Source organism: Streptomyces sp. RKAG290 (genome assembly GCF_023701695.1).
Lineage (GTDB): Bacteria > Actinomycetota > Actinomycetes > Streptomycetales > Streptomycetaceae > Streptomyces.
Map to the genome: position 1 here is coordinate 631,347 of NZ_JAJOZC010000001.1, position 55,009 is coordinate 686,355.

53 protein-coding genes and 8 pseudogenes (2 of these 61 only partly in view) are annotated in these 55,009 nt (G+C 69.0%); 26 read left to right on the plus strand and 35 right to left on the minus strand.

The window, feature by feature from the left end:
- The 3 genes from LNW71_RS02685 to LNW71_RS02695 form a co-directional block, all read right to left on the minus strand.
- Positions 1-1,150: the 5' portion of a hypothetical protein gene (locus LNW71_RS02685; RefSeq protein WP_250966738.1), read on the minus strand. The gene continues 155 nt to the left of window position 1, outside the view; 1,150 of the gene's 1,305 nt are visible here — the first part of the coding sequence; the start codon lies at positions 1,148-1,150; its stop codon lies off the left edge, out of view.
- Between the two features lie 151 nt (positions 1,151-1,301).
- Positions 1,302-1,682, minus strand: a complete 381-nt coding sequence (locus LNW71_RS02690; RefSeq protein ID WP_250966739.1) for a PPOX class F420-dependent oxidoreductase — start codon at positions 1,680-1,682, stop codon at positions 1,302-1,304.
- 47 nt (positions 1,683-1,729) lie between these two features.
- The gene (locus LNW71_RS02695) at positions 1,730-1,999 is read right to left on the minus strand and encodes a helix-turn-helix transcriptional regulator (protein WP_250966740.1); all 270 of its coding nucleotides are present in this window, start codon (positions 1,997-1,999) and stop codon (positions 1,730-1,732) included.
- 41 nt (positions 2,000-2,040) lie between these two features.
- Between LNW71_RS02695 and map the strand changes: the two genes are divergently transcribed.
- Positions 2,041-2,808, plus strand: coding sequence for a type I methionyl aminopeptidase (map, locus tag LNW71_RS02700; protein WP_250966741.1), 768 nt, complete (start codon positions 2,041-2,043; stop codon positions 2,806-2,808).
- A gap of 56 nt (positions 2,809-2,864) precedes the next feature.
- On the opposite strand, the gene LNW71_RS02705 is transcribed toward map, so the two are convergent.
- Positions 2,865-3,710, minus strand: a complete 846-nt coding sequence (locus tag LNW71_RS02705; protein WP_250966742.1) for a glycoside hydrolase family 75 protein — start codon at positions 3,708-3,710, stop codon at positions 2,865-2,867.
- A 152-nt stretch (positions 3,711-3,862) separates the two neighbouring features.
- The gene (ggt, locus tag LNW71_RS02710; RefSeq protein ID WP_250966743.1) at positions 3,863-5,671 is read right to left on the minus strand and encodes a gamma-glutamyltransferase; all 1,809 of its coding nucleotides are present in this window, start codon (positions 5,669-5,671) and stop codon (positions 3,863-3,865) included.
- 104 nt (positions 5,672-5,775) lie between these two features.
- Between ggt and LNW71_RS02715 the strand changes: the two genes are divergently transcribed.
- A complete protein-coding gene (locus LNW71_RS02715; RefSeq protein WP_250966744.1) occupies positions 5,776-6,525 on the plus strand; it encodes a hypothetical protein in 750 nt (249 codons plus the stop codon).
- Positions 6,526-6,571: 46 nt separating this feature from the next.
- On the opposite strand, the gene LNW71_RS02720 is transcribed toward LNW71_RS02715, so the two are convergent.
- The 6 genes and pseudogenes from LNW71_RS02720 to LNW71_RS02745 all read right to left on the minus strand — a co-directional run bounded on the left by LNW71_RS02720 (position 6,572) and on the right by LNW71_RS02745 (position 12,686).
- Positions 6,572-7,099 carry a hypothetical protein gene (locus LNW71_RS02720; RefSeq protein WP_250966745.1) on the minus strand — a complete coding sequence of 176 codons (528 nt, stop codon included), beginning with the start codon at positions 7,097-7,099 and terminating at the stop codon, positions 6,572-6,574.
- Positions 7,096-8,532 (minus strand): HAMP domain-containing sensor histidine kinase, encoded by a 1,437-nt coding sequence (locus LNW71_RS02725; RefSeq protein WP_250966746.1) that lies wholly within the window; start codon positions 8,530-8,532, stop codon positions 7,096-7,098. The genes LNW71_RS02720 and LNW71_RS02725 overlap by 4 nt, the downstream gene beginning before the upstream one ends.
- A pseudogene (locus tag LNW71_RS02730) lies at positions 8,529-9,211 on the minus strand (response regulator). Before LNW71_RS02730 ends, LNW71_RS02725 begins: the two are co-directional and overlap by 4 nt.
- A gap of 67 nt (positions 9,212-9,278) precedes the next feature.
- Positions 9,279-10,970, minus strand: coding sequence for a murein biosynthesis integral membrane protein MurJ (murJ, locus tag LNW71_RS02735; protein ID WP_250966747.1), 1,692 nt, complete (start codon positions 10,968-10,970; stop codon positions 9,279-9,281).
- Positions 10,967-12,130: pseudogene (locus LNW71_RS02740) on the minus strand (lipid II:glycine glycyltransferase FemX). The gene murJ and the pseudogene LNW71_RS02740 overlap by 4 nt, the downstream one beginning before the upstream one ends.
- A 202-nt stretch (positions 12,131-12,332) precedes the next feature.
- Positions 12,333-12,686: a VOC family protein gene (locus LNW71_RS02745; RefSeq protein ID WP_250966748.1), complete on the minus strand. Its 354-nt coding sequence runs from the start codon at positions 12,684-12,686 to the stop codon at positions 12,333-12,335.
- Between the two features lie 176 nt (positions 12,687-12,862).
- On the opposite strand from LNW71_RS02745, the pseudogene LNW71_RS02750 reads away from it, so the two are divergent.
- A pseudogene (locus LNW71_RS02750) lies at positions 12,863-13,066 on the plus strand (acyl esterase); the annotation flags it as partial.
- 58 nt (positions 13,067-13,124) lie between these two features.
- On the opposite strand, the gene LNW71_RS02755 reads toward LNW71_RS02750, so the two are convergent.
- The 5 genes from LNW71_RS02755 to LNW71_RS02775 all read right to left on the minus strand — a co-directional run bounded on the left by LNW71_RS02755 (position 13,125) and on the right by LNW71_RS02775 (position 16,920).
- Positions 13,125-13,997: an amino acid ABC transporter permease gene (locus tag LNW71_RS02755; protein WP_250966749.1), complete on the minus strand. Its 873-nt coding sequence runs from the start codon at positions 13,995-13,997 to the stop codon at positions 13,125-13,127.
- Entirely contained in the window at positions 13,994-14,638 is a 645-nt protein-coding gene (locus LNW71_RS02760; RefSeq protein ID WP_250966750.1) for an amino acid ABC transporter permease, read from the minus strand. Before LNW71_RS02760 ends, LNW71_RS02755 begins: the two co-directional genes overlap by 4 nt.
- Before the next feature lie 16 nt (positions 14,639-14,654).
- The gene (locus LNW71_RS02765; protein ID WP_250966751.1) at positions 14,655-15,566 is read right to left on the minus strand and encodes a glutamate ABC transporter substrate-binding protein; all 912 of its coding nucleotides are present in this window, start codon (positions 15,564-15,566) and stop codon (positions 14,655-14,657) included.
- A 14-nt stretch (positions 15,567-15,580) separates the two neighbouring features.
- Positions 15,581-16,324 (minus strand): amino acid ABC transporter ATP-binding protein, encoded by a 744-nt coding sequence (locus LNW71_RS02770; RefSeq protein ID WP_250966752.1) that lies wholly within the window; start codon positions 16,322-16,324, stop codon positions 15,581-15,583.
- A 155-nt stretch (positions 16,325-16,479) separates the two neighbouring features.
- Complete coding sequence (locus LNW71_RS02775) at positions 16,480-16,920, minus strand: DUF6278 family protein (RefSeq protein ID WP_250966753.1); 441 nt, start codon at positions 16,918-16,920, stop codon at positions 16,480-16,482.
- Between the two features lie 503 nt (positions 16,921-17,423).
- Here LNW71_RS02775 and LNW71_RS02780 point away from each other — a divergent pair.
- Both LNW71_RS02780 and LNW71_RS02785 read left to right on the plus strand, forming a co-directional pair.
- Entirely contained in the window at positions 17,424-18,626 is a 1,203-nt protein-coding gene (locus LNW71_RS02780; RefSeq protein ID WP_250966754.1) for a Cmx/CmrA family chloramphenicol efflux MFS transporter, read from the plus strand.
- The gene (locus LNW71_RS02785) at positions 18,619-18,888 is read left to right on the plus strand and encodes a mycoredoxin (protein WP_250966755.1); all 270 of its coding nucleotides are present in this window, start codon (positions 18,619-18,621) and stop codon (positions 18,886-18,888) included. Before LNW71_RS02780 ends, LNW71_RS02785 begins: the two co-directional genes overlap by 8 nt.
- A gap of 13 nt (positions 18,889-18,901) precedes the next feature.
- Here the strand turns inward: LNW71_RS02785 and LNW71_RS02790 are convergent, their stop codons facing one another.
- Genes LNW71_RS02790 through LNW71_RS02800 form a run of 3 tightly spaced genes read right to left on the minus strand, consistent with a single transcriptional unit; the run spans position 18,902 to position 21,683 of the window.
- Entirely contained in the window at positions 18,902-19,681 is a 780-nt protein-coding gene (locus LNW71_RS02790; protein ID WP_250966756.1) for an exodeoxyribonuclease III, read from the minus strand.
- 48 nt (positions 19,682-19,729) lie between these two features.
- Complete coding sequence (locus LNW71_RS02795; RefSeq protein WP_250971878.1) at positions 19,730-20,383, minus strand: MBL fold metallo-hydrolase; 654 nt, start codon at positions 20,381-20,383, stop codon at positions 19,730-19,732.
- A gap of 22 nt (positions 20,384-20,405) precedes the next feature.
- Positions 20,406-21,683, minus strand: a complete 1,278-nt coding sequence (locus tag LNW71_RS02800; protein WP_250966757.1) for an alpha/beta fold hydrolase — start codon at positions 21,681-21,683, stop codon at positions 20,406-20,408.
- A 15-nt stretch (positions 21,684-21,698) separates the two neighbouring features.
- On the opposite strand from LNW71_RS02800, the pseudogene LNW71_RS02805 reads away from it, so the two are divergent.
- The 3 genes and pseudogenes from LNW71_RS02805 to LNW71_RS02815 all read left to right on the plus strand — a co-directional run.
- A pseudogene (locus tag LNW71_RS02805) lies at positions 21,699-21,948 on the plus strand (TraM recognition domain-containing protein); the annotation flags it as partial.
- Positions 21,949-22,022: 74 nt separating this feature from the next.
- The gene (locus tag LNW71_RS02810; protein WP_250966758.1) at positions 22,023-22,445 is read left to right on the plus strand and encodes a DUF317 domain-containing protein; all 423 of its coding nucleotides are present in this window, start codon (positions 22,023-22,025) and stop codon (positions 22,443-22,445) included.
- Complete coding sequence (locus tag LNW71_RS02815; RefSeq protein WP_250966759.1) at positions 22,442-22,771, plus strand: DUF317 domain-containing protein; 330 nt, start codon at positions 22,442-22,444, stop codon at positions 22,769-22,771. Before LNW71_RS02810 ends, LNW71_RS02815 begins: the two co-directional genes overlap by 4 nt.
- A 311-nt stretch (positions 22,772-23,082) precedes the next feature.
- Here LNW71_RS02815 and LNW71_RS02820 read toward each other — a convergent pair whose 3' ends face one another.
- From LNW71_RS02820 to LNW71_RS02830, 3 genes are all read right to left on the minus strand, one after another.
- Positions 23,083-23,826 carry a hypothetical protein gene (locus LNW71_RS02820; RefSeq protein ID WP_308294447.1) on the minus strand — a complete coding sequence of 248 codons (744 nt, stop codon included), beginning with the start codon at positions 23,824-23,826 and terminating at the stop codon, positions 23,083-23,085.
- Positions 23,827-23,987: 161 nt separating this feature from the next.
- Positions 23,988-24,635 carry an RNA polymerase sigma factor gene (locus tag LNW71_RS02825; RefSeq protein WP_250966761.1) on the minus strand — a complete coding sequence of 216 codons (648 nt, stop codon included), beginning with the start codon at positions 24,633-24,635 and terminating at the stop codon, positions 23,988-23,990.
- A gap of 418 nt (positions 24,636-25,053) precedes the next feature.
- Positions 25,054-25,359: a hypothetical protein gene (locus tag LNW71_RS02830; protein WP_250966762.1), complete on the minus strand. Its 306-nt coding sequence runs from the start codon at positions 25,357-25,359 to the stop codon at positions 25,054-25,056.
- Positions 25,360-25,636: 277 nt separating this feature from the next.
- Here LNW71_RS02830 and LNW71_RS02835 point away from each other — a divergent pair.
- From LNW71_RS02835 to LNW71_RS02850, 4 genes and pseudogenes are all read left to right on the plus strand, one after another.
- A pseudogene (locus LNW71_RS02835) lies at positions 25,637-26,334 on the plus strand (sigma-70 family RNA polymerase sigma factor).
- 256 nt (positions 26,335-26,590) lie between these two features.
- Entirely contained in the window at positions 26,591-26,863 is a 273-nt protein-coding gene (locus LNW71_RS02840) for a hypothetical protein (RefSeq protein ID WP_250966763.1), read from the plus strand.
- Between the two features lie 449 nt (positions 26,864-27,312).
- On the plus strand, positions 27,313-27,531 hold the full coding sequence (locus LNW71_RS02845; RefSeq protein WP_250966764.1) for a hypothetical protein: 219 nt from the start codon (positions 27,313-27,315) through the stop codon (positions 27,529-27,531).
- 125 nt (positions 27,532-27,656) lie between these two features.
- Entirely contained in the window at positions 27,657-27,830 is a 174-nt protein-coding gene (locus LNW71_RS02850; protein WP_250966765.1) for a CsbD family protein, read from the plus strand.
- Between the two features lie 368 nt (positions 27,831-28,198).
- Here the strand turns inward: LNW71_RS02850 and LNW71_RS02855 are convergent, their stop codons facing one another.
- From LNW71_RS02855 to LNW71_RS02865, 3 genes are all read right to left on the minus strand, one after another.
- Positions 28,199-29,065, minus strand: a complete 867-nt coding sequence (locus LNW71_RS02855; protein WP_374119327.1) for a SigB/SigF/SigG family RNA polymerase sigma factor — start codon at positions 29,063-29,065, stop codon at positions 28,199-28,201.
- 198 nt (positions 29,066-29,263) lie between these two features.
- Complete coding sequence (locus LNW71_RS02860; protein WP_285802028.1) at positions 29,264-29,698, minus strand: ATP-binding protein; 435 nt, start codon at positions 29,696-29,698, stop codon at positions 29,264-29,266.
- Positions 29,699-29,777: 79 nt separating this feature from the next.
- Positions 29,778-30,131 (minus strand): STAS domain-containing protein, encoded by a 354-nt coding sequence (locus LNW71_RS02865; protein WP_250966767.1) that lies wholly within the window; start codon positions 30,129-30,131, stop codon positions 29,778-29,780.
- Between the two features lie 170 nt (positions 30,132-30,301).
- On the opposite strand from LNW71_RS02865, the gene LNW71_RS02870 reads away from it, so the two are divergent.
- Genes LNW71_RS02870 through LNW71_RS02880 form a run of 3 tightly spaced genes read left to right on the plus strand, consistent with a single transcriptional unit; the run spans position 30,302 to position 32,746 of the window.
- On the plus strand, positions 30,302-31,105 hold the full coding sequence (locus LNW71_RS02870; RefSeq protein ID WP_250966768.1) for an alpha/beta fold hydrolase: 804 nt from the start codon (positions 30,302-30,304) through the stop codon (positions 31,103-31,105).
- A complete protein-coding gene (locus LNW71_RS02875; RefSeq protein WP_250971880.1) occupies positions 31,105-32,391 on the plus strand; it encodes a SpoIIE family protein phosphatase in 1,287 nt (428 codons plus the stop codon). Before LNW71_RS02870 ends, LNW71_RS02875 begins: the two co-directional genes overlap by 1 nt.
- Before the next feature lies 1 nt (position 32,392).
- Positions 32,393-32,746 (plus strand): STAS domain-containing protein, encoded by a 354-nt coding sequence (locus tag LNW71_RS02880; protein WP_250966769.1) that lies wholly within the window; start codon positions 32,393-32,395, stop codon positions 32,744-32,746.
- 134 nt (positions 32,747-32,880) lie between these two features.
- Here LNW71_RS02880 and LNW71_RS02885 read toward each other — a convergent pair whose 3' ends face one another.
- Positions 32,881-33,069 carry a hypothetical protein gene (locus tag LNW71_RS02885; protein ID WP_250966770.1) on the minus strand — a complete coding sequence of 63 codons (189 nt, stop codon included), beginning with the start codon at positions 33,067-33,069 and terminating at the stop codon, positions 32,881-32,883.
- Positions 33,070-33,420: 351 nt separating this feature from the next.
- On the opposite strand from LNW71_RS02885, the gene LNW71_RS02890 reads away from it, so the two are divergent.
- Positions 33,421-33,780, plus strand: coding sequence for an STAS domain-containing protein (locus LNW71_RS02890; protein ID WP_250966771.1), 360 nt, complete (start codon positions 33,421-33,423; stop codon positions 33,778-33,780).
- Between the two features lie 279 nt (positions 33,781-34,059).
- Here the strand turns inward: LNW71_RS02890 and LNW71_RS02895 are convergent.
- Positions 34,060-34,503 (minus strand): annotated as a pseudogene (locus tag LNW71_RS02895) (SDR family oxidoreductase); the annotation flags it as partial.
- Between the two features lie 337 nt (positions 34,504-34,840).
- Positions 34,841-35,242 carry a transposase gene (locus tag LNW71_RS36775; RefSeq protein WP_374119328.1) on the minus strand — a complete coding sequence of 134 codons (402 nt, stop codon included), beginning with the start codon at positions 35,240-35,242 and terminating at the stop codon, positions 34,841-34,843.
- A 146-nt stretch (positions 35,243-35,388) separates the two neighbouring features.
- On the opposite strand from LNW71_RS36775, the gene LNW71_RS02900 reads away from it, so the two are divergent.
- The gene (locus LNW71_RS02900) at positions 35,389-37,341 is read left to right on the plus strand and encodes an APC family permease (protein WP_250971881.1); all 1,953 of its coding nucleotides are present in this window, start codon (positions 35,389-35,391) and stop codon (positions 37,339-37,341) included.
- A gap of 238 nt (positions 37,342-37,579) precedes the next feature.
- Here the strand turns inward: LNW71_RS02900 and LNW71_RS02905 are convergent, their stop codons facing one another.
- On the minus strand, positions 37,580-38,218 hold the full coding sequence (locus LNW71_RS02905; RefSeq protein WP_250966772.1) for a TetR family transcriptional regulator: 639 nt from the start codon (positions 38,216-38,218) through the stop codon (positions 37,580-37,582).
- Between the two features lie 139 nt (positions 38,219-38,357).
- Between LNW71_RS02905 and LNW71_RS02910 the strand changes: the two genes are divergently transcribed.
- A complete protein-coding gene (locus tag LNW71_RS02910; RefSeq protein ID WP_250966773.1) occupies positions 38,358-40,097 on the plus strand; it encodes a CocE/NonD family hydrolase in 1,740 nt (579 codons plus the stop codon).
- A 157-nt stretch (positions 40,098-40,254) separates the two neighbouring features.
- Entirely contained in the window at positions 40,255-42,480 is a 2,226-nt protein-coding gene (locus LNW71_RS02915) for a CocE/NonD family hydrolase (RefSeq protein WP_250966774.1), read from the plus strand.
- A 315-nt stretch (positions 42,481-42,795) separates the two neighbouring features.
- Here LNW71_RS02915 and LNW71_RS02920 read toward each other — a convergent pair whose 3' ends face one another.
- On the minus strand, positions 42,796-43,176 hold the full coding sequence (locus LNW71_RS02920) for a hypothetical protein (protein WP_250966775.1): 381 nt from the start codon (positions 43,174-43,176) through the stop codon (positions 42,796-42,798).
- Between the two features lie 535 nt (positions 43,177-43,711).
- Between LNW71_RS02920 and LNW71_RS02925 the strand changes: the two genes are divergently transcribed.
- A complete protein-coding gene (locus LNW71_RS02925) occupies positions 43,712-45,658 on the plus strand; it encodes a KUP/HAK/KT family potassium transporter (protein ID WP_250966776.1) in 1,947 nt (648 codons plus the stop codon).
- A 325-nt stretch (positions 45,659-45,983) separates the two neighbouring features.
- On the opposite strand, the pseudogene LNW71_RS02930 reads toward LNW71_RS02925, so the two are convergent.
- A pseudogene (locus tag LNW71_RS02930) lies at positions 45,984-46,236 on the minus strand (phospholipase domain-containing protein); the annotation flags it as partial.
- A 371-nt stretch (positions 46,237-46,607) separates the two neighbouring features.
- Here LNW71_RS02930 and LNW71_RS02935 point away from each other — a divergent pair.
- Positions 46,608-46,916 carry a hypothetical protein gene (locus LNW71_RS02935; RefSeq protein ID WP_250966777.1) on the plus strand — a complete coding sequence of 103 codons (309 nt, stop codon included), beginning with the start codon at positions 46,608-46,610 and terminating at the stop codon, positions 46,914-46,916.
- A 427-nt stretch (positions 46,917-47,343) separates the two neighbouring features.
- On the opposite strand, the gene LNW71_RS36360 is transcribed toward LNW71_RS02935, so the two are convergent.
- Together LNW71_RS36360 and LNW71_RS02940 are read right to left on the minus strand one after the other, a co-directional pair.
- Positions 47,344-47,529 carry a hypothetical protein gene (locus LNW71_RS36360; protein WP_308294448.1) on the minus strand — a complete coding sequence of 62 codons (186 nt, stop codon included), beginning with the start codon at positions 47,527-47,529 and terminating at the stop codon, positions 47,344-47,346.
- A gap of 123 nt (positions 47,530-47,652) precedes the next feature.
- Positions 47,653-48,774: a hypothetical protein gene (locus LNW71_RS02940; RefSeq protein ID WP_250966778.1), complete on the minus strand. Its 1,122-nt coding sequence runs from the start codon at positions 48,772-48,774 to the stop codon at positions 47,653-47,655.
- A gap of 356 nt (positions 48,775-49,130) precedes the next feature.
- On the opposite strand from LNW71_RS02940, the gene uvrA reads away from it, so the two are divergent.
- The 5 genes and pseudogenes from uvrA (at position 49,131) to LNW71_RS02960 (ending at position 53,143) form a co-directional block, all read left to right on the plus strand.
- On the plus strand, positions 49,131-51,599 hold the full coding sequence (gene uvrA, locus LNW71_RS02945; RefSeq protein WP_250966779.1) for an excinuclease ABC subunit UvrA: 2,469 nt from the start codon (positions 49,131-49,133) through the stop codon (positions 51,597-51,599).
- A gap of 152 nt (positions 51,600-51,751) precedes the next feature.
- Positions 51,752-51,937 (plus strand): hypothetical protein, encoded by a 186-nt coding sequence (locus LNW71_RS02950; RefSeq protein ID WP_250966780.1) that lies wholly within the window; start codon positions 51,752-51,754, stop codon positions 51,935-51,937.
- A 197-nt stretch (positions 51,938-52,134) separates the two neighbouring features.
- Positions 52,135-52,368 (plus strand): annotated as a pseudogene (locus tag LNW71_RS02955) (PHP domain-containing protein); the annotation flags it as partial.
- 169 nt (positions 52,369-52,537) lie between these two features.
- The gene (locus LNW71_RS36780; RefSeq protein WP_374119504.1) at positions 52,538-52,903 is read left to right on the plus strand and encodes a polymorphic toxin-type HINT domain-containing protein; all 366 of its coding nucleotides are present in this window, start codon (positions 52,538-52,540) and stop codon (positions 52,901-52,903) included.
- Between the two features lie 90 nt (positions 52,904-52,993).
- On the plus strand, positions 52,994-53,143 hold the full coding sequence (locus LNW71_RS02960) for a hypothetical protein (RefSeq protein ID WP_250966781.1): 150 nt from the start codon (positions 52,994-52,996) through the stop codon (positions 53,141-53,143).
- Positions 53,144-53,255: 112 nt separating this feature from the next.
- Here the strand turns inward: LNW71_RS02960 and LNW71_RS02965 are convergent, their stop codons facing one another.
- Positions 53,256-54,461, minus strand: coding sequence for a cysteine desulfurase-like protein (locus LNW71_RS02965; RefSeq protein ID WP_250971882.1), 1,206 nt, complete (start codon positions 54,459-54,461; stop codon positions 53,256-53,258).
- A gap of 172 nt (positions 54,462-54,633) precedes the next feature.
- A protein-coding gene (locus tag LNW71_RS02970) for a DUF427 domain-containing protein (protein WP_250966782.1) crosses the window boundary here: on the minus strand, positions 54,634-55,009 show its 3' portion. 125 nt of this gene lie beyond the right edge of the window; 376 of the gene's 501 nt are visible here — the last part of the coding sequence; its start codon lies beyond the right edge, outside the window; it ends in the stop codon at positions 54,634-54,636.

Here is a 55,009-nt window from a genome sequence, read left to right on the forward strand (position 1 = left end):
CACCGAGCAGCGCCTGCGCCTGCGGGCCGCGGCCGGCCCGGTCCAGCGCGACCACGGCGTCGGCGATCTCGGCGGCGGGCCGCACTACGCCCTGGCGCAGCAGCCGGTCGCAGTCCTCCGGCCGCCCCGCCTCGGCCAGTGCGGCCGCGGCCGCCGCGAGCACGGCCGGAGACAGCGAGGACACCTCCCACAGCAGGGTGGCCCAGTCCGCGCCGAGCCCCGCCCGATGGAGCTCGGCGGCGAGCACCGGCAGCCGGTCCGCGGGCAGGCCGGCCGCCTCGCAGAGCACACCGTGCGCCTCCCCGCTGCGCCCCTCCGCCCGCAGCCCGAGCAGGGTCGCCACGGTGTCGCGGGCGGCCTGCAGCGCGGCGGGATCCACGGCGGCCGGGGCGGGCACGGCAGGGGCGTCGCCCGCGCCCGGGGCGCCGCCGAACCGGGCGCCGCGCGGCACGGCGGCGGCCGCCGCCGGCGGCACGGGCAGGACGGATGCGGCGGACTCGGTGCTCTCCTCGTCCACGTCCAGACCGGCGAACCTGGCACCGCGCGGCTTCTTGCGCGCGGGGGCGGCGGGCGCGCGGGCGACCTCGACCCGCTCCGGTACGGCCTCGGGTTCCGGCGCCGCCCCGGGACCGGGTTCCGGCTCCGCGCGGAACCACCCCGCGGGCACCGCCACCGCCGCCAGCCGTCTGCGCAGCTCGGCACAGCGGGCCGTGGCGCGGGCGTGGTCGTCGCGGGCCCAGGCGACCGCCTCGGCGTCCACCACGCCCGCGTCACCGCCCGCGTGGGCCGTCCGCAGCCGCTGGGCGGCGTGGCTCTGCTCCCGCAGCATCAGCTCCAGCCGCTCCACGAGCTGCTCCCGCCCGCCGGGGCGGCGGTCGTGGGCTACGGCAGAGACGGCGTAGAGCTCGGCGGCGCGCACCGACTCGCGCTCCGCGAACACGGCCCCGCGCTCCGTCGTGAGGTCCACGAGGAGCGATTCCATCACGTCCCAGGGCGGGAGCTCGGCGCCCTCCAGACAGGCCCGCATCCCTGCCGGGTCGCGCCGGCAGAAGACGCCGTACCAGCCCCGCCCGGAATCGAGCAGCCCGGTCAGGTATCGCAGATAGCGCGCGAACTCGCCCATGGACACAGCATGCTGATGCACCGTCATCGTCGCCCTCGGCCGCCGTCGACTGGAACCTTCCAGTCCGCAGGCATTCGACCGCAGCCGTGTTACGGGACGGCTACGCGCTCTTTTCGGCCCGGGTCCGAGAGGCGCGCGGCTCCGCGCGCGAGCGCCCCCCACATGCCCGCATCCGGGCTCAGAAGGTGACGGCGATGCCCGTGTGCGGTCGCTTGCCGAGCCGGGCGATCATCGCCGGGTAGTCGAGCAGCCAGTACTTCCAGGTGTACTTGCGGGAGATCGCGCGGCGCACCGCAGCCGTCCCGTCGGCTTCGAGCAGCCGCCCGGTCCCTTCGGCGCTGGGGGCGCCCTCCGCGATCCGGCCGCGCACGTCACAGACGGTGACGCGGACGCGGCTGTCCTTGCGCAGCCGCTTGACCTTCCACGAGTCGGTCTTGGTCCAGATGAGCAGCTCGCCCCCGTCGGCCGCCGCCCACACCGGCGTGGCGACGGGCGTGCCGTCCTTCCGGTACGTGGTGAGGCTGACGTACTCGCTGCGCGCGAACTCCTGGAGGCTCATGGCCCAACCCTACGCATCCGCGGGGCGGGGCGGCGGGGCCCGGCGCCCTACCCGGCCAGCGGGACGACGTCGGGCTCCGGGACACAGCGCGGGAGCAGTTCGTCCATCGAGAGGCCGAGCGCCCCGGCCAGTGCCGCGACGGTGAAGAAGGCGGGCGTGGGAGCGCGGCCGGTCTCGATCTTGCGCAGCGTCTCGGCCGAGATCCCGGCGCACCGGGCGATGTCGACCATGCTGCGGGGACCGCGCGCCTCGCGGAGCAGCCGGCCGAGCCGTTCGCCGCGCAGGTGCTCTTCAGGGGTGAGGGGCGTTCGTACCATGCCGTCATTCTAATACCGTCCGAACCGGTATAGTAATTGGCATGGTGCAGCTCAAGACAGATACATCCATCGAAGCCATGCGTGAGGCCGGCCGGGTCGTGGCGCAGTTGCTGGCGGCCGTGCGGGAAGCGGCGGCGGTCGGCGTCTCGCTGCGCGAACTCGACGAGGTGGCCCGCGGGGTCCTGCGCGAGGCGGGCGCCGGATCGCCGTTCCTGAACTACCGCCCGCACTTCGCGCCCGTCCCGTTCCCCGGCGTGATCTGCGCATCGGTCAACGACGCGATCGTGCACGGCATCCCGACGGACCTGCGGCTGCGCGACGGCGACCTGGTGAGCATCGACGCGGGGGCGACGCTCGACGGCTGGGTCGGGGACTCGGCCATCAGCTTCACCGTCGGCCGCGCCCGGCCGGCGGACACCCGGCTGATCGAGACGGCGTTCGCGGCGCTGGACGCGGGCATCGGGGCCGCCGTCGTGGGCAACCGCATCGGCGACATCGCACACGCGATCGGCACCGTCTGCCGCACGGCCGGCTACGGCATCCCGGAGGGGTTCGGCGGGCACGGCGTGGGCCGGTCCATGCACGAGGACCCGGCCGTGCCCAATGAGGGACGGCCGGGCCGTGGGATGCCGCTGCGGCACGGCATGGTGCTGGCCATCGAGCCGATGCTGATCGGCAGCGGCCAGGACGCGTTCCACCCGGACCGGGACGGATGGACGCTGCGCACGTCCGACGGCAGCCGGGCCGCGCACGCCGAGCACACGGTGGCGATCACCGACGACGGACCGCGGATCCTGACCGCGGTGTGATAGCAGCGCCCTCGTCCGGACTCGTGCCGGACCCGGCCTGATCCGCACGAAAGACCCTAGTTGTTCTGAAGGAATTCCCTGGCGAGGGCGTCGCCGGCGGTCACGGCGGCGTCGTGGCTCTCGATCGGCGACACCGTCGAGTCCTTGAACAGGATGTACGTGACGCCGGACTCGGTGCCGCCGGTCTCCGGGTCGGGGTCGATGCCGAGGGCCTGGGCCGTGGCGTACGAGGCCTCACCGATGATCTGGTCGGGGCCGGTGTCGCCGACGACGGCGTACTGCACCTTGTCGCCGTAGACGACGGCGACGACGCCACCGCCCTTGATCCCGGCGCTGCCGTAGTTCCAGATGCTGCTGCTGCTCGGCACGACGACGTACGGCAGCTTCTCCGCGCTCAGCGGCTGGCCGCCGGAGGTGTGGAATGCGGTGTCGTCCTGGAACCACGGGTCGGTGTCCGCGTTGCAGGCCGTGGTCACCTGACCGTCGCAGTCGATGTCCATGTCGGCCTTCCAGAACACCGCGCCGTTCTTTCCGCAGACCGGAATCGAGGCCGAAGTCTCCTCGTCCGTACGGTACTTGCCGTTCGAGATCTGGGAACAGGAGGAGACCTTGGCCAGCAGGTCGGCCGCGCTCACGGAGCCTTCCCTGATGCCGGCCGACGACTGGTCCCCGGACGAGACGGTCCCGTCCGCCGTGGAACCGGCGCCGTCGGAGGGGCCGTCGGAGGGCCCGTCGTCGTCGGCGGCGGAGACCGGACGGGCATGGGCGACGGTGGCGAGGTGCACCGCACCCGGGGCCGCCGCGGCGGAGGGGGAGACGGGGCCGGCCGGTGCGGCCGGCGCCAGCGCCCCGGCCGCGAGCAGGGCCGCGCCGGAGGCCGTGGCGAGGGCAAGCGTTCGCATACGCACTGTGGGGGTGCCCTTCTGTTAGGAAAGTTTCCTTACCAACGTGGCCAAGATGCCCCCCTAGGCATGTTCGCGTCAAGAGTTCGGGGCCGGCCCCGCAGGTTTTCCCGCGGCCGGCCGGCCCCACCCGTGATGCTATTGACGACCCGTCAGGACCGGCCGCTCGGCCTCACCACCATCGCCGAGCCGCCGCCCCGCCGCTCCTTCTCGGCGGCAGCGAGCCACCGCCCGTCCGGCAGGCGCTGCACACCCGTCGCCGCTCCGATCTCGGGGTTCAGCTTGAAGGCATGCCCCAGGGCTTCGAGCCGGGCCCGCACGGGGCTGTTCCAGAGCGCGGGTTCCAGCTCCGTAGTCGGCGCGTTGCGCTGACTGGCGCGGGGCGCCGCGATGGCGTCCACCAGCGGGAGTGCCCGGTCGACCTTGCCGATCAGCGACTGCAGCACGGTCGTGATGATCGTGGCGCCGCCGGGCGATCCCAGGGCGAGCACCGGCTGCCCGTGCTTCAGCACGATGGTCGGCGAGATCGACGACCGCGGCCGCTTGCCCGGACCCGGCAGGTTCGGGTCGTGGACGGCCGGGTCCGCGGGCGCGAACGAGAAGTCGGTCAGCTCGTTGTTGAGCAGGAACCCGCGCCCGGGCACCGTGATGCCGCTGCCACCGGTCTGCTCGATGGTCAGGGTGTAGGCGACGACGTTGCCCCACTTGTCGGCGGTCGTCAGGTGTGTGGTGTTCTCCCCCTCGTACGTCGTCGGCGCGGCCGTGCCGCCGGCGGCGCACCTGGCCGGGTGGCGGGGGTCCCCCGGGGCGAGCGGGCTGGTCAGCACCGCGTCGTCCTTGATCAGGCACTCACGCGAGTCGGCGAACCGCTGGCTGAGCAGTCCCTTGGTCGGCACGTCCTCGAACGCCGGGTCGCCGACCCAGCGCCCGCGGTCCGCGAACGCGATCCGGCTGGCCTCGATGAAACGGTGCAGGTACTGCGTCTCGCTCGCCTTCGAAAGGTCCGTGGACTCAAGGATGTTGAGGGCCTCCCCCACCGTGGTACCACCCGAGGAGGACGGCGCCATGCCGTACACGTCGAGTCCCCGGTAGTCCACCTTCGTGGGCGCCTGCCGCAGTGCGCGGTAGGAGCGCAGGTCCTTCGTGGTGAGGTCGCCCGGCCGCACCACCCGGGACGAGCCGGCGTCCACCGGCGGATTGCGTACGGTCCGCACGACGTCCTGGGCCAGCTTGCCCCGGTATATCTCGTCGAGCCCCTTGCGGCCGACCTCGTCGTAGGTGCGCGCCAGGTCGGGGTTCTTGAACACCGAGCCGACCTGCGGCAGTTGCCCGCCCGGCAGGAAGAGCTTCCTGGTCGCGGGGAAGTCGGCGAACCTGGCCTGGTTGCCCTCCGTCTGGGAACGGAACGTGCTGTCGACGACGAAGCCGTCCCGGGCCAGACGTTCGGCCGGCTTCAGCACCTGCCGCAGCGACTTGCTGCCCCAGGTGTCGAGCGCGGTGTCCCAGGTGGCGGGGGTGCCCGGCGTGCCGACCCCGAGTCCACTGGTGACGGCGTCCTCGAAGGCCAGCGGCTTGCCGTTCTCCAGGAAGAGGGAGGAGTCGGCGCTGTGCGGCGCGGTCTCCCGGCCGTCGATGGTCTGCACGGTGCGGGTCCTGGCGTCGTAGTGGACGAAGTATCCACCACCCCCCAGTCCCGCCGAGTACGGCTCCGTCACCCCGAGCGCCGCCGCGGTCGCCACCGCCGCGTCCACCGCGTTGCCGCCGTTGCGGAGCACCTCGATACCGGCGGCGGTCGCGTCGGCGTCGACGCTGGAGACCGCACCCCCGTATCCCACCGCGACGGGGGATTTGGGCGGCGGCTCGGCCGGTGGCGCGGACGAGGACGGGGCGGCTGCCCCGACCGACACCACGGCGGCGAGAACCCCCAAGAACGACACATTCCGTGCAACGGAACGTCGCATGCGCACCTCCAGTGAAGGATTGTCCGCGCAGGGTAGCTCTGCCCCGGCCGCCCCGTCAGGACCGCCTCGAACTTGAGGCCGAATGCCCGCTAACATGCCCGCCCATGACTGACGACGTACGCAACATCGTGCTGGGCGTGATAGCCGCCGGCATCAGTGCCGCCCTCGGCTGGCTCGCGCGCACCTACCTCTGGCGCCGCAAGCTCCGCCGCAAGCAGGCGTTCTTCGGGCTGCCCGGGAACTCGGAGTGCCTGCTCGTCGTCAACCGCGACGCGGGCGGCGACGGGGCCGTCCACCGCCACGACGTGTTCGCCCTGCTCGAACTCTCCGCGCTGATCAAGGACTGCTCCGCGCATGCCCAGATCCTGTCCCACGACGTCGCCCAGCAGGGCTTCGGCGAACGGACCGAGTTCTGCGTGGGCGGACCGGTCTCCAACCGCCGGATGGCCGCGCATCTGCATTCGCTGCTGCCCGGCGTGAAGGTGAACACCGACGCCGAGCCCGGCCCGGACCGCAACGCCTTCCAGATCGGCTCGGAGCGCTACCGGGTGGAGAAGGGCACCGCCGAGTACGTACTGCTGGCACGACTGACGGCCGGTCAGGAGGCCCGCCCGGTCTTCCTGTTCTGCGGACAGCAGGCGATCACCAACCAGGCGGCGTCCCGGTATCTGGCCCGCAACCACGAGCGGCTGTCGCGCAAGCACGGCAACAATTCCTTCTGCCTGCTGCTGAAGGTGGTCAACTCCCAGGCGTACGGCCCGGACGTCGTGGAGCTGGTGGCGGATGTGACCCGTGCCGCGCAGGCGCCCGCACCCGCGCCGGCGCCGCGGACCTCGCACCGCGCCTCCGGCTGAGGGCTCGGGCCGAGTGCCGCGCGCGGCCTGCGGGTACCGGGCGCGGTCAGACGGAGCAGTGGGCCGGCCCGATGACACCGTCGGTCCCGGTCACCGTCACCGCCTCGCCCCGGTCGGCCGTACGGGCCTGCGCCGCGGTGCAGAACAGCTGCTGGCGTGCCGTCTCGGAGAGTCCGTTGACGGGGGCGTCCAGAGTCACCTGCACGCCCTGCGCGCTCAGCCGGACGCTCAGTTCCACGCGCCCGTGAGGAAGTTCGGAGCGCAGCCCCGCGTCCCGTTCCGCCTTGGAGGGGCCGGCGAAGAGCAGGGACAGCGCCTTGTCCGCGCCGGCGGAGGCCTCTCCCGAACCCGCACCGGCGGACCCGTCCAGCGGCTCGCCAGGCCGTACGACGGGCAGCAGCCGGGATGCGGAGGACGAGGAGACGAAGTACAGGAGCGTGCCCAGGGGGCGGGCCGGTACCACCTCCACGATCGCCGGTTCGCCGGCCTCGACGACGTCCGTCGCCCGTATCCCGCACCCGGCGCTCAGCAGCGCGACGGCCAGCGTCGCGCCGAGCGCGCGTCCGCCTCTCACCCTTCCGCCAGCGGCAGTTCGACGATGAGGACCGCGCCGCCCGAAGGGCCGTTCACGGCATGGACGCTGCCGCCGTGCAGCCGGACGTTCTCCTGGGTGATCGCGAGGCCCAGACCACTGCCGGCCGACCGGGTGCGCGCGGCGTCGGCCTTGTAGAACCGGTCGAAGATGTGCGGGAGCACCGCGGCGTCGATGCCGGGTCCGCTGTCGGCGATCTCCGTCACCAGCCGGCCCCTCCCCTCCCGCTGCTCGGTCCGCAGCCGTACGGTCACGGGCCCCGCCCCGTGCCGCAGGGCGTTGCCGACCAGGTTGGCGACGATCACGTCGAACCGGCGGGGGTCGAGCACCGCCCGTACACCGGTGGGCAGTTCGGTGTGGACACGGTCCTCCCAGTGCCGGCCCTGCAGCGTCTTGCGGATGGTCTCACCGACGTCGACCTCGTCCAGATGGAGATCTGCGGCCCCGGCGTCGAAGCGGGAGATCTCCATCAGGTCCTCCACCAGGGTGGCCAGCTTCACGGTCTCGGAGCTGATCAGCCGGACCGCCGCCGCGGTGTCGGGGCGCAGCTCGCCGGCGTCCTCGTCGAGCACCTCCGTGACGGCCAGCATCCCGGCGAGCGGGGTCCGCAGCTCGTGCGAGACGTCCGAGGCGAACCGTCTGGCCCGCGTCTCGGCCTGCCGGAGCTCCGCAACGGACTCCTGGAGCTTGGTCGAGGACTCGTTGAACGTCCAGGCAAGTTCGGCGATCTCGTCCGATCCGCGCACCTCGATCCGGGTGTCGAGCTCGCCCCGGCCGATACCCGCGGCGGCCCGGCGCAGATCACGCACCGGGCGCAGGACGCTGCGCGCGGCGAGCAGCGCGGGCACCAGGGCGATGAGCAGGGCGGGCAGGGCGCCGTCGCGGGCCGCGGTGACCATGGCCTCGACGTTGGCCTCCTCCGTGGCGAGGGGCATCACTGCGTACAGGACGAGTCCGGTGGGCTGGCGCCCGTCACCGCGGTCGAAAAGCGTCGGCATCCCGACGGTCAGCCAGGGCCTGCCGTCCTTCACGACCCGCTGGAACGAGCCGTGGCTGTTGTCCCGGGCGGCCGCGCGCAGCCCGGGCGTGATCACACCCGAGGACGGCCGGTCCGAGGAGGAGACCCGCAGGTTCCCGTACTCGGCGAAGACGGTCCACGTGTGCGACTTCCCCTCCCGCGCCAGGGAGAGGCACATGTCCCGCAGCCAGACCCGGTCCAGCGGAAGGCTGACGCCCTGTGCGCCGACCCGGTCGCGGAACTGGGCGACCGCGGTGTCCTGCGCCTGCTGGAGTATCGCCGAGCGGGCCTCGCGGTAGGTCAGGGTCGCGGTGGTGGCGGCGCTGACCGCGGCGACGAACAGGAACGCGGCGATCAGCCGGGTGCGCAGACCGAAACGGGCGGCGAACAGTTTCATCCGAGCGGTCCGAAGCGGTAGCCGAATCCACGGACGGTCTGGATGTAGCGGGGCTGCCGGCCGCGTCCTCGATCTTCTGCCGCAGCCTGCGCACGCACGCGTCGACCAGCCGCGCGTCGCCGTGGTAGCTGTGTTCCCAGACGTATTCGAGGAGCTGCTGGCGGCTGAAGACCTGCTCCGGCGAGGCCGACAGGTGCAGCAGCAGCTTCAGTTCGGACGGGGCGAGCAGCAGGCGCTCGCCCGCTTTGGCGACGGTGAGCCCGGCGCGGTCGACGGTCAGTGCGCCGTGCCGCTCGCTCCCGCCGCGCCCCGCCGGTTCGGCGAGCCGTCGCAGCACCGCGCGGATCCTTGCCTCTATCACCTCGGTGCGGGCGGGCTTGACGATGTAGTCGTCCGCGCCGGCCTCCAGGCCCACGACCACGTCGAAGTCGTCACCTCTGGCGGTGAGCATGATGATCGGCAGCTGGCTGGACTCGCGGATGCGGTGGCAGACCTGGACGCCGTTCATGCCGGGCAGCATCAGGTCCAGGAGGACCAGTTCGGGCCGGAAGTCCGCGAGGGCGGCGAGACCCGCCTCCCCCGTCCCGACGGTCCGCATCTCGTGTCCGCGCCTGCGCAGCCCCAGTTCCACCCCTTCCCGTACGGCGGGATCGTCTTCGATCAGGAGCACGCGAGGCATGGTGTCGGTATCCCAGCAGTCAAGGAGCGAGCGGATGGCGAGGAGGGGTGCGCGGGCCGGTGCCGCCTCAGGTGCGCCGCAGCCGGCCTTGGACGGCTGTCAGCGCCTTGCTGACCTCGGTCAGCCGCAGCGGGCGGGCCAGCAGCGCCACCACCAGGACGAGGACCACGACCCCGGCCCCCGCAGCGGCGAAGTCTCCGAGCCCGGCCCCGTCCGTGTCGGCGGTACGCGCCGCCACGTACGCAAGCAGTCCCGCCGGCACGCACGCGGCCACCAGCCGGGCGTGCGCGAGCACCGCGGGCGAGCGCATCGCTGAGGGCCGGTCCGCACCGCTTCCGGAGACTTTGCGGTGCAGTACGTGAGCGGTGACGGCGAAACCGGCGAACAGCGCAACGGAGTACGCCCCGGCCATCCCCGTCACCGCCCAGCGCGCGGGCAGCAGCAGATAGGCGGCCACCGAGAGCCCGGCGTTGAAGGCCGCGATGACCAGGTTCAGGAAGAACGGCGTACGGGTGTCGCCCATCGCGTAGAACCCGCGGGAGAGCACGTACTGCCCGGAGAACGCGATGAGTCCCGGTGCGAAGGCCGCCATCATGCCTGCCATCACGGTGATGTCCGCCGGGTGCGTCTGTCCGTATCCGAACACCGCACCCATCACCCATGGTGCCAGCGCCAGCAGGGCCGCGGCGGCCGGGACGACGACGGCGGCGGAGGTCCGCAGCGCGTACGAGAGGTCGCGCCGCACGCCCGCCAGGTCGCCGTCGGCCGCGGCCCGGCTCATCCGCGGCATCAGCGCGGTGACGAGGCTGACGGTCACGATGCCCTGCGGCACCACCCACAGCTGGTAGGCGTAGCTGTACGCGGTGTATCCCGCGCCGCCCGCCACGTGCTGCTCGGCGGCGTGCTGGCCCGTCGCGGTGGAGAGCCGGGTCACCACCCAGTAGGCGGCCTGGTTGGTCAGCACGAGCATGACGAGCCAGCCGGCCGCGCGCAGCGGCCTGGTGAGTCCGCTGCCGCGCCAGTCGAAGCGCGGCCGCCAGCGGAACCTCGCGGCGCGCAGGGCGGGCACCAGCGCCAGGGTCTGCACGGCGATCCCCGCCGTGGTCCCCCAGCCGAGCCACCCGGCCTGCGCGGAGGTCAGGCTGCCGTCCGAGCCTGCCGCGGTCCAGAGGTAGAGCCCGAACACCCCGATGATCACGACGTTGTTGAGGACCGGGGTCCACATCATCGCGCCGAACCTGTTGCGGGCGTTGAGCACCTGGCCGAGGAGGGTGAAGAGCCCGTAGAAGAGGATCTGCGGCAGGCAGTAGCGGGCCAGGGCGATGGTGAGTTCGGCCTGGTCACCGCGGTAGGTGGGGGCGTACACGGAGATGATGAGGGGTGCGCCGGCGACCGCGAGGGCGGTGAGGGCGAGCAGTCCCACCGTGCAGAGGGTGAGGAGCCGGTCGGTGTAGGCGGCCCCGCCGTCGGTGTGTTCCCTGGCGGCCCGGACCAGCTCGGGCACGAAGACCGCGTTGAGCGCGCCGCCGATGAGCAGCATGTAGAGGATGTTGGGCACGGTGTTGGCGACCGTGTAGCCGTCGGCTCTCAGGCCGGTGCCGAGTGCGGCCACGACGACCGCCGAGCGTATGAACCCGGTCGCCCGCGAGACGACGGAACCGGCGGCCATGACGGCGCCGCTGCGCAGCACCGAGCCGGATCGCTGCTGCTCGCGCTCCGGTGTGACGACCGTGCCGGCGGCCGGCTCCGCGGCCGTCATCGGCGTGCCAGGTAGGCCTGGAACGCCCGGTGCAGCGCTTTGTTGGCGGGGCCGCCCATCGATGTCTCCCACTCTCCGAGGGTCTCCACGACCTGTCCACCGGTGCCGAACTTCCAGCGCAGCAGCCCGTAGGGACGGTCGTCGGGGTCGAGCGTGGAGGATATCCCGCGCATGTCGTACACCTCGGCGCCCAGGGCGTGGGCGTCGAGCATCATCTGCCACTGCAGGGCGTTGCTGGGGCGGACCTCACGGCGGTGGTCGGCGGAGGCGCCGGTCTGGTACCAGACCCGGCGACCGGTGCTGATCACGGTGTGGGCGGCGAGGATCTCGCCCTGGTGAACGGCGAGGCAGAGTCTCATCCGGCCGGGCTGTTCGGCGTTGAGTGCGGCGTACTGCCGCTGGTAGTACCCGAGGGAGCGGCCCAGCCGGAAGCCGTCGCGCTCCTCCGTGATCCGCAGCAGCCGGTGGAACTCGGGCAGTTCGGCGGCGCCGCCCGTCACGATGCGCACCCCCGCCTTCCCGGCTCGGCGGACGTTTCGGCGCCATTCCTGGCTCAGCCCCGCCCACAGGTCGTCGGGGGTCCGTCCGCTCAGCGGCACCCGGAAGACGTACCGGGGCTGGGCGTCGGCGTCGTCCCCGTCCCCGCCGCAGCGCCGCCAGCCGCGGGCACGCAGCCGGTCGGCCACGGCCGCGCCGAGCGGGTCGACCTCGCTCGCCAGTACGTCCCCCACCGTGCGGCCGGGGCCGGTGGCGGCCTTGAGCCGGGCGGTGTCCCAGCGGCGGTAGGCCGGGGAGGGGCCGATGCGTACGGCGAACGCCCCGGCCCTGCGCAGATGCGTCAGGAGCGGTCGGAGCCACCGGTCGATTCCGGGGTCGGCCCAGTCGGCGACCGGCCCTTCCGGAAGGTAGGCGAAGTACTTGCGGGTGCCGGGCAATTGCCGGTAGAGCACCAGTGCGCTGCCGGCCAGTTCACCGCCTTCGCCGTGTCAGCCGATCATTTCCGAGGACCATTGGTCCTTCACCCCGGCCCAGGACGGGTACTGCAGAAAGCTCGCGTCCGCGTGCGTGGCCACGTGCGCGAGGTGCTCGGCCGCGGTGAGGCCGCGCATCGGTGTTCCCTGGTCACGGCTGCGGTCTCCGGTCGCGAGCAGCGCTGACATGTCCGTGGCCCTCCGTCGTGGGCCCCGCGGTCGGCTCGGCGGGGCTGCACAGGATGCTCACAGCGGACCATGACCGGTCCGCGCGCCGGATGTGACCGGACGATGACCGTTGCGCTGCGCTCCTTGTCACACAGGGAATTCCCGCTTCTCGGCCTCCCGCCGTACGCGGCGGTCGTCCCGGCCTCGGCAGGCGTGGGGTGGGTCAGTAGTACTGGACCAGGCAGAATTCGTGCTCTTCGGGGTCGGCCATCACGACGACCACGCCCTCGTCGAAGTCGTGCCGCTCGCCGGTGGGCCGGCCGCCGAGGGAGATGACCTGGGCCATGCCGTGGTCGATGTCGTCGACTGCGACGTCGAGGTGCAGGCGTACCTTGCCGTGGTCCGGATCGGTCACGGGCTGGAAGTTGAGCCGGGGCTGAGCGTCGCCGGGACGGCCGAGGTAGACCCAGCCGGGCCGGGACGGCATCGCCGGGCGGTCGAGCAGTGCGCTCCAGAAGCCCGCGACCCGTTGCACGTCGACGCAGTCGATGGTCACTCCGGTCCAGCGGTTCGTCACGTCGTCAGCGCTCCTGTGGTGTCTGCCGGAATGCCGACGGCCCCTGCCTCCTCGGCCCGGCAGCCCATCAAACCAGGGCGGCACTGCGCTGTGAACCGGATACCGCGCTCTCTGCCGCGCCCGCCTGCCCGCCGACGCGGTACGTCACGTCCCGGGCGTCCACCGCGTGTGGCGCGGGGCGGACGCCGGGCCGGCCGTTCCCCGTGGGCGCGGAGTGTTCCTCCGACGCCCACGACGTCCCGGCCGGTCACCGACGCGCCCAGATGGCCGACACCGTCGGCCGGTCGTACACCGAGCACAACCCGGCCGGCTCGCAGCTGACCTTCTCCTCACCCGGCACGGACCCGTCGTACGTCTCCGTGCCGTTGCGCGAGAAGTGATCACCGACTGCTGCCGGGCAGGCACCGCTCCCGGGGACCGCCTCGCGGCAGGTCCCGGCTACTGCCCTCCGGGCAGCAGCGTTCCTGGTTGGGCCGGTGTGACATCCACCGCCTCCGTCTTCGGATTGCGCCGCTGCCGCTTGGCCACCCAGGTGGCGAACCAGGAGAGCAGCATGCACATCCCGATGTAGATCGGCGAGATCACCATCACCACAGGGATGAAGGGAAGATCGTAGTCGAGGTTGGAGGCGATGAGCTTCCCGGCGTGGAGGAATTCCTCGTAGGTGATCAGATAGCCGAGCGAGGTGTCCTTCAGGGCCACCACCAGCTGGCTGATGATGGTGGGCAGCATCGCGCGTACCGCCTGCGGGGCCAGGACGAAGGTCGTGACCTGCGTCTTGCGCATGCCCAGGGCGAACGCGGCCTCGTGCTGGCCGCGTTCCACCGAGTTGATGCCGGTACGGAACACCTCGGCGAGCACCGAGCCGTTGTAGAGCGTCAGTCCGGTGACCAGTGCGGGCAGCGGCTGCACCTTCAGCGCGACGAAGATGAAGAAGATCATCACCAGTACGGGCATGGCGCGGAAGAACTCGACGAGGATCGTGGCCACCCAGCGCACCGGCCGGTGGTCGGAGAGCCGCCCGACGGCGAGGACCGCCCCGAGGGCCAGCGAGAGCACCGCTGCGTACGCGAACGCCTTGAGGGTGTTGCCGAGCCCGCGCAGCAGCAGTTCCTGGATGCCCTTGTACTCGAAGGGCGACCACTTGGCGCTGGTGAACTGGTCGGTGTCGAAGAGCAGGTAGATGATCCAGCCGATCAGGGCCAGGATCAGGATCGTCGAGACGATTCCGTAGCCGAGGTGCCGCTTGCGGGTCTGCGGTCCCGGGATGTCGTAGAGCGCGGTGGCGGAGGGAGCGGTGTGGGTGGTCATCGGGCGACTCCCCAGCGCTTTTCCAGCACGTTGAAGATCGCGCTGATGGTCAGAGTGATGATCAGGTACCCCACGGCGATCCAGACGAAGGTCCAGATGATGCTGTAGCCCAGTTCGTTGAGCGTCTTGTAGGTGCCGAGCAGCTCGGTGACGCTGAACGCCCCGGCGATCGCCGAGTTCTTGGCCAGCGCGATGAGCGTCGAGCCGATCGGCGGGATCACCGAGCGGAACGCCTGCGGCAGCACCACGTTGCCGAGCGTCTGCCCGAACGTCATGCCGAGGCTGCGGGCGGCCTCGCCCTGCCCCGTGGGGACGGTGTTGATGCCGGAGCGCAGCACCTCGCAGATGAACGCGGAGGTGTAGCAGCCGAGGGCGAGGACCGCGAAGACCTTGAACGGCAGCACCAGGCCGAAGCGTGGCAGGCCGAGCAGCACGGCGAAGAAGAGCAGGGTCAGCGGCGTGTTGCGCAGCACGGTGACCCAGACCGTGCCGAGCACCCGGAGCGAGCCGACGGGCGCCACCCGGAAGGAGGCCATCACGAATCCGAGGACCATCGCCAGGATCGAGGCGTAGACGGTGAGTTCGACGGTTCCGAGGAAGCCCTTGGCGTAGAGCGAGAAGTTCTCGGTGAGTACGTCCATGGTTCTGGTCGTCCTCTCAGGTCGCCGGGTAGCGGTCGATGGGCGGCGGCTTCGGCACGGGCGCCCCGGAGAGCCCGAGTGTGGCCTCGTAGGCCTTCTTCCAGTTGCCGTTCTTCTCGTTGGCCTCCAGCGCGTCGTTGAGCGCGAACCGCAGCGCGTTGTCGCTGCGCGGGACGCCGATGCCGTACGGCTCCTCGGAGAACGGCTTGCCGACGACCTTCATCTCGTCGGGCGCCTTGGCGGCGAAGCCCAGCAGGATCGCGTCGTCGGTGGTGACGACGTCGACCTGGTAGGTCAGCAGGTTGTCGACGCAGATCGAGTACGTGTCGTAGGCGACCAGGTCGGCCTTGGGGTAGTCGGCGGCGATCCGCTGGTACGGGGTCGAACCCGCCGCCGAGCAGACCGTCTTGCCCGCCAGGTCCTGCGGGCCGTGGATGTCGTTCTCGTCCGTGCGGACCAGCAGCCCCTGCCCGGCCATGTAGTAGGGGCCTGCGAAGCCGACGATCTTCTTGCGCATGTCGTTGATCGTGTAGGTGCCGACGTAGTAGTCGATCTGCCCGTTCTGCAGCGCCGTCTCGCGGTTGGCCGAGGCGATCGTCTTGAACCTGATCGTGTTCGGGGGGAAGCCGAGCGCGGCCGACATCATCCGGGCGATCTCGATGTCGAAGCCGGAGTAGACACCGGTTGCCGGGTCCTTCTCGCCCAGATAGGGCTGGTCCTCCTTGGCGCCCACCCGCAGGTACCCGCGCTTCTTCGCCTTCGTCCAGGTCTTGGACTCCGGCAGCCGGAAGCCGGTGTCGACCTTGTAGACCGGCAGCGCTCCGGGCTGCGGCCCCTTGACCGGCGGGCTGCCGTCCTTCCCGCAGCCGGCGGCGAGGACGGCGAGCAGGAGGCCGGCACAGGCGGCCAGTACTTTTCTCGTACGCAACACAGGGCCCCCCGTCAGTGCTTGAGGATCTTGGACAGGAAGTCCTTGGCGCGGTCGCTCTCCGGCGCGGTGAAGAAGTCCTCCGGGGTGCGGTCCTCGACGATGCAGCCGTCGCTCATGAACACGACCCGGTTGGCCGCGGAGCGGGCGAAGCCCATCTCGTGCGTGACGACGACCATGGTCATGCCCTCGCGGGCGAGCTGCTGCATCACTTCCAGCACCTCGTTGATCATCTCCGGGTCGAGCGCCGAGGTCGGCTCGTCGAAGAGGAGCGCCTTGGGGTCCATGGCGAGGGCGCGGGCGATGGCCACGCGCTGCTGCTGACCGCCGGAGAGCTGGGCGGGGAACTTGTCGGCCTGCGAGGCGAGCCCCACCCGGTCCAGGAGCTCCCGGGACCGCTTGTCGGCCTCGTCCTTCTTCCGTCTGCGGACCTTGAGCTGGGCGAGCGAGACATTGGCCAGCACGGTCTTGTGCGCGAACAGGTTGAACGACTGGAAGACCATGCCGACTTCGGCTCTGAGCTGCGCCAGCCCCTTGCCCTCCTCCGGCAGGGGTCTGCCGTCGAGGGTGATGTGGCCCGACTCGATCGTCTCAAGCCGGTTGATGGTCCGGCAGAGCGTCGATTTGCCCGAGCCGGAGGGGCCGATGACCACCACCACCTCCCCGCGGCCGACGGTGAGATTGATGTCCTGCAGTACGTGCAACTTTCCGTAGTACTTATTGACGTCCCGCAGCTCGATCAACGGATCGACGGCCATACGCTGCCCTACCCACTTATCGCTTGGTCGAGGTCAGCGCAAACTATCCATCCCGGAAAGGGACTTCACACCCGACACGCGTATATGGGGCATAAGGCGTTTTATCTCGCCGCGCCGCTCGGCGGGCGGGGACTGTCCGGATCCGGACGGCGCTCTCAGCCCTCGGCCGACTCCGAATACACCTGGGACAGCTCCGGGCTGCCGGACATCGCCCAGTCCAGCCCGGCCTCGACCACATCGATCTCGCGCCCGGAGGCGAGCCGCACCACGGGCTGGCCGCTCGGCCAGATGTGCCAGAGGGCGCCGGGGACGTTGCGCACCAGCACGGTGCCCAGGTAGAGCCCCGCGTCGTTGCCCAGCCAGGGCAGCTCCTCCGGGTCGTCGCGCCAGCGCGGCGGCAGCTGGTCCAGCGCCGCCAACGAGGCCGGGCTGTCGTCCAGTTCGAGCCCGCGCTCCCCTGCCCGGACACGGAGCAGGTCACACTCGGCGAGCAGTTGGGCCACGCCTTCCGGATCGGCGTCGACGGCGGCCGCGAGCCCCGCCTCCCGCGTTCCGTCGTGGCGCTTACGCCAGTTGTCCAAGAAAGGGATGTTCATACCACTCAGGGTCGCATCCCGGCCCGGATCCGCACCACAGGGCGCGCGGTCTGTCGTTCGAGTACTGAACACCAGATGTACCCCCCGTGTTCACCCGGACACACCCCGCACCTGGACCCGCTGACCGGCGCGGCCGCTTTCACCGGCCGGGAAAAGGGGTGGAGACCTCCCGGCACGCACTGATACCTTCGCGATCATGTGCAGCCCCGAGTCGGACAGAAGCTAGCCACCGGTCCCCCGGTGGCTTCTCGCGCACCGGCCGGGCCTCATCGGCTCCTGCCGCGCACGGCTGCCGCCCCCGGACCCATGGGGTGCGGGCTGCGCTTCGGCGTATGCACAAGGTGCAGATTCCCCGGCGTTCACGGCTCTGCCGACCTGCCGTGTCGCGGTCACGCTCCACGTGGCCGTTCCGACGCGTCGCCGCTCATGTCACGAGCGGGTGCGGCCCGCATCCCCCAAACCGGTTCTGTCCATCAGCCGTCAGCCGTCCATGGGGTTGTCTCATGCCATTTTCCGTCTACGCGCTCGGGCTCGCCGTCTTCGCCCAGGGCACTTCCGAGTTCATGTTGTCCGGCCTGCTCTCCGGCATCGCCGAGGACCTGCACGTCTCCATCCCCGCCGCCGCTCTGCTGACCTCGGCGTTCGCCGTCGGGATGGTGATCGGGGCACCGCTGATGGCGCTCCTGGGAAGGAACTGGCCGCGCCGCCGCGCGCTGTTGTTCTTCCTCTGCGTCTTCACCGCCGTCCATGTGGTCGGCGCGGTCACGTCCAGCTACGGTCTGCTGCTCGCGACGCGGGTCGTCGGCGCGCTGGCCGACGCCGGTTTCTGGGCGGTCGCCCTGGTCACCGCGGTCGCGCTGGCCGGCCCAGGCGCGCGGGCCCGCGCCACGTCCGTGGTGGTCGGTGGTGTCACCGTCGCCTGCGTGGCGGGGGTGCCGGCCGGGGCGTGGCTGGGCGGGGAGTGGGGGTGGCGGGCCGCGTTCTGGGCCGTCGCCCTCGTCTCGCTGCCGGCGATCGCCGTGATCGCGGCGACGATTCCGGGTGCCCGGCCCCCGGCCGCGCTGCCGAGCGCACGCGCCGAACTGCGGAGCCTGGCGGGGTCCGGGCTGCTGCTGACGCTGCTGACCAGCGCGCTCGTCCAGGGCGCGACCTTCTGCGCTTTCTCCTATCTGCAACCGATCGCCACCCAGGTCAGCGGGATCGGCTCCGCATGGGTGCCCGCCCTGCTGGCCATGTTCGGAGTGGGCTCGTTCATCGGGGTGGCCCTCTGCGGCCGGATCATCGACTCCCGGCCGGTCGCGCTGACCGCGGCCGGGCTGGTGGCGCTCGCCGTCGGGTGGGCCCTGTTCGCGTGGACGGCCGGGAGCCCGATGGCGGTGGTGGTGCTCGTCCTCGTCCAGGGGATGCTGGCCTTCGGCACCGGGACCGCGCTGATCTCGCACGTCTTCCGCCTCGCGGAGGGGGCGCCGACCATGTCCGGTTCGTTCGCCACCGCCGCGTTCAACGTGGGCGGCGCGCTCGGCCCCTGGCTCGGCGGTCTCGCGATCGGCGCGGGCCTCGGCTTCCGGTCGCCGCTGTGGGTGAGCACCCTGCTGATGGTCCTCGCGCTCGGCTCCGCCGCGGCCGCCCGGGCCTGCCGTCCGGCCGGGGCCCTAGGATCTTCCCCACACGCACACACCTACGCACAGGGGAGTTCAGGTGGCTGAGGACCGTGCCGGGGTGGTCGTCTACTGGCGGCCCGGCTGCCCGTACTGCATGAACCTCCGGCTGCAGCTGAGGTTCTCGAAGCTGGAGTACACCGAGGTCAACATCTGGCGGGACCCCGAGGCCGCCGCTTTCGTCCGCTCCGTGGCGGACGGGAACGAGACCGTGCCGACGGTCACCGTGGCCGGAAAGGCCATGGTGAACCCGTCCAGGCGTCAGGTGATGGACGCCGTGCGTGCTCAGGCACCCGGACCGGGCGCCTGAGCACGGGCCGTACTCAGAGGTCGAGGTCGACGACCACCGGGGCGTGGTCGGAGGCACCCTTGCCCTTGCGCTCCTCGCGGTCCACGTAGCTGTCCTTGACGGCGGCGGTGAACGCGGCGTTGCCGTAGACGAGGTCGATCCGCATGCCCTTGTTCTTCGGGAAGCGCAGTTCGCGGTAGTCCCAGAAGGTGTACGGACGGTCGTACTTCAGGGGGCGCGGCATGACGTCGGAGAGGCCCTCCTCGCGCAGCGCCGCCAGGGCGGCCCGCTCGGCGGGGGTGACGTGGGTGGCGCCTTCGAAGAGGGCCGGGTCCCAGACGTCCTCGTCGGTGGGGGCGACGTTGTAGTCGCCGATCACCGCGAACGGCCGCGGCCCGGCGGCGTCGGCCGCCACCGCCTTCTGCAGCGCCTCGAACCAGCGCAGCTTGTACCCGTAGTGCTCGTGCTCGACCTCGCGGCCGTTGGGTACGTACACCGACCAGAGGCGGACCGGGCCGCAGGTCGCGCTGATCGCACGGGGCTCCTGCACGGCGTCGTAGTCGGGGCCGTCCGGGAGCCCTGTGACGACGTCGGACAGGCCGGCCCGGGAGACGATCGCCACCCCGTTCCACCGGCCCGTGGCGTTGACCGCGGACTCGTATCCGAGCTCGCGGAGCGCCTCCGTGGGGAACTGCTCGGCCGTGCACTTGGTCTCCTGGATGCACAGCACGTCCGTGCCGGTGCTCTCCAGCCAGGCGAGCAGCCTCGGCAGGCGGGCGGTGATCGAATTGACGTTCCAGGTGGCGATGCGCATGTGTGTAAACCTAGCGGCTCCCACTGACAGCGGTCGGGCCGCCGCCCCTCACAGGCCCGTCGAGTCCCCCGGGGTCAGCCGCCCGTGGTCGGTGCCGCCGAGGCTGCCGATCTGGCTGTCGTAGATCGGGCGGGCGAGATCGGTGAGCAGCGCGTCGTGGATGTCGATGGCGCGGCGCGGCTTGACCTCGCGGACGTAGTCGATGACCTCGGAGATCTTGTTCCACGGGGCCATCACCGGGAGCATCAGGGTGTCGACCGGGCGGTCGGGGACGGTGAGGGCGTCGCCGGGGTGGAAGAGCGAGTCGTCCACCAGGAAGCCGATGTTGGTGACCCGCGGGATGTCCGGGTGGATCACGGCGTGGAGTTCGCCGTGCACCTGGACGTCGAAGCCGGCGGCCGAGAAGGTGTCGCCGTGGCCGACGGTGTGGACGCGCCCGGGGAACGCCGCGCCGAGCTTCGTCGCCACGCTGCGCAGCGTCCAGATCTCCGCGGCCGGGTTGGCCTCCAGACCGGCCCGCAGCCGCTCCTCGTTGAAGTGGTCGGGGTGCTCGTGCGTCACCAGGATCGCCTCGGCACCGACCGCGGAGTCCTGCTCCGAGAAGCCGCCCGGGTCGATGACGAGTAGGCGTCCGGCCTTTTCCAGGCGGATGCAGGAGTGGGACTTCTTCGTCAGCGTGAGCGCGAACGGCTCGGGGTTCACAGCGTTCATACGGCCCATCCTGCTACGCCCGCGGTGTCGTTTCGGCCTGAATCACCGACTGGGCGATCGTGAAGGCGGCGCCCGCGGCCGGGATCCCGCAGTACACGGCCGTCTGCAGCAGGACCTCACGGATCTCGGCCGGGGTGAGGCCGTTGCGCAGGGCCGCGCTGACGTGGGCTGCCAGGCCCTCCAGATGTCCGGAGGCGACAAGCGCGGTGAGCGTGACGCCGCTGCGCATGCGCCGGTCCAGCCCGTCCCGGTTCCACACCTCGCCCCAGGCGTAGCGGGTGACGAGCTCCTGGAAGTCGCCGGTGAAGTCGTCGGAGGCGGCCATGACGCCGTCCACATGGGCGTCCCCGAGCACCTCGCGGCGGATCTTCATGCCCGGCTGATACGGGTCGGGGCGGCCGCCCGGTTCCGCCACGGGCTGTGCGGTGGCCGCGGTGATCTCCGCGACGGGCAGCACGGGGGCGGAGAGCCGAGGGGTGAAGAAGGGCGCCGGAATGGCCGCCTGGGTGTCCTGCCAGGCCGTGGAGAAGTGCGTGAGCAGCAGGTCGGTGACGGCTCCGGGCTGCTCGACCGGGGCCAGGTGGGAGGCGCCGGGGACGAGGGCGAGCCGGGCGTCGGGGATGCCCGCCACCAGGGTGCGGGCATCCCCCGGGCCGGTGACCTGGTCCTCGGCCCCGACCAGGACGAGCGTGGGCACGCCGATGCGCCCCAGTTCCGTACGGATATCGAAGGCGGCGAGCGCCTCGCAGGCCGCGATGTAGCAGCCCGGGTCAGTGGTGCGGACCATCTGCACCGCCCATTCGACGATGGCGGACTGGGCCGCGGCGAACCCCTGGGTGAACCAGCGCTCCGGAGCGGTGCGGGCCATCGGCTCCAGCCCGTTGGTGCGGACGATCACCCCGCGCTGCCGGAATTCGTCGGCGCTGCCGAAGCGGGCCGAGGAGGCCACCAGGGCCAGGGACGCGACCCGCTGCGGGTGGCGCAGCGCGAGGTCGGCGCCGATCGCGCCACCGAGGGAACAGCCGGCGTAGCCGAAGCGCTGGACGCCGAGGCCGTCGAGGGTGGCGAGCAGCCGGTCGGCGAGTTCACCGACGGCGGTGGCGGGGCGGGCAGGGGCGCCGCCGTGGCCAGGGAGGTCGTAGCGGAAGACCCTCCAGTGCTGGATGAGGTCCGATATCTGCCGGTCCCACATGTGCCATGTGGTACCGAGCGAGGGACCCAAGATCAGGACAGGCGCGTCTTCTGGCCCGTCAAAGCGGTATTGGAGGGTCTGCTGCGTCGTCTCGCTCATCCGCCTCACGCTCTCATATCTCACCTCCAGTCCTACCGCCAGGGCCAGAAAGGACGACGCGGGCATGGACGCCATGTGGTCCGCCTCGACGGTGAAGGTCATCGGCGCCGGAATCGACGACCCGGACTTCGCCGACAAGCTGTCCCGGCTCATCGGCGACCACGACGTGGAAACCACCTCCACCTCACACTCCGAGTCGGGGAAGTCGACCTCCGTGTCCATGCGGCAGGAGCGGATCCTGCCCGCGGACGCGATCCGCGCTCTGGCAGAACCCTCCCCGCGCCCAGCCAGCCGCCCGAACACGGTGTCCAAGCCCCACAGCACGGCCCGGAGGAAGCCGTGACCACCTTCGCTCCGGACGACCTGGTCCTCGTCTCACCGCGGTACATGGCCGGGGGCGGAATGAACAAGATCAACGATGCGATCGGTCCGCTGGTCCACCTGTTCAACTGGTCCCACAAGCACGACCGGCACACCGGACGACTCGAAGTCGACAGCCCCTGCGGCAGCGTCTTCCTCGACTTCACCCCCGACCGCCAGGACGGTGTGTGGTGGACGATTGCGCATCACGAGCCCTACTGGAAAATCGAGTTCAGCCGCCAGACACCCATCGAAGCCATCGCCTCCGTCACCCAAGCCCTGCCGCAGCTGACCGGGGACCGCAGGCACGCCGAGCGCATTCCGCTCTCGACCGAGCCCCTCGCTCACCTTGCCGAAACCAACGGCTGGCACGTCACAGCAACAGCCGATGGCGTCACGTGACATCCCCCGACGAGCACTGCACCGTCGAGCACACCGCAGATCCCGTCCACCCCTGGCAGATCACACACTCGGTGTTTGACGGCTTCGACACGCGCTGGACGGCCACGTTCACGCCCGATGCGCCTAGAAGGCTGGTCGCACAGTTCTTCACGCACCTGACCAGCAGCATCCCCGCTGAGCGGGTCTACCGCGAAGTGCCGTTTCTCGTCCAGATCGACGACAGAGCCCTGATCACTCCAGTCAAGGGCGCCGCGGTGAATCCCCACGCCCACCACGCAGTCGCGCAGGCTGCGCGGGCACACGCAAACATGCACCCGCGTCGATGACCGCTGTCGCAACCAGTCCGGGGCGTCTGCTCACCCTTCGCAGGCGCGGCCTGCATCATGCCGCGACCCGCGACATCTAATCTGCAGGACCCGGCGACTCCGCATTGAGTGTCACCAGCCCTCGGTGCTGCATCGCTACTCGCAGCCTTGACACCGCCTGACCTGCCCAACGTGCGCCTGACGCCCTATCAGGAAGGGCGTCAAATGAGCGTCACTTCAGCGTCAAGACATCGCCCGCCACCGCGGTGGTGGCTCAATTGCTGCCCCGGCACATCGGCGGGGCAGCAATGAGGTCCGGAGAAGAGGCCGACCTACTGCTTGTCGGTAAACTGCGGGTCCTTCTTCTGGTTGTAAATCTCCTCGCCGGATGCGTTGTAGGCATGGACATAGGGGCTGGGGCTCGCGTCATGCGGGCCGGAGCCGTTGGTGCTGAGAGCCGCCGCGTAGACGAACGCGCCACCTGCCATGACCGCCGGGTACTGCTTCGGGTTGTCTCCGTAGCTGATGGTGATCTTGGCAATGTCGGATGCGTAGTGGCCGGCGCCCAGCATGAGGTGCTTCCCCTTGCCGGCGGGCTCGCCGATGGAGTCGAAGTACTCAATCATGTGACCGGTGCCCCACAGGCGATTGTTGATGAACGTGGGCGGGGAGTCCTGGCTGATGCCCTTGTCGCCCTTTGACTCGCATTGCACGTACTGATCGGCTGAGTCGACGGCGATGACCACGCCGTCCCAGTTCTGCGAGGCGATGGGTGCGCGGACCGCGACCACCGCGTGGAATCTCGATGCATCCGAGCCCAGGCAGGAAGTCAGGATCTTGGCGACGGTCCCGGCGTCGATCGGCATCGTCTTCCCGCTGATGATGGAGAATGCGTCCGCGGCGGCGGAACTCGCGCGAGCCGAGGACGACGCCGAGCCGGCTCCGGCCGAGGTGGACCCGGGCGTTGTGCTCGCACTCGGTGACGCGGCGTCGCTCGTCGGGTTCCCGGCGGGCTCGGCGAGAAGCGGTTTGGCATCCCCTATCCCGCTGAAGACGGCCACGGCCGCGACGCTCATCGCCGCAACCCCGGTGGCGACGCCTAGCGGCACCCCCCACCTGCGTCGCAGCGAAGCACGGTTGTCCTCTGGGCCTATCTTCATCAGGAGCTCCTCTCGGGTCCGCCGGTGGTTCGGCAGATCACGATCGGAAGGAGCCGCAGGAATACCCTGCATGTGATTCATCGTGCGACCTCTTCCGCGTTGATGGGGTTCTGTGAACTGAATGACGCCGGAGCCGCAGCTGTGCCAATGAGGTCCTCTCCCAGCCTCCGCCGCGCCCGGTGCAGTCTGGACTTCACGGTTCCGACCGCCACCCCTAGCGTTGCCGCAGCCGCCTGCTGATCCAGGCCCGACCACACGCAGAGCTCGACGACCTCGCGTTCATGGCGCGGCAGCCGAGCCAACGCCCGGTGGATTTCCGACATGCGACGCTCGTCGTCGACCAGGACAGCCACGCGGTCCGCGTGGTCGCCGACTGACTCCTCATGCGAGACGAGCCGGCGCAGCAATGCCTCGGCCCGCCTCAGCCGCCGCCTGGTGTTGGACAGCAGGCGGTCGGCGATGCCAAGCAGCCACGGCAAGGCCGATTCGCGCTCCAGCACCGTCTCCGATCGCCGACGCCAGGCGTGCAAGAACACGGTCGACGTGAGGTCTTCAGCTTCGGACCAGTCGGCCGTTCGCCGGAACAGGTGGTTGTAGACGGTCTTCCCATGACGGTCGAAGATCCGACCGAATGCCTCCCGATCGCCGTCGACGGCCCTCGCCCACAGCTCTCGGTCAGATATCCCTCCGACCAGTACGGCGGGACCAGCGTCGTTCAGTTCCATGCTCTGTATGTGTCCGGCAACCGGCCGAGGGTTCCCGCTGGGCTTGATCCGCTTTGACGGACATTTGAGATCGGGGAAACCTGCGCTGCGCACCTCAGCCGCAGGAGCGCCGCATCCGCCGTTCCCTTCACTCCCAAGACTCACCCCGGAGGCATCCATCCCCCTCTACGAACCCATTGCCCTGGACAACTCGGCGTCACCCTTGACCCCGATGACTTCATCCTCGCCGCCTGATGTCGCCCTCCCCCGAACCTGACGAAGACGACCTGCAGGCCCCTGCACCGCCGCAGCCCGTGTTCCACGTGGAGCGGCCGGGGCGCGGCCGAGGATGGCAGCGCCCCGCCGACGAGGAAGATCGGTGTGGCGATGGCCAGGAGCAGCGCGCCGTGGTCGACGCGGGGTCGTGTGGTCATCGGGGTTACTGCCTCGGTGTGTTCGTCGGTGCGGGAAGAGGGCAAGGCCAGACGGTGAGGAGGTTCCCGTCGTGTGTGACGGTCCGGCCCGGATGGGCGTCCTGGACGGCCTGCTTATCCCGTACGTCGAAGCTGCCGCGGAGGAGAACCGCCTCGGGCTGGTGGGAGACCCACGTTGCTCCGACAGGCCAGACGATGATCGTGGATTCGCAGCGGGTGACGTAGCGCCAGGGATAGCCCGCCCGGACGGTTTCCAGCGCTTCCTGGCCGAACTCGCCGTGGATGCGGACGAGAGTGTGGTGGCGGGTCACTGTTCCGGTGCCCGCAGGCCACGGCCGACCGTCAGTCCGATCATTCCGCTTCCCGGCTGGTCCGGACCCACGGGCAGTGAAATCACTTGCCAATACTTCCGTTGTGCGAATCTCGTCGAAAGATTGCGGCATCCCAAATCTCCATGTCAGCTCGCTTCAAGGGTACTTCAACAACCACCGGCTTCACTAAGGAGAAGTTATACCGTTGCTTCCGCAAAGTGCAAGATCGTGGTCCGCCTACGTCACAGAAGGCGCCGTGATCTCGACCTCCGCATTCATGCAGGCGCCGGCTGCCGAGGCAGGCCAGACGCCGGCGCTTCCGGAAATCGCCGACCCGCTGCGCAACCGCGGCAGCGGTGAGATGGAAGACATCGTGCAGGTGGGCACCATCGGTCTGATCAAGGCCATCGACCGCTTCGAGCTCTCCCGCGAAGTCGAGTTCACCTCCTTCGCGATCCCCTACATCAGCGGCGAGATCAAGCGCTTTTCCCGCGACACCACGTGGTCCGTCCACGTTCCCAGGCGCCTCCAGGAGCTGCGGGTCACCCTCGCCAAGGCGAAGCAGGACTTCGCGACCGCCCTGGGCCGGGAGGCCACGGTCGCCGAGCTGGCCGAACATCTGGGGATCAGCGAAGAGGACGTCAACGAGGGCCTCATCGCCGCCAACGGCTACACCGCGGACTCCCTCGACGTACCGGTCGACACGGCCGACAGCCGCACCGGGGCGGCGCCCCGAACCCACGCCTCACCGGCGGCTGCGTCCCCGGTATGGAACTCGTGGAGAACCTCCACTCGCTCGCCCCGCTGACGGGAACCCTGGACGATCGGGAACTCGCCATCGTGCAGATGCGCTTCGGGCAGGAGATGACACAGGCCCAGATCGGCGAACACCTCGGACTGTCCCAGATGCACGTCTCACGCCTGCTCAGCCGGATCCTCACCCGCCTCCGCGAGGGCATCCTCGCCGAGGACTGACCCACACCCGCGTCCGAGCCAGTCCGTGCCCCCGGCGCGGCAAACGGAAGGGCTGGACGGGGCGGTGATTGCCGCGGGATAGATTCAGCGGTCAGGCGCGGCAGAGCAGACGCGTGTCTCTCCCCACGCGCACGGTCGAGGTCCATGTGGAGGAGCGCGGGCGGCAGCGGTTCTCGCCCACCGGCCGCGAACCGAGGGCGGTAACAGCCTTGGGGTACACGGGAGTTCTCGACAGCCAACGGAGGGGACCCCGATAATGAGCCACCAAGGGACGGACGACCCGTCGGAACTCGGCGATCTCGAACCCGGCACCCGGCAGCGGGAGCAGTTGCGCAGCCGCATCCAGAACATCGCCCTCACCGCACTGGCCGTGGTGCTTCTCCTGTGGGGGATCTGGTCCGCTGTCGACCTGATCAGAGGCGAGTCCGGGTGGGCGTACTGCGCGGTGGCCTGGGTCCTGCTCGCCGTGGCCCTGTACGTACGTCTGCTCTCCGCCCGGCGTAGAAACCGGCTGGACGAGACTCCATAGGGGCGAGGTTCAGCACACTCCTCGCCGTGCACCTGTAGCGCCGGCGCACCGTACAAGTGGCCACGCTGGGAAGCCGTGGGCGGCTGTGCACGACAACGCGAAGATCCCGTCCGACCGGCGTCTCTACATGACCGCTACGGCCCGTGTCTGGGAGGCAAATGCGCTGGGCATGAGAGGGCTGTCGTGATCGCCGTCGTTGCCGCCGTGGCGCACGGGTGAACTACTGAATGATTCGTTGATGCTTTCGCGTCACTGACTCGGATCGCAGGAGAGCGAACACTATCGGCGACGCCCCTTTACGATCAGGGCGATGGCACCGCAAACCGCTCCAACAACGAAACAGAGGACAATTTGCGTGGTTGACATGCCCGTCCTTCCGAAGACTGGTGAGGCTCAACCGTGCCACGCGTTGGAGCGGCCGCCTCCTGACCGCATCTCACGCTATTGCCATGGTGCTGACCGCCACCGAAGCACTACTGCGCCCCTCCCCACCGTGGGGGCCCTCCCTCTGGCCCACCGCCTGGGCTACCACCGCAGTCCTCCTTTCAGGCTGGATCGGCCTGCGCCTCAAACAGAAGCACGTCCAACAGCAGATCAGCCGGGCCGACGACGCCGATCCCGATGCACCCGCGCCCGGCACCTCCAATGCCTACGGCCAAGCCGCCTGACCCGGCTGCTCACCGAACACCCTGCCGACGGGTCTCACGCACCGGCGTGGGGCGTGATGTTTGGACGCGGCCAGGCGGGTCAGGCGGTGGGTGTACCTGAAGTCGACCAGCAAGGTGTGAGTGACATGGCTGCCAGCGAGAAGACCCAGGCCAAGACCGAGCAGGCCAAGGGCAAGGTCGAGGAAGCCGCGGGACGCGCCGTGGGCAACGAGCGTCTCACCGCCGAGGGCCACGTCGACCAGGCCAAGGGCAACGCCCGCGAGGCCAAGGAAAAGATCAAGGACGGCCACAAGCACTGACCCACCCCACCGCGCACCCAGCGCCCCTGACCGCGCGGCGTGTATGGCCCGGCACACGTGCCGGGCCATACACATGTCCAGGGACACAACAGGGTCCGTGACAGCCGCCTGATCCGCTGCCACGGCAGAAGGCACCCATCGTCATCTGCATCGAGGTAATCGCCCTCTGACCAGTGACAAGTAGCTTGCCCGCCTGCTCTACACGGCCAGCCGGGCACCCAGACCGGCGGACTCAAGAGAGTTCTCCAGCCCCACGGTCCTGGGCCCCCGCCGGCGACTCCAGCTCAGCGGCTGTTCAGCCGTCTTGGCCCGCATGCGGCCGCACCTGGGCTCGCCGGGAAAGGCACCGCATTCCTCGAGGGAGCAGTTCAGTCGGTGAGCATGCCGGTACGGAGTTTGGCGAGGGTCTTGTTGAGGAGGCGGGAGACGTGCATCTGGGAGATGCCGAGTTCCTCCCCGATGCTGGACTGGGTCATCTCCTGGCCGAAGCGCATCCGGAGCAGGGTGCGCTCGCGGTCGTCCAACTGCTCGCGCAGCAGAGGGGCCAGGGTGTTGAGGTCCTCGAAGAGCTCCATGCCGGGGTCGCGGCCGCCGATCAGGTCCGCGTAGTTGCGGCTGTTCTGGTCCGCGCCTTCATCCGCGCCGTCCATCGGCATGTCCAGGGAGCCCGCGGTGTAGCCGTTGGAAGCAATCATGCCCTCGATGACGTCTTCCTCGCTGATCTCCATGTACTGGGCGAGCTCGGCGACACCGGCGTCCCGGCCGAGTTCGGTGGCCAGGTGCTCGCGCGCCTTGGCGAGGTTGACCCGCAGTTCCTGAAGGCGCCGCGGCACGTGCACGGACCAGCTGGTGTCGCGGAAGAACCGCTTGATCTCGCCCACGATGTAGGGGATCGCGAAGGAGGTGAACTCGACCTCGCGGGTCAGCTCGAAGCGGTCGATGGCCTTGATCAGGCCGATCGTTCCGACCTGGATGATGTCCTCCATGTCACCACCGCCGCGGTTCTTGTAGCGGCTCGCGGCGAACTGAACCAGCGACAGGTTCATCTCGATCAGGCTGTTGCGCACGTACTGGTACTCGTGGGTGCCTTCTTCGAGGTGCTGGAGCCGGTCGAAGAAGACCCGGCCCACGGCCCGCGCGTCCTTCGGCGCCACCTGGGAGGGGTCCCCCACCGCGGGCAGACCCAGAGCTGCGGCGATGTCGACAGCCGCTGAAGTAGAAGTCTTGACAGCCACGGGTCCTCCTCCAAGAGATTCCGGCTTCGCGCGTATGCCCCTCGCGGAACATCCCACACCCCACAGGAGGAAGTTTCTGAAATTCTTCTGTAGCAGGCTACGACGGGCGCGACCGATACACGGCTCGCTACGTCTGTGCACGGAGTCGACACCGGCTGGGAGGCATTGCCGGCCCGTCCGGTCGGGGCGGGCACTGACTTATGTCAAGGGGATCAGGGCGACGATGCGCTTGCCCCCGGGATGGACGGTGACGGACACCTGCTTGGCGAGCCGGCGCACCAGGGCCCAGCCGTAGCCACCGATGCGGCCGACAGCGGAAGTCTCGGCATCTTGGTCGATCGGCGGGTCCGGGCTTGCGTCGGCCACCGAGAGACGGAGTCCCTCGTCGGTGAGTTCGGCCGCGAATCCGGTGAGTCCGCCGCCGTGCCGGACGGCGTTGGTCACCAGTTCCGACGTGACCAACAACGCGTCGGCCACCACCACGTCGGCTGCCAGCCCCTCGCCGACCAGCCCGCAGAACTGTGACGTCAGAAGCCGCATGACGGCGTCGCGCGCCGCGGCCGCGTTCTCCGGAACAGGAGTGGTCACGGACTCATCCAGCCCACCGGCCGGATCAGCACCGTACTCAGCCATCTCTCGTTCCCCATGCATCGCTCTCATCGCGTGCCCGGGCAAACCACGCGTACACGCCGCTGCACTGGACGGGTGCAGCTCATTCGGTGATCGCGGCATCGACGTCGTCCGCGAAGCGGAAGGTGCCAAGGGTGCCGGTGACCTCGAACAGGCGGCGCACCCTCACGCTCAGCGGACCGGCCACCACCAGGGCCACCCCCGCCTTGTCGTGCTTGCGCTGGCCGTGCAACAAGGCATGCAAAGCGGCCGAGTCGGCGAAATCCACGCCGGACAGATCCACCACGGTCCGCCGTCCTCCGCCGTCGGCCACACCCGTCAGCGCCTCGGCCAGCTCGACGGAGCCCGCCCAGCCGTCCAGGCTGCCCCGGACCCTGACCAACACGACACCGTCGCCCACGACTTCCAGGACCGGACCCACTTCTTCTCCCGTCACAGGCCATATCTTCCTACAGCCCCGCTCATCCTCCACACCCGGTCTGTTCTGCCGGGCTTTCTCGGGGTCCCACCGTGCGAGGCGCGCGGGAACACGGTTCGGTACGGGGAGGGCATCAAGGTACGGGGGCGTCTTCTTGGCGTGGGAAACGGGATGTGAAACTGGTGGGTATGGATACCCGTCGCAGGAACAACGTTGTCGTCACTGGTTGTGCGGACGGGCCGGTGCTCCTGCTTGCGCACGGGTTCGGCTGCGATCAGAACATGTGGCGCCTGGTGGTCCCGGCACTGGCCGAACACTTCCGGGTGGTGCTCTTCGACTATGTCGGATCGGGACGTTCGGACCCGTCGGCCTGGAACGAGGAGCGCTACGGCTCGCTGGAGGGCTACGCCTCCGATGTGCTGGAGGTCTGCGAGGACCTGGACCTGCGGGATGTGGTCTTCGTGGGGCATTCGGTCAGCGCCATGGTCGGCGTGCTCGCGGCAACTCGGGCGCCGGAGCGCTTCTCCCGGCTGGTAATGATCGGGCCGTCGCCTCGCTACATCGACGACGAAGGGTACCGGGGCGGGTTCAGCGCGGAGGACATCGACGAGCTGCTGGAGTCCCTGGAGTCGAACTATCTGGGCTGGTCGGCATCGATGGCCCCGGTCATCATGGGCAACGCGGACCGGCCGGAACTCGGCCAGGAGCTGACCACCTCGTTCTGCGCGACCGATCCGGCAATGGCACGGATCTTCGCCCGCACAACGTTCCTGTCCGACAGCCGCGAAGACCTCAAGACGGTTACGGTGCCGACGCTCGTGCTGGAGTGCACCCAGGACGTGATCGCCCCCCGCGAGGTCGGCGCCTACGTCCGCGACGCAATCCCCGGCAGCCGGCTGGTGACGCTGGAGGCGACGGGGCACTGCCCACACCTGAGCGCTCCGGAGGCCACCGCCGGGGCGATCATCGACTTCGTCGGAACAGGCCGATGATGTGCCTCACAGACCAGGCATCCGAGCCGGGCGAAGAGCGGGACGTCGACGCCACGGATGCGGCGTTCACCTCGCTTCTCGAGGACAGTGCCGAAGAGCTCTACGAGCACGCTCCGTGCGGCTACCTGTCGACGCTGATGGACGGCACCATCGCGAAGATCAACACCACGCTGCTGGACTGGCTGGGCCTGGACCGGGCGCAGGTGGTGGGGCGGATGCCGTTCTCCGATCTGCTCACCGTGGGCGGCAAGCTGTATCACGAGACGCATTTCGCACCGCTGTTGCAGATGAAGGGCGAGGTCAGCGGGATCGCCCTGGACATCAAGGCTGCCGGGCAACGGATGCCGGTTCTTGTCACCTCGAAGGTGAAGGTGAGCGGAGACGGTGAGCCGCTCCTGATCCGTACCACCATTTTCGACGCCCGGGACCGCCGCGCCTATGAAGCCGAGCTGCTGCGCGGCCGTCAGGCGGCCGAGGAGGCACGCCGGCAAGCCGAAGCCGACCGTGGACGGCTCCAGGAAGCCCTCGCCGTCCTGCAGCAGAGCCTGCTGCCCGCCGAACTGCCCACCATCCCGGGACTGGAGGCAGGCTCCTACTACCACACCGCCTCCCCGGACCTGCTGGGCGGCGACTTCTACGACCTGTTCCCCCTTGATGCAGACCGGTGGGCCTTCTTCCTCGGCGACGTGTGCGGCAAGGGCCCCAAGGCCGCCGCCGTCACCTCGCTGACCCGCTACACCCTGCGCGCCGCCGCCCTGCACAACCCCGACCCGGTCACCGTGCTGACCACCCTGAACACGGTGCTCCACGAGCGGTACACAAGCGGCGACACCCGCTACTGCACCGCCATATTCGGTGTCCTGGAACCCGTCGAAGACCAAGTCGCCGTACATCTGGCTTCCGGCGGACACCCCTCGGCGCTGATCCAGCGCGCCGACGGCGTCGCCGAGTACCTCCTCACCCCAGGCGGGATGCTCATCGGCATCCTGCCCCAGGCGCAGTTCACCGACGCCCGCACCCAGCTGCTCCCCGGCGACACCCTGCTCCTCTACACCGACGGCCTCACCGAGGCCCGCATCGGACCCCAGCGCGAGCTGTACGGCGACGACGCCCTGCGTGCCTTCACCGCCGCACAGCCGCCGGCCGGCCCCCAGGCGCTGATCACCGCCCTGACCGAACTGATCGCCGGATTCGGCGGCGGTCTCGACGACGACACCGCGCTGCTCGCCCTCGGCGTACCGGCCACCCTTCCGGTCGCTGTTACCACCCCTGTGCGTGAAACCTGAGATGACCCCACTGACAATCACCTCCCGCGATGCTGCCACCGGTCCCGTACTGGAGATCGCCGGCGATCTCGACCACGAGACGGCACCCGAACTCCGCAAAGCTGTGGAGCAGCTCCCCCTGACCGCCGGACAACAGTTGGTCCTCGATCTGGCCCGCTTGGACTTCTGCGACTCCAGCGGCATCACCGCGCTGCTGGCGGCCCGCAACCTGGCGATCGAACAGGGCGGCGGCATAGCCCTGGCCGCAGTTCCCCCCAACACCATCCGCATCCTGGGCATCGTCGGCCTGAACCGGGTCTTCGCCATCCACCCGGACGTAACAGCAGCCACCGTCCACGGCACCGCCGCATGCTGACTCGGCTCAGGCGCTGATCCGCTTCGGGCAACGCAGCCCAGACGACCCGACGTCGGCCACGTTTCGGCACGTACGCAACTTCCTGCAGCGGAGCCAAGTACCCGGCAGAGAGTGTGAGAACGTCGCGGCCCGCCTCAGACAGCAGCAGCGTCGGACAAGGCCAAACGGACCGTGATCTGTTTGCCGATCTCCCGAGGCACGATCTGGATACTTCTGCACAGCGCGTTGACGATCTCCATGCCGTGCTGTCCGATCCTGGCCGGATCGGGTTCCCTCACGACCGGCAACACCGCAGAGGTATCCCACACGGTGATCTCCACCATCCGATCGACCAGTCGCCTCAGCCGCGGCCACACCGTCGACGCGCACATCGCGCAAGAAGTTACTCGCCAGGTTCCGGGCAGCAGCGATCGCACCAGGCTCCCTGGCGAACCTCTCACTGATACGCATTCACCGTCTCCCCCAGGCAGACATGGCCGCCGGCCTCTGCCCCCTCGCCGTACCCACCGGCACACAATGCCGCCAGCGCACGATATCCGCTGCGCCACGCCCTCTTCCCCGAGCCTTGCCCCACAGCCCCAGAGACGCCGATCGCCGGGGCACATTTGCGGCATATCGAACACGCATGTCACCGCGCTGTCCCCGTCGACCCGATCTTCGGCATACTGAGCGGCATGTCGACAAGCGACCACGCTCCCACACAGCTTCCGGTGGTCACCGCTGCAGGGGACCTCGACGCCTCCTGCCTCTCCCCACTGGAGACCGAACTCCAAAAAGTCACCGCGACGGCTCCCGGAGTGGTACTCGACGTCAGCGGCGTCACCTTCGGCGACTCCAGCTTCCTGAACCTGCTCCTGCGCACCCACCAGAGCACCGACCTGCGTATCGCCGGCGTACCCCCAGCGCTTAAACGTCTCTTCCACCTTGTCGGCGTCGACACCCTGCTGCACATCTTTCCCGCCGTGAACGACGCCCAGGCACAGCCGCTGGCAACCCGCCCCCATGAGCAATCGCCGGGCATCACTCTTCCGTAGAGTCGACCAATGCTCGCTGCCACTCGCACGGCGCCTGTTGACCAGCATCTGCCCCATCTCTTGGGCCGCTGGATCATCTACTACAACTCCCCCACGACACCGTCGGCCTTGACGACCCGGGACGCGCGCACTACCTCGGCTGACCGAAGAAGCTGGCATGCCCGCGGGCCTCAGCTGCCCCGGCTTCGTAGCCACGGAGAATGCGGCAGAGGTGTATGTCCGAGGCGGAAGGTCACTCGAACGCCGACGCGCCACAATCAAGTCGAGCGCCTGCGCCCGTTAGGGGAGCGGTGTGCCGCCGGTGGCGTTCATGATTTCGCCGGTGATGAAGGAGGCGTTCGCCGAGGCGAGGAAGACGTAGGCGGGGGCCATTTCTGCGGGTTGTGCGGGCCGGCCCAGCGGGCTCTGCTTCCCGAACTCGGTGGTATCGGGCAGCGGCGCGGGGATGAGCGGCGTCCAGACCGGGCCCGGGGCAACCGCGTTGACGCGGATGCCGTCGGAAGCCAGCAGCTGGGCCGGCCCCTGGGTGAAGGTGACGATCGCTCCCTTGGTCATCGCGTAGTCGAGCAGATGAGGGCTCGGCTTGTATGCCTGCGCCGAGCTGGTATTGATGATGGAGCCCCCTGCCGGGATGTGCGGCAGGGCGCACTTGCACAGCCAGAACATCCCGTACAGATTGGTGCGCATCACCCGGTCGAACTGCTCGGTGGAGATGGCGGAGATACTTGTCAGACAGCCGCGAGGGCTGGCGGTGCGACATCGGGCACCGCGCACATTTTCAGGGCGGATCGTGCACCTGAAGTGCGGACTGTTCAGGACCTCGCCGGAGGCGGCTTCCTCCCACTGACACCACCGCTCCGGTGCAAATGAGACCCGCCGCCGAACCCGCCCCCGAATCTCACATGCCTTCCTTCGTGAAGACGTGTGATCCCACGAGAGGGACTGGGCGAAAACAACATTGGGTGAATCGCCGGACAGCAGGCGGGCGGAACACGCTCAGCGTCTCTCGGGGACCAACCCTAGAACGCGAGTCGCCTAGGTAGCACGGATTCCCGGCATCTCACTCCAACCTGCACTTATCTGACCTGCGCTGCATCGTCGACTCCGCTGGCACGGCGTCGATACCGCCGTCGCCCGCAACCAGCTCGCGGACCTCTGTTCGTAGAGTCGCGTTCTGCGCCTCCAACGAGTTCGGCGGCTGCGCCGGTTCGTGTGCCCGGCGTCCCCGGGAACGACTCACTTTCACTTGCCCGGACCAACCTCCGCGGCGTCTCGGATTGATCCCCAGATCAACTGCGACCGACCTGATCGCCGCACCGGACCGCGACTCGTACAGCGCGACCGCGGCCGCCTTGAACTCCGGCGAGTGGTTCTTCACGACCACGAGATGTCCGTCCTCAGATCCCCAGGACCCAGTGCCTCGTGTGTCCAACATCAGGGGTAAAGGCCCCTTGTTTCTCATTCTGGTTGGGAAGTGGCCCCGGGGGGCTGCGCCGGGGGGTGGTCCTGAGGGGCACTTTCAGGGAGAAGGGGGCCTGGCGAGTGTGCGCGAGTGCCTGCCGGTGGCGCCTACCCGGTCCTGGAGCGGCCGCCCGCTCTGATGGTCACATGACCCTTGATCGGCCGATGTATCGCGTCAAGCGGAGGCTCCTTGGCGAGCCGCTCACCACAGATCGCGTCAGTGAGGAGAAACTGAGCAACCGGACAGCGCTCGGTGTGCTCGCGTCCGACTGCATCAGTTCATCGGCCTACGGCTCCGAGGAGATGCTCCGGGTCCTCGTGCCGGTTGTCGGAGCAGCCGCGTTCACGATCGTTATGCCGGTGACCGGTGCGATCCTGCTCGTGCTGCTGCTTCTTACGCTCTGCTACAGCGATGTCGTCACGATTTACACCCGGGCCGGTGGCTCCTATGTGGTGGCCCGGGAGAACTTCGGGCCGAACGTCGCACAGGTCGCCGCGGTGGCCCTGTTGGTCGACTACGTCGTTACCGTCGCTGTCCAGGTATCGGCCGGCACGAACGCACTGATCTCACTCGCCCATCTGGTCGGCGACGGCTGGACGGGGCTCGATCATCTCCAGTTGCCGGTCTCCCTGGTGATGATCGTGCTGCTGGGGTACGGGAATCTGCGCGGAGTCCGCGAGGCGGGCCGGATGTTCGCGCTGCCCGCCTTCCTTTTCATCGCCGCCATGGGCCTTGTCTTCATCGTCGCGGCGGTACGCGCATTGACGGGCGAACTGCCGCATGCCGACTTGAATGCTCCTGGAGTCGTGCCCCTGGGGACTCCTGGCAATGGATGGCTCTACGGTGCGTCGCTGTTCATCGTGCTGCGTTCCTTCGCCAACGGCGGCTCGTCCCTCACCGGACTCGAAGCGATCTCGAACGGCATCTCGGCCTTCCGCGAACCGCAAGGCCGAAACGCCCGGCACACCCTCATCACCATGAGCTGCGTGCTCGCCGTTCTCGTCCTGGGCGTCTCCACCCTCGCGCACTTCACCCACGCCGTCCCCTACACCGACGGAACCCCAACCGTCATCGCACAAGAAGCAAGGCTCGCCTTCGGAAACGCAACGATAGGGACGATCGGGCTGATCTTCGTCCAGCTCGCGACGGCACTCATCCTCTACACCGGTGCCAACACCCCCTTCACCGGGTTCCCGTTCCTGGCCAGCTTCGTCGCACAAGACCGGTTCCTGCCCAGGCTGCTCACCCGACGCGGGCACCGGCTGGCCTTCTCCAACGGCATCGTCACGCTCTCCGCACTCTCGCTGGCCCTGCTGCTCGTCACGGGTGCCAACGTGGACAAGCTGGTGGCCCTGTATGCGATCGGCGTGTTCACTGCCTTCACCATGGCCGGGGCCGGCCTCACCGCATACCACCTGCGCGGGCGTGAACCCCTGCGCCGGACGAAGATCACGGTCAACGCACTCGCAGCGATCGTCTCCGCCGCCGTCGTGCTGATTTTCGCCGTCACGAAATTCACCGAAGGCGCTTGGCTAGTCGTCGTCATCTTCCCACTTGGGGTCTGGGTACTGATCCGGATCAACCGCGAGTACCGGCGCGAGGCCGCCGCCCTGGAACGGCTGCCCTTGGGCACAGACCGGCCGCGTACCCGCCGTCACCAGGTCTTCGTCCTCGTCGAGACGCTGGACCTGGCCACGCTGAAAGCCCTGCGGTACGCCCACGAACTGCGGCCTGACACCGTCCGCGCAGTGCACTTCGCCATCGACTTGGCACACGCACGCCGACTCTCCGCCCTCTGGGAGACGGCATCCGCGACCTCGGTCGAGCTGGAACTGGTCGCCTGCCCCGACCGCCGACTGCGGCACGCGATGCGAGAACTGGCCGTCCGAACCACACAGGACGGGAACACGTCACTGACGGTGCTCGTGCCCCGGCGCATGTACGCCAACGCCCTCGGCAAACTCCTCCACCGAGGCACTGGCGAGAAGATGTCGAGGACGCTGGACCAACTGCCGCACGTTGCAGTCACGATTCTGCCGTTCAACGCATCGCACGCCATGCAGGCTCTGGAGTCGGATCGCTTGCCCGACATGGACTGACGCGGGGTGCTCCCACGCCCGCTCCGGCCCGCAGGAGGGCCTTTCAGATCGTTCGGTGGTGATGTCGCAATCCACGCCGGACCCAGAAGGCCCTCACTCGTTCATGACCCCAAGCCGTGGAATCCGCCACCGCCCTCCCGGGAGGTCGATGACGGTCGAGGCTGCGGCAGCGCAGACCGGTGAGCTCGCCCCAGCGCAGTCCGGCGGGGGCGAGCTGGAGTCAGCACCGGCCTTGATTTCAGGCCGAGTCCGGCGTGGACCGTGGCACGAGAAGTTCCTGCAGTGCGGGCCCGACTCGCTGGACGATTGATTCCGTGTCTTCGCCGGTGAGCAGGGGCACTTGTACCACCCGGCGTCCGACGAGGATGCCGATCAGCATGGATGCGGCCAGTGCCACCCGGACTGCGGTGTCGTGGTCGTCGTCGTGCAAGCGCCGGTGGGCGTCTTCCGTCAGGCGCGACTCGATGAATTCCCGGAGTTGCGCGGTTGCCTGCTCGTTCGCGATCGCTCCGCGGAGCATCGCGAGCAGGGCATCTGCATCCTTGGGCTCGCTCTCCCACACGCTCAGGTGGGCCCGGGCGACCCGTTCGCCCAGCGAGCGCTCGGGGCCCTCGAATGCGCCGGCGAGGCGGGCGAGCGCGTCGGGCGAGATGGACATCACCGCGGCGAAGAGCTCGTCCTTGGACCGGAAGTACCGCATCACCAGTGCGGCGTCGACGCCGGCGTCCGCAGCGATCTTGCGGATGGTCGTGGCGTTGAAGCCGTCTGCGGCGAAGCGGCCTCGCGCGGCGTCGAGGACCGCCTGTCGGGTGGTGTTCTGCCCTGGCCGGCGTCCGCGGGGTGGCCGGGGCGCCGACGTTGTGGGGGGTTCGGACATGTGATCACTCTAGCGGTCTCCGTCATATATCAACGCCGGTTGATTTAATTGGATCGCAGCTCTACGCTCGCCGGCGGTGGATCATCCGACCCGGCCGTCCGGAGTGAGCCGACTGCGCGTCGGTGAGAGGAGCTCAGTCGTGAGCGATGACGAGAAGGTCTTCGTCCCGTCGTACCCCTATGAGGCAGGGCCTGCCCGAGGCGTGCTGAGCCCCTTCGAACCCGGCACCCGGACGCTGCCCGCCGGCTTCCAGGTAGCACCGGGGTTCCTGCCGCTGCCGGTCGAGATCGTGCTTGAGAAGGACGTCGCGGTGATGCTGCGCGACGGCGTCACGATCTACACCGACGTCTTCCGCCCGGCGGGCAGCGAGCGGGTACCCGTCATCGTGGCGTGGAGCCCGTACGGCAAGAGCGGGGGCACCGCCCCGACCACCACCTCGCTCTTCGACATGATCGGCGTGAACAACAGCGCCCTGTCCGGTCTGGGCAAGTTCGAGGGACCGGACCCGGCGTTCTGGTGCGCGAACGGGTACGCGATCTGCAATCCCGACCCCCGGGGCGTGGCCAACTCCGTTGGTGACAGCTACCTGTGGGACCGGCAGGAGGGCCGTGACTGCCACGACCTCATCGAGTGGCTCGCCGACCAGGAGTGGTGCAACGGCAAGGTCGGCATGAGCGGCACGTCCTACCTCGCGGTGTCGCAGTGGTTCACCGCGGCGGAGCGGCCGCCGCACCTTGCCGCGATCAACCCATGGGAAGGAATCAGCGACGTCTACCGGGATCTCGTCCTGCGCGGCGGCATGCCCGACCTCGGCTTCACGAAGCAGCTGCAGCGCAACTTCGCCGGCGCCGGCCACCGAGAAGACGTCGCCGCCGAAGCCGAACAGCGCCCTCTCTTCAGCGCGCTGTGGGAGGAGAAGATCCCCCGCTTCGAGAAGATCACGGTCCCGGCGTACATCGTCGCGAGCTACTCCAACACCCTGCACACGCAAGGCACCTTCCGGGCCTGGCGGCGCATCGCCTCGCAGGAGAAGTGGCTGCGCATTCACAGCACCCAGGAGTGGCCGGACTACTACGACGAGGCCAACCGTGAGGACCTGTGCCGGTTCTTCGACCACTACCTCAAGGGCGAGGACAACGGGTGGGAGCAGACTCCCCGGGTGCGCTACGCCACGCTCGACCTCCATGGCACCGACCGGGTCGAACAGCCCGCAGACACGTTCCCGCCCGCCGGTGTGGAGAACACGAAATTCTACCTGGACGCCTCCTCACGCACGCTGCGGAGGGAAGCCCCGGGCTCCGCGGGCAGCGTGCGGTACCCGGCCCAGGCACTCCCGGGCTGTGTCTCCTTCCTCGCCGGGTTCGACGAGGAAACGGAACTCGTCGGTTACCCCAAAGCCCACCTGTGGGTGGAGGCAGAGGGCACGGACGACATGGACCTGTTCGTCCTCGTGCAGAAGCTCGACACCAACGGGACAGCGCTGCAGCAGTTCACCGTCCCCCACCGGAGCGCCTTCCTGCAGGACGTCACCGATCAGAGCGCCTCGGTGCTGCGCTACAAGGGCTCCAACGGGCGTCTGCGCGTGTCCACCCGCCACCTCGACGGCGACCTCAGCACCGACGAGATCCCCGCGCACACCTTCGACCGGGCCGAGAAGCTCGCAGCCGGCGACGTAGCGGAGATCCAGATCGATCTCTCCCCCGTCGGCCTGGTGCTCCACCCCGGCGAGCAGCTGCGCCTGGTGATCAGCGCACATAACCTCCTCGGCGCGATCATGCCCGGCGTCCCGTTCCACGAGCCGCAGAACACGGGAATCCACCTCGTGCACACCGGCGGGGCCCGCGCCTCCTACCTGCAGCTTCCGCTCAAGACCGCATGACAGTCCGCCGTTCCGGTCGCGGCACTGCCGGCCGGACCGGCGGTTTCCCATCCCGTCGCGAACGCCCGCGTGCAGCCTCTGCCCTCCGGCGCGCTCTGCGCGACCGGCTTCGCACCTGCGGCAACCGATGACTTGAAGGCAAGGAAGACAGAAAACGATGACTCTCACAGGCGTCATGGCCGGGCCGATCGCCGGCCTGAAGTACGAGACCCCCACCCGTCGCGGACTCACCAACGAACGCGGCGAGTTCCACTACGAGGAAGGCGAGCGAGTCGCGTTCCTTCTCGGTGGCACCGCGATCGGCAACGTCCCCGCAGCGCCCCGGCTGCATCTCGCACAGATAGTCGCCCGCGTCGACGGCGACCTCAGCAAGCTGAAGGACCCGGGCGTCACGAACATCGCCCGCCTGGTGTTCTCCCTCGGCCGCAACGGCATCCGCGACAACGGGACCGACATCGCACCCGAGGCCCACGACATCATCGGCGACCGGCCCATCGACTTCCGCCACGACGCCAACTTCGCCGGCGTCCACCAGGCCGACAAGATCCAGGGATTCACCGAGGACCCCGTCCTCGCGGGGCTTCTCGCCGACCTCGACCGGGCCGGCGTCTTCATCGACGCGACGCCGCGCCAGTTGTGCACTCCCGCGAACGCGCGGAACGAACTGCGCCGCAATGCGATGGGCATCCTCCGCTTCCGCGACGTGAAGATCCCTCTGCAGAACGGCTCGCACGTCTTCGCCGACGTCTTCCGTCCGGCAGAGCCCGGAAACCACCCGGTCATCGTGAGCTGCGGCCCGTACGGAAAAGCCTTCCACCACCACTCCGTCTGCAGTGACGCCGACCTGGAGCGGCACGAGCAGATGGAAGAGGACTACTTCCTCGGCAACGCGGAGGGCCAGCAGTTCGAGAACCACGAGACCGTCAACACCGCCACGTGGGTCCCCGACGGGTACGCCGTCGTCCGCGTCGACATGCCCGGCGCCGGCAGGAGCCCCGGTCAACTGGCCCCGTGGGGACTGGCCGGGGCCGAAGCGTTCCGCGACGCGATCGAGTGGGCCGGCGTCCAGCCCTGGTCGAACGGGGCCGTCGGCTTGTGGGGCATGTCCTATCTCGCCGTCAGCCAGCACGCCGCCGCGAGCCTGCAGCCCGCACACCTCAAGGCGATGATCGCGATCGGCACCGACGTCGACCTGTACGAGGAGGTCGCCTACAACGGCGGCATCTACAACGAGCACTTCTTCCCCAACTGGAAGCAGGCCGGGTTCGTGCCCGCGATCTGCGGCGAACCCGACATCGCCGACTTCACCCGCATCATGAAGGAGAGCCCCTTCAAGGACTCCGACCCCGACCTCATCTACGGGCCGCGCGCGGAGATGTTCATGAGCCCGGACATGAGCGAGGTCACCGTTCCCCTGTGGTCCGTAGCAGCCACCACCCACCTCGCCCACTTCCACCAGCTCGGCAGCAGCGAGGCATACCTCGCCACACCGACCCCGCACAAGAAGCTCGACTTCTGGGAGGACTGGTTCCAGAAGTCCTACGCAGCCGACACCGTCATCCGCCACAAAGCGTTCTTCGACCACTGGCTCAAGGGCATCGACAACGGAATCATGGACACCCCGCCGGTGCGCCTGGAGATCCGCACCGGCAACGGGTCCTCCTACATCCAGGAGGAGAACGAATGGCCGATCGCCAGGACGAACTACACCAAGTGGTACTTCGACGCGAGCCCGTCCGACTGGGCCGGAGACCCCGCGCGCACCGACTACCTGCGGCTCTCGTCGTCTGAACCGGGCTCTGAGCGGGAGGAAGGCTACTCGGCCGACGTCGAGTCGGCGGACCCCCGTGCGACCGGCCTCTCGTTCATCAGCGAGCCCGTGGCCGAGGACTCGGTCCTCGCCGGATACGGCAAAGCCGTGCTGTGGGTGTCCTCCACGAGCGAGGACATGGACATCTACGTCTCCGTGCGCGTCATCGACGAGCAGGACCGGGAAGTCGACTTCCTCGGTATCACCACGATGAACTACCCGGGCCGTATCGCCCCGATGACCAAGGGGTGGCTGAAGGTGTCGCACCGCAAGCTCGACACTGCACGCTCCACTCCGTACACGCCCAAGCACACCCACCTCACGGACGACCACGCACCTCTTCGCGACGGCGAGGTGGTCCCGGTCGAGATCGAACTCATCCCCAACACCGGACTGATCCGGACGGGCCAGCGCCTGCGCATCGACATCCAGCCGTACGACGGCGCCGCCCACGGCGTGCCCCACGCCTACGACGCCACCTACCACGCAGGCACCACCAACACCGTGCACACCGGACCGGACCGTATCGGCTACGTGCAGCTCCCGATCGTGCCGCGCCGCCCGGCGCCGTAGACGTCACGCAGCACCCGGGCCGGCCCCGGCAGCGCCTTCCGCTGCCGCGGTAGCAGCACGCACGACACGGCTTCGCCACCGTCCCGGCCCGTTGCGACGCGCCCGCGAAGATGCTCTCCAGCGGTCGCGCATTGACATCCAACTCAGTCGCCGCAGATCAGCGCGCCGCACCCGACCAACTTCACTGTCGAAGGGCATGGGGGAGCCATTGCGGAGCGTTACCGCGAATGTCCCGTCTCCAAGGATCTGGTCCCCGTCTCAAGTGATCTGGTCCGATTCGCTTGCGGTCTCAGATGGCCTGGTTCGCCGGGTGATTCATTGCGTAAAGCCAGCCTCACGGTCGGCGGCAATGACCTCGTGGTGGAACCGCTTGTGGACCCAGTGGCGTTCGCCGAGGAGGTTCATCTGGCCCCATCGACCGGAGACCGGACCGAGCTGAGTGCGGCGCGGCAACGTGGCCACCCGAGACTGCGGCTTGGCGCCACCCGAGAGTTTGCTGCTCTCCAGTGCATAGATGGCGTCCTTGGTGACTGCCACGCAGCGGTACTTGATCCAGAACATCGTCAGGCCCGTGAGATACGTGATGAGGAAGAAGATGAAGCTCGGCGCGGCCTGGCAGATGAACACCTGCCGGATCTCGCTTCCCTCAGGCAGGAAGGGCGCCGAACGCTCCACCAGGTCGCTTCGCGGGCTCACGTGAGTGCCAGGTTTATGAGTCACCAGCAACTCGTACCACGTCGTTGTCAGGCGCGACGGCCTCTCAAGATCTTGGGTGCCTACCAGGCGTGGTTGAACACCAAAAGCTGGACCTAGATCCGTCTCCGCCGGACCAGATCGACTGAGACGACGGCCAACATTCATGCCTGCGGGACCAGATCAACCGAGAAGTCCGACATCCTGGCGTCTCAACTCATCTGGTCGCCGCAGGTCAGCCTCCTGACCACGAACCAGATCATTTGCGACAGGACAGCGAAGTTCGACTGGGAGGTGACCGGTTCGCGTGAGACCGCGTGCACCGTGTCGTTCGAAGACCTGAATTGACGTTCCATCAGGTATCTGCCGGCCGCTGCTTCGGCGGGCTGTTCGCCGGGTTGCGGGCCTCGGGTGCCCGTTCCCAGGTCGAGGCGTACGGTGCGCGAGTGGATATTGTGACGATGATGCTGGTGATCGGTACGGCGCGGCCGCATGTGCCGGGTGAGCGCACGGGTGCCCGCGCCGAGGAGGAGACATCGTGAGCCGTCATCAGCCTGCGATCGCGCCCGGCGAGCCGGACGCTTCGGAGTCCGCGGGAAGCCATGGATCGGGTGCGCGCGACTCGGTGAAGCTCGCCGTCGTGGTCGGCGCTCTGGGTGTGGTGTTCGGCGACATCGGGACCAGCCCGATCTACACCCTGCAGACGGTGTTCAACCCCGACGATCCGCACCCCGTCCCGGTGAGCACGCAGAATGTGTACGGGGTGGTCTCGCTCATCTTCTGGTCGGTCATGATCATCGTGACCGTCACATATGTCCTGCTTGCCATGCGCGCCGACAATGACGGCGAGGGCGGCATCATGGCGCTCATCACGCTGCTGCGACGGTGGAGCGGGCAGCGGGGCCGGAAGGCCGCGGCGATGCTGGCGGGGCTCGGCATCTTCGGCGCCGCGCTCTTCTTCGGCGACAGCATGATCACCCCGGCGATCTCGGTGCTGTCCGCGGTCGAAGGGCTCAAGGTCGTCGAGCCGTCCATGGGCAGCCTGGTCGTACCGATCACCGCGGTGATCATCGTGGTGCTGTTCCTGGTGCAGCGGCGCGGGACCGAGGCGGTGGGCCGGGTGTTCGGGCCCGTGATGATCGCCTGGTTCACGGCCGTCGGCGCCTTCGGCGTGGTCGGGATCGTCGGACACCCGCAGATCCTCAAGGGCCTGTCGCCGACGTACGCGCTGGGCTTTCTGACCGGCCACTTCGGCATCGCCTTCTTCGCCCTCGCGGCGGTGGTGCTGGCGGTGACTGGTGCGGAGGCCCTCTATGCCGACATGGGGCACTTCGGCCGTCGCTCGATCACCCGCGGCTGGCTCTTCCTGGTGTTCCCCGCCTGCGTCCTCAGCTACTTCGGCCAGGGCGCGGAGATCCTGGCGGACCCTTCCAAGATCAGCAGCCCGTTCTTCCTGCTGCTGCCCGGCTGGGGCCGGCTGCCGATGGTGCTGCTCGCCACCGCCGCCACGGTGATCGCCTCGCAGGCCGTCATCACCGGCGCCTACTCGGTGGCCGCCCAGGCCGCCCAACTCGGCTATCTGCCGCGGCTGCGCATCACCCACACCTCGGAGTCCTCCCGGGGCCAGATCTACGTCCCGTGGATCAACTGGGTGCTGATGATCTCGGTCCTCACCCTGGTCTTCGCCTTCCGCAGCTCCGCGGCGCTCGCCTACGCGTTCGGCATGGCGGTGACAGGGACGATCACCATCACCACCCTGCTGTTCTTCTACATCGCCCGCTCGCAGTGGGGCACCCCGCGCTGGCTGGTCGGCATCGGCGCGGGCTTCCTGCTCCTGGTCGACCTGCTGTTCTTCGCCGCCAACATCACCAAACTGCTGCACGGCGCCTGGTTGCCGCTGCTCATCGGCCTGACGGCGTTCACAGTCATGACGACCTGGCACCGGGGCCGCGGACTCGTCACCGCGGAGCGCGAGCGGAAGGAAGGTCCGCTGCGCGACTTCGTCGACAGCCTGCAGCCCGGGAAGGCGCCCGCGGTTGCAGTTGTTCCCGGTACGGCGGTCTTCCTCAACCGTGGCAAGGAGACCGTGCCGCTGGCCATGAGGGCCAACGCCGAGTACAACCACGTGCGACACGAGCATGTGGTGATCCTCTCGATCGAGACCGCGCTGATGCCCCGTGTCCCGGACAGCGAGCGAGCCACGGTGGACAGCCTCGGCGACTCCGACGACGGCATCACCCATGTCAGCGCCCGCTACGGCTACATGGAGACACCCGACGTTCCCGCACTGCTGGCGACGCTCGACCCGACACAGACCGAGGGAGAGCTGCAACTAGACCAGGCGACGTACTTCCTGTCGAAGATCGAGCTGCAGCGGGGTCCGGCGTCGACGATGGCCCCTGGCGCAAGCGGTTGTTCGTGGCGACGTCCTACATCACGGCCGATGCCGCGGAGCACTTCGGGCTGCCCCGCGAGCGCACCGTGATCATGGGTTCGCAGATCGAGGTGTAACGGAGAGGGCTACATGCCCAGCTACGTCCACCCCTATCAGTACCCCTTGCCCGGGCATGCGATCGCCGCTGCACTCGACCCGAGCGAAGCCCGCGGCCAGGGACCATCCGCGCCGCGCCGCACGGCGCCGTCGACCAGGCATACATTGGGCCGCACTCTTCCTCCCCGCAGACCTTGAGAGTGCTTGGCGCGGTCGGGCTCAGGGCAGGTTCTGATCAGGCGCGTTCGCGGCGGACGAGCGCGGGAAGTCTTGCACAACTTGATCATCGGTACCTGATCAGAAACGTCCCGGACCCGGGTCAGCCCGAGACGCTCACCCGGCCGTTCTCAATGTGCCCCATCAGCCGGCGCAGGAAGGCGTCGTCCCCGTCGGCTGACGTCCAGGTCGTACCAGCCATGGGCGTCGGCCGCCGAGTGCACAACGGTGCGGCTGCGCCCCGGCTTGACCTTGACGGTCCTGGTCCAGACGTGCAGGTCCGCCTCGTCAACGTACCCCAGCGGCCGCACGGTGAAGGTGAGCGTCGTCCGGCCCGTGTTGCGTAGCGTGAGATGCGCGCGCGTGGTGCTTGATGCCGCGCTGACGGGGCATCTGGCTCAGCCGGGCCGTGGTGGGGCGGCGGTGCGTGGCGCCGGACCGCTACTTAGTGTAACCGGAAGTTGGCCTGCTAAACACGGTAAGTAAGAATGTGCGCTGGCCCCGTGTGCGTGTGCGACGTCAAGCCTGCGGACTGCGAGAGAGTCCATCGTCGCAGCAACGCCAGGCCAACCTGTGAGGGGACATCACAGACCTCAACAACTGCGCGACACCTCAGGCCTCCGACCAGTGTTCTGCTTGCCGGCCCCCAGTACGACTTCCCACTCGACAGGGTGACGAGGCTGCGGTTCTGCACTCGTCGGGGGTCCACTGCCGATACCAGAGCAGCATGATCACCAAGACGACGCGCGGCTTAGCGGCCGCCGCTCTCACCCTCCTGCCGCTGTTCGCCGCGACCCCTGCCCACGCGCAGGCGGACGTGCTCACCCTCGCGGACGGGATCCAGCGGCTGCCGCTGGCGGCTGAGTCCCGCGACGGCTACGAGCGCACCAAGTTCAAGCACTGGGTGGATGCCGACAAGAATTCATGCAACACCCGGGCCGAGGTGCTGGAGGCCGAGTCACGCATTCCTGTCACCGTGGAGCAGGGCTGCAAGATCATTGCCGGTGAGTGGTACTCGTACTACGGTGCGGCGTGAAGTCGCTCCTCATCAGCGGACGGCCCTCAAGGACGGGGTCGTCTACGGCTAAGTGATCAGAATAGTCGGTCCCCTATGTCGGATGGGGTCTTGGTAACGAGTCCGTGCTAAGCCGACTGACGCAGAACGCCCAAGGGCTCGCGGGGCACCTGGAGCTGAAAAGCTCAGAATGGCTCTTCTTCCGTAGTTAGAAGAGTGCGATCACCATCGGTCCCGGGGTATAGGAGGCGCCCTCCTTCGGGCACATCTGATAGGAGCGGAGCACCACCCCACGAGGCGGTCCCAGCGCCCCGCTGGCGGACCAACCGGGCGGGTCTGGCGTGTCCGTTCATCCGGCGGTACGCGGCACCTATGCGAGGGGCGGGCCATTCGCAGCCAGGGCAGTACAGCCATGCGGCCAAGCTTTACCCGGGCGGGTCACGGTGAGTCAGGAGTCGGGGTGCGCGTCCGTCTGCAATATCCACGCACCCCCCGGGCAGCCTGCGGGAAGCGGCGGGAACCGGTGCCCTTTCACGTCCGTGCTCCAGTGGTGCCCGGCCCCGCAGTCACACGCATAGATCCCACTCTCGGGCACGATCTCGCCCGGGTGCCATGACGTCTGTTCCTCGCTCATGTTCCCTGTGTACGACGACCCGCCCCTCACCGCTACTCAGGTCTATGGGGAGGCACCACCCTGGCTGGACTTCACGTCGCGGGCACTTCCTCTGGTCCGCCCGATGATCCAAACACAAACCGCCTAGTCACCGTGGTCGTCCTGCAGCGTGCGGCGACGTTCCTGTTCGCGCTTGGGGTAGGCGGCTGCCCGGATCGCCTCGTCGCTCTCCAATCCCGATCCCAGTGCGCCGCCCACCGTGGCCACCGAAGCAACGAACCAGGACAGCGTCCAGTACTCCGTGGCGTGAAGCGGGTTTCGTGTCATGGAAGCGAACACCTGGTCGTTGAGGATGAACAGCGCCCACACCCAGTTGATGACCAGCAAACCGGCGTAACAGACGAGCACCCCGATACCCACGGTCACGACGGTCGAGGCGTTGTAGAGAGCCGCCCTCTTCCTCGCCTCCGGCGAGAACTTCGCTGTTCGATGCCACAGGTTCGCGTCCACGATCAGCCAGCCGATCATGAGCCCGACAGAACCGACCATGGCGATGACGAGGCGAGGCGTGCTCAGGGACGCGGCCAGACTCCAGACGGTGGAGTTCACGGTGGCGATGGCTCCTGTGGCGAGTGCGGCCGCCAGGGCCTTGGACAGTCCCGGCACCAGCCGCCACGGCCGGTTGGCGCGGACCATACCGACGAGCACTCTGAGGTAACCGCGCGGCCCGCTGGTGACGTAGCGCAGATCGGCAGTCTCCTCCTCATCGACCGGGCCCGGATGGATGGGTGCGAGACGACCGACGAAGGGCCCCAGCGGTGGCCGGCTTCGCGGAGCTCCCTCAGCCTCGGTGGCCTGCGAGCCTGCCAGGCTGAGCACGACTTCTTCCACGGCCCGCTGGGCTTTTCTCTGCAGCCGCCAGCCCCCCAGTGAGGGAAGGGACAGTAGCGCCACGCCGTGTTCGTGACTCACATCCACAACGAGCTTGCGTCTGTGTGAGTGCAGCGGAAGGTCTGTGAGGGCCACGAGGATGTCCCAGTTCTCCGTCCTTCCGCGCTCCGTGACCCGGCGCATCAAGGTGCGCGGGTCCTCGGTCCCTGCGGTGAAGGGCTCGCTGACCACCTCGACGTCGAACCGCCGCCCCCGGCCTGACTTGTCGGCGAGCCGATCAGGAAGCATCTGGGCCATGCGCTCCGCGATCTCCGTCGGCGCGTCCGGGTCCGCGAGGAGAACCACGACCGTAACGCCCTGCGACGACACCGGCATGGCAGGGCCCCTTCTCGTCGGCTCCCCCGCGATCGCAAGTGCCCACAGGATGCCCCCGGGGTGACATCACGCGCCACGCGACACGCTGCTCCCGTCGGCGGGCACAGGCGATACGGCCTGCTCTCACCACCAGGGGGTGATTTTCGCGTATGTCACCGCGAACACCCGCTCGCGCCTGCCCCGCATGCCGGCCACCGGCCAACCGTTCGGTGTGTCCAAGCGGGGAGGACTGATCGATCATGCTCACTGCACGTGAGGCAACGGCACACTCGAGTCAATGATCCGGACGCTCGTGTGAGCGGCCCTGTGGCGGAGCCTGTCGCGCGGTTCCCGGCGCGATCAGGTAATCAGGAACGGTGGACAAGGACGGGACCGACCCCTTCGTGCATGTCCGGGGCGCCAGTGAGAACAACCTGCGGAACATCGATGTCGACGTTCCGCGGGACGCGATGGTCGCCTTCACCGGCGTCTCCGGCTCCGGCAAGTCCTCGCTCGCGTTCGGCACTCTCTACGCGGAGGCCCAGCGGCGTTACTTCGAGTCCGTAGCACCGTACGCCCGAAGGCTGTTGCAACAGGTCGGCGCACCTCACGTGCAGGAAATCACCGGACTGCCACCGGCCGTGGCCCTGCAGCAGCGACGCGGGTCGCCCAGCTCGCGCTCGACGGTCGGCACCCTCACCACGCTGTCCAATCTGCTGCGCATCCTGTACTCCCGCGCCGGCACCTATCCGCCCCGGGCCGCACGGCTGGAAGCCGAGTCGTTCTCACCCAACACCGCGGCCGGCGCCTGCCCGCAGTGCCACGGACTGGGCGTCGTGCACGACGTCGCCGAGGACCTCCTCGTCCCGGACCCCTCGCTGAGCATCCGCGAGGGGGCGATCGCCGCCTGGCCGGGCGCCTGGCAGGGCGCCAACCTGCGCAGTGTCGTAAGTGGCCTGGGGATCGACATCGACCGACCGTGGCGCAGGCTCAGGAAGAAGGACCGGGACTGGCTGCTGTACACGGACGAGCAGCCCTCCGTGTACATCGAGCCGGAGGAGGACCGCGTCGACTACGGCTACCAGGGCAAGTTCTGGAGCGCCCGCAAGCACGTCATGCACGTCCTCGCCGACTCCAAGAGCGAGAAGATGCGCGAACGGGCGCTCCGGTTCGTCAGGAGTGTGCCCTGCCCGGAGTGCCACGGCAGCGGACTGCGGCCTGAGGCGCTCGCCGTGACCTTCGCCGGGCATTCCATCGCCGAGATCAACGCGATGCCGCTCACCGAGGTCGTGGCGCTGCTGCGGCCCGTCGCGGGGCGGTCCGAGGCCGACGCCACCACGGCGACCGCCCGATCCGGGGAGACGACCGAGGTCGCTGTCCGGATCTGCGGCGATCTCGTCGCGCGGGTCGATGTGCTGCTCGACCTGGGCCTGGGATATCTCAGCCTCGGGCGCCGCTCGACGACCCTGTCGCCCGGCGAGGCGCAGCGCCTGCGGATCGCCACCCAGCTGCGCTCAGGGCTGTTCGGCGTCGTCTATGTCCTCGACGAACCCTCCGCGGGCCTGCACCCGGCTGATGCGGAACCGCTCCTGGACGTGCTGGACCGGCTCAAGGCGGCGGGCAACTCGCTGTTCGTCGTGGAGCACGACATGGATGTCGTACGACGGGCGGACTGGGTGGTCGACATCGGCCCCGGCGCGGGCGAGGGCGGCGGGCGTGTGCTGTACAGCGGCCCGGTCGCCGGCCTTGAGCGGGTGGAGGAGTCGGCCACGAGCCAGTACCTGTTCGGGCGCGCCAAGCCGCTCGATCACCGCCCGCGCACACCGCAGGGCTGGCTGCACCTGAGCGGCGTCTCCCGCCACAATCTGCACGACGTGTCCGTCGACGTACCGCTCTGCGTACTGACGGCCGTGACGGGCGTGTCCGGTTCCGGGAAATCGACGCTGGTGACGCAGGTGCTCGCCGAGGTCGTCCGCGGCCACCTCGGACTCGTACCCGAGGAGCCCGACGAGGCGCAGCTGGAGGTCGACGTCAAGGACGCCTCGGGGGTCGAGTCGTTCGACCGGCTGGTGCGGGTCGACCAGCGACCCATCGGCCGAACTCCCCGGTCCAACCTGGCCACGTACACGGGGATGTTCGACGCGGTGCGCAAGTTGTACGCGGCGACGGACGAGGCCAGGGCGCGCGGCTACTCGGCCGGGCGGTTCTCCTTCAACGTGCCCGAAGGGCGGTGCGAGACGTGCCAGGGCGAAGGATTCGTCGCGGTGGAACTGCTCTTCCTGCCTGGTACCTACGCGCCGTGCCCGACCTGCCAGGGCGCCCGGTACAACGCCGAAACTCTGGAAGTCACCTACCGAGGCAAGAACATCGCTGACGTGCTGGGGCTGTCCGTCGATGCCGCCGCTGAGTTTCTGTCCGCTGTCCCGGCCGCCTCCCGCAGTCTGGAGACGTTGCGCGAGGTGGGACTGGGGTACCTGCGGCTGGGGCAGCCGGCGACGGAGCTCAGCGGTGGTGAGGCGCAACGCATCAAACTGGCCACTGAACTGCAGCGGGCTGGCCGCGGCCACGCGCTCTACCTGCTCGACGAGCCGACGGCGGGGCTGCACCCCTCGGACGTGGCGCTGCTGCTGCGACAGCTGCACCGGCTCGTCGACGCCGGTAACACGGTCGTCCTGGTCGAGCACGACCTGGACACGATCGTCACCGCCGACTGGGTCATCGACCTCGGGCCGGGCGGCGGGGACGCGGGCGGGCGGGTGGTCGCGTCGGGTCCGCCGGCCAAGGTGGCGAAGGTTCGCCGAAGCGCCACCGCGCCCTATCTCGCGGCCCGGCTCACGCGCACCTGACGACGGCGTGAGGGGCTGAGCACCGGTCGGCCGGGTTCGGGGCGCAGGGTGGCGCGCGTCGCCATGCTGCGCCCCAGCTTGTGGCGGAGAGTGTGGTCCTGCACCCAGAGTCCGTTCCCGCGTAGACCGGACCGGCGCGCCCCGGGAAGGCTATGCGGCAGATGCCCGCCCTGGGGATGCAGTTCGCCGACAGCACCACCCACCCGCGCCTGCAGGCGGCCGACTGGGCGGCAGGCGCCACCCGGCATTGGGCGCAGCAGCGGGCAGGAGCCGGCGGTGACCAGTTCTCGAAGGACCTGGAGGCAGTGGCTCGGCCGTGGCTGGTCGACGGGATCTGACCGCCCAGCGCGATCACCTGACCCTGCGCATCGCTCACTCACCCACAGCAATACCGCTCCCTCTCCGGTGGAATAGCTGTCGAATCCGCACTCCCAGACCGCCGACGGCAAGTCGCGTGTTCGATTCATGTTCGAGTACTGTGGAGATTCAGTCAGGTGGTTTGGGTAGTTCTGTGGCATATCGGTGGTGAGGCGTGGTGAGCGGTGGAGTGCATCTGCATGTCGCCAGCGGCTACTCGGCCCGCTACGGCGCCTCTCAACCGCATGACATGGTCGCCCGGGCTGCCGAGCGTGGTGTCGAGGCGCTCGCACTGACCGACCGGGACAACGTCACCGGTACGGTCCGCTTCGCGAAGGCCGCGGCAGCAGCCGGAGTCCGGCCGATCTTCGGAGTCGACGTCGCCGTCGCCCCCCTTTCCTGGCCGTCAGGAACTCGCTTCGAGGCGGTAGCTGCCTCGCCCACAACAGCTTCACCGCTGACACCCCCGTCCTCATGGCAGACGGCACCAGCAAACCGATCAAGGACGTCAAGACCGGCGACAAGGTCCAAGCCGCCGACCCGGAGACAGGGAGGCGGGAACCCGCACCGTCACCGCCCTGATTGAGGGCAACGGGGACAAGCAACTCGTCGACCTCACGATCGGCACCGGACGTACGAAGGGGGCGAAGGCTGGCACCCTCACCGCCACGGACGGCCACCCCTCCTGGGTCCCCCGCACTCCACCAATGGGTCGAGGCGGAGACCTAAAGGCAGGACAGTGGCTGCAGACGAGCGCCGGCACGTGGGTACAAGTCACGGCCGTCAAAAACAAGACCGGATCAACGGCGGTCTACAACCTCACTGTTGACGACCTCCACACGTGCTATGTGCTGGCCGAAGCGACTCCCGTCCTTGTTCACAACGCGGGCGGCCTGCCATGCGGCAGGCCGCGGAGATGGTCAGACGGTCTTCGCCGGTCACGGTGACTGGAGTGTCTGGAACGGGTGGACTCGAATTCCCGAAGGGACATCGCTTGCGCTGAGAACCCGCGCGCTTCGGACCAGTCGACGGCGAAGGTGAAGCTGGGCGAGAGGCGTGCCGACGCCACCGGCGTCACGCTGAGGCTCACCGGCGAGGCCGCCGCGGCGCTCAACTCCGCATTGCGGAGCCAGGTGTTCTCCTCCGGCCTGACCGTCGGCACCGCTGACACCCGGCCCCGCTTCTGAGCACGCCGGCAGCGGCAGAAGGCCCCGGGCCGGGTGAAGTCCCGGGGCAACTCGGGTCCGCCCGTCCTGGCGCGGACCTCGCCGCAGCCGACGCCGCCCGGAGCTCGACCGCTCAGGTCTTCAGGAATTGTGCGAGACCCGCGACGAGGCGCTCCACGTCCTCCAAGTCGTTGTAGGGCGACAGTCCCACGCGCAGACCGCCGGTGTCACCGAGGCCCAGGTGCCGGGAGGCTTCGAGCGCGTAGAAGGACCCCGCCGGGGCGTGGACGCCGAGCGTCCCGAGGAAGTGGTAGGCATCCGCGGCGCGACGGTCGCGGAAGGTCAGCAGGAGCGTGGGGGTCCTGTCCGCAGCCCGTGAGTACGCGGTCACTCCGTCGAGGGCGTACAAGCCGCTCTCCGCGGTTTCGCGGAGAGCGGTCTCGTGGGTCTCGATCGCCGCGTAGGCCGACCGCAGCAGCTCCCGCCTGCCGCCCTGCCGGTCGGGGGCGAGGTCCGCGATGAAGTTCACGGCCGCGGTGGTCCCGGCAAGCGTCTCGTACGGCAGCGTGCCGAGTTCGAAGCGCTCGGGGACGGCGTCACTGGACGGGGCCAGCTTGTCCGAGCGCAGGGTCGCGAGGAGCGCGGGGTCGGCCGCGAGCACGCCGTGGTGGGGGCCGAAGAATTTGTACGGGGAGCAGACCACGAAATCGGCGCCGCGGCAACGCGCGTCCATCGACGCGTGCGCGGCGAGATGGACAGCGTCGACGTGCAGGAGCGCACCGGCTTCGTGCACGAGCGACGCGATGGCCGGGAGGTCGGGCCGGGTCCCGATCAGGTTCGACGCGCCGGTCACGGCAACCAGACGGGTACGCGGGGAGAGCAGCGCACCGATGGCCTCCGGCGACAGCTCACCCGTGGCGGGGTCGAAATCCGCCCAGCGGACGACTGCGCCGGCCCGTTCGGCGGCCTGGATCCACGGCCGGATGTTGGCGTCGTGGTCGAGCCGGGAGACGATCACCTCGTCGCCGGCCGTCCACCCCGCGGCGAGGGCTCGGGAAAGGTCGTAGGTGAGCTGGGTGGCGCTGCGGCCGAAGACGACGCCGTCCGGATCGGCGCCCATCAGGTCGGCCATCGCGCACCGGAAGTCACCCACGATCCGCTCGGCGTTGATCTCGCCGGGAGCGACCGCCCCACGGATCGACAGGGGCGCTGCGAGGGCGCCCGCGATGGCTTCGATGACGGGCGCCGGAGTCTGGGTGCCGCCGGGGCCGTCGAAGTGCGCGATGCCGGACCCCAGGGCGGGGAACCGGGCGCGCAGAGCGCTGACGTCGTACATCACGGAGGTCCTCACGTCGCAATGCCGGGGCCGCTGCGGGCCCGGAGCGGGCCGGCCACGGGTCCGTTACCGCATCCGCAGCAGACAGGAGCGGCCCGGTGCGATCATCGCAGAGGGCTTCCGTACACGACAGACCGCCCACGGCGAGCTGCGTATTCGACCGGTCTCTTCGCTCTCACCAGCCGGCCGTGCCCGGTTCGCCCTTGAACGGGCCCTGGATCTCGGAGGTGATCCACCCTCCGTAGAAGTCACCTGCCTGAGGACTCACGGTCTCGCCGTCGACCGAGCAACGGTCGACTCGGGTGGGGTAGAAGGCGAAGTGCCCGGCCAGCTTCGCGTAGGCGTCCACCGGGTCGGGGTAGTTCCAGGCCGCCCTGGCCGAGACCTGGTCACCCGCTTTCAGGTTCCAGTACGCGGCTTCTCCCTTCCACTCGCACCAGCTGCGGTGCGCGTCCGCGAGCAGCCGGTTGAGGGCCACGTCGTCGGCCGGGATGTAGAACACCGGGGGATGGCTGGTCTCCAGCACCCGGACGGCGCGGCGCGAATCGGCG

What these genes read in the sequence shown, in the direction of transcription:
- LNW71_RS02690 (WP_250966739.1), bottom strand. Translation starts at nt 1,682, where the DNA reads ATGAGCCTCCAGGAGTTCGCGCGCAGCGAGTACGTCAGCCTCACCACG.
- LNW71_RS02695 (WP_250966740.1), bottom strand. Translation starts at nt 1,999, where the DNA reads ATGGTACGAACGCCCCTCACCCCTGAAGAGCACCTGCGCGGCGAACGG.
- map (WP_250966741.1), top strand. Translation starts at nt 2,041, where the DNA reads ATGGTGCAGCTCAAGACAGATACATCCATCGAAGCCATGCGTGAGGCC.
- LNW71_RS02705 (WP_250966742.1), bottom strand. Translation starts at nt 3,710, where the DNA reads ATGCGAACGCTTGCCCTCGCCACGGCCTCCGGCGCGGCCCTGCTCGCG.
- ggt (WP_250966743.1), bottom strand. Translation starts at nt 5,671, where the DNA reads ATGCGACGTTCCGTTGCACGGAATGTGTCGTTCTTGGGGGTTCTCGCC.
- LNW71_RS02715 (WP_250966744.1), top strand. Translation starts at nt 5,776, where the DNA reads ATGACTGACGACGTACGCAACATCGTGCTGGGCGTGATAGCCGCCGGC.
- LNW71_RS02725 (WP_250966746.1), bottom strand. Translation starts at nt 8,532, where the DNA reads ATGAAACTGTTCGCCGCCCGTTTCGGTCTGCGCACCCGGCTGATCGCC.
- murJ (WP_250966747.1), bottom strand. Translation starts at nt 10,970, where the DNA reads ATGACGGCCGCGGAGCCGGCCGCCGGCACGGTCGTCACACCGGAGCGC.
- LNW71_RS02755 (WP_250966749.1), bottom strand. Translation starts at nt 13,997, where the DNA reads ATGACCACCCACACCGCTCCCTCCGCCACCGCGCTCTACGACATCCCG.
- LNW71_RS02760 (WP_250966750.1), bottom strand. Translation starts at nt 14,638, where the DNA reads ATGGACGTACTCACCGAGAACTTCTCGCTCTACGCCAAGGGCTTCCTC.
- LNW71_RS02770 (WP_250966752.1), bottom strand. Translation starts at nt 16,324, where the DNA reads ATGGCCGTCGATCCGTTGATCGAGCTGCGGGACGTCAATAAGTACTAC.
- LNW71_RS02775 (WP_250966753.1), bottom strand. Translation starts at nt 16,920, where the DNA reads ATGAACATCCCTTTCTTGGACAACTGGCGTAAGCGCCACGACGGAACG.
- LNW71_RS02780 (WP_250966754.1), top strand. Translation starts at nt 17,424, where the DNA reads ATGCCATTTTCCGTCTACGCGCTCGGGCTCGCCGTCTTCGCCCAGGGC.
- LNW71_RS02790 (WP_250966756.1), bottom strand. Translation starts at nt 19,681, where the DNA reads ATGCGCATCGCCACCTGGAACGTCAATTCGATCACCGCCCGCCTGCCG.
- LNW71_RS02800 (WP_250966757.1), bottom strand. Translation starts at nt 21,683, where the DNA reads ATGAGCGAGACGACGCAGCAGACCCTCCAATACCGCTTTGACGGGCCA.
- LNW71_RS02820 (WP_308294447.1), bottom strand. Translation starts at nt 23,826, where the DNA reads ATGAGCGTCGCGGCCGTGGCCGTCTTCAGCGGGATAGGGGATGCCAAA.
- LNW71_RS02825 (WP_250966761.1), bottom strand. Translation starts at nt 24,635, where the DNA reads ATGGAACTGAACGACGCTGGTCCCGCCGTACTGGTCGGAGGGATATCT.
- LNW71_RS02840 (WP_250966763.1), top strand. Translation starts at nt 26,591, where the DNA reads ATGAGCCACCAAGGGACGGACGACCCGTCGGAACTCGGCGATCTCGAA.
- LNW71_RS02845 (WP_250966764.1), top strand. Translation starts at nt 27,313, where the DNA reads ATGGTGCTGACCGCCACCGAAGCACTACTGCGCCCCTCCCCACCGTGG.
- LNW71_RS02850 (WP_250966765.1), top strand. Translation starts at nt 27,657, where the DNA reads ATGGCTGCCAGCGAGAAGACCCAGGCCAAGACCGAGCAGGCCAAGGGC.
- LNW71_RS02860 (WP_285802028.1), bottom strand. Translation starts at nt 29,698, where the DNA reads ATGGCTGAGTACGGTGCTGATCCGGCCGGTGGGCTGGATGAGTCCGTG.
- LNW71_RS02870 (WP_250966768.1), top strand. Translation starts at nt 30,302, where the DNA reads ATGGATACCCGTCGCAGGAACAACGTTGTCGTCACTGGTTGTGCGGAC.
- LNW71_RS02875 (WP_250971880.1), top strand. Translation starts at nt 31,105, where the DNA reads ATGTGCCTCACAGACCAGGCATCCGAGCCGGGCGAAGAGCGGGACGTC.
- LNW71_RS02880 (WP_250966769.1), top strand. Translation starts at nt 32,393, where the DNA reads ATGACCCCACTGACAATCACCTCCCGCGATGCTGCCACCGGTCCCGTA.
- LNW71_RS02885 (WP_250966770.1), bottom strand. Translation starts at nt 33,069, where the DNA reads ATGGTGGAGATCACCGTGTGGGATACCTCTGCGGTGTTGCCGGTCGTG.
- LNW71_RS02890 (WP_250966771.1), top strand. Translation starts at nt 33,421, where the DNA reads ATGTCGACAAGCGACCACGCTCCCACACAGCTTCCGGTGGTCACCGCT.
- LNW71_RS36775 (WP_374119328.1), bottom strand. Translation starts at nt 35,242, where the DNA reads ATGAGAAACAAGGGGCCTTTACCCCTGATGTTGGACACACGAGGCACT.
- LNW71_RS02900 (WP_250971881.1), top strand. Translation starts at nt 35,389, where the DNA reads ATGACCCTTGATCGGCCGATGTATCGCGTCAAGCGGAGGCTCCTTGGC.
- LNW71_RS02905 (WP_250966772.1), bottom strand. Translation starts at nt 38,218, where the DNA reads ATGTCCGAACCCCCCACAACGTCGGCGCCCCGGCCACCCCGCGGACGC.
- LNW71_RS02915 (WP_250966774.1), top strand. Translation starts at nt 40,255, where the DNA reads ATGACTCTCACAGGCGTCATGGCCGGGCCGATCGCCGGCCTGAAGTAC.
- LNW71_RS02935 (WP_250966777.1), top strand. Translation starts at nt 46,608, where the DNA reads ATGATCACCAAGACGACGCGCGGCTTAGCGGCCGCCGCTCTCACCCTC.
- LNW71_RS36360 (WP_308294448.1), bottom strand. Translation starts at nt 47,529, where the DNA reads ATGAGCGAGGAACAGACGTCATGGCACCCGGGCGAGATCGTGCCCGAG.
- LNW71_RS02940 (WP_250966778.1), bottom strand. Translation starts at nt 48,774, where the DNA reads ATGCCGGTGTCGTCGCAGGGCGTTACGGTCGTGGTTCTCCTCGCGGAC.
- LNW71_RS02950 (WP_250966780.1), top strand. Translation starts at nt 51,752, where the DNA reads ATGCGGCAGATGCCCGCCCTGGGGATGCAGTTCGCCGACAGCACCACC.